Annotated in this window: 45 protein-coding genes (2 of these 45 cut by a window edge); 14 read left to right on the plus strand and 31 right to left on the minus strand. The window is 45.8% G+C overall.

From position 1 onward, the window contains the following. From QME03_RS03170 to QME03_RS03215, 10 genes are all read right to left on the minus strand, one after another. Nucleotides 1-1,529: the 5' portion of a 3'-5' exonuclease gene (locus QME03_RS03170; RefSeq protein ID WP_281723444.1), read on the minus strand. 1,174 nt of this gene lie to the left of the window's left edge; 1,529 of the gene's 2,703 nt are visible here — the first part of the coding sequence; it begins with the start codon at nt 1,527-1,529; the stop codon falls past the left edge of the window. Nucleotides 1,530-1,555: 26 nt separating this feature from the next. Then, on the minus strand, nt 1,556-2,212 hold the full coding sequence (locus QME03_RS03175) for a carbohydrate-binding family 9-like protein (RefSeq protein WP_281723445.1): 657 nt from the start codon (nt 2,210-2,212) through the stop codon (nt 1,556-1,558). A gap of 87 nt (nt 2,213-2,299) precedes the next feature. Continuing rightward, nucleotides 2,300-3,394, minus strand: coding sequence for a phosphotransferase enzyme family protein (locus tag QME03_RS03180; RefSeq protein ID WP_281723446.1), 1,095 nt, complete (start codon nt 3,392-3,394; stop codon nt 2,300-2,302). A gap of 298 nt (nt 3,395-3,692) precedes the next feature. Next, entirely contained in the window at nt 3,693-5,690 is a 1,998-nt protein-coding gene (locus QME03_RS03185; protein WP_281723447.1) for a glucosamine-6-phosphate deaminase, read from the minus strand. 3 nt (nt 5,691-5,693) lie between these two features. After that, entirely contained in the window at nt 5,694-6,479 is a 786-nt protein-coding gene (gene nagB, locus QME03_RS03190) for a glucosamine-6-phosphate deaminase (protein WP_281723448.1), read from the minus strand. A 465-nt stretch (nt 6,480-6,944) separates the two neighbouring features. After that, nucleotides 6,945-7,955, minus strand: coding sequence for a M48 family metallopeptidase (locus QME03_RS03195; RefSeq protein ID WP_281723449.1), 1,011 nt, complete (start codon nt 7,953-7,955; stop codon nt 6,945-6,947). A 21-nt stretch (nt 7,956-7,976) separates the two neighbouring features. Next, a complete protein-coding gene (locus QME03_RS03200; protein WP_025815751.1) occupies nt 7,977-8,543 on the minus strand; it encodes a LemA family protein in 567 nt (188 codons plus the stop codon). 1,333 nt (nt 8,544-9,876) lie between these two features. Next, nucleotides 9,877-11,025, minus strand: a complete 1,149-nt coding sequence (locus QME03_RS03205) for a SusF/SusE family carbohydrate-binding protein (RefSeq protein WP_281723450.1) — start codon at nt 11,023-11,025, stop codon at nt 9,877-9,879. A 19-nt stretch (nt 11,026-11,044) separates the two neighbouring features. Next, nucleotides 11,045-12,634, minus strand: a complete 1,590-nt coding sequence (locus QME03_RS03210) for a RagB/SusD family nutrient uptake outer membrane protein (RefSeq protein ID WP_281723451.1) — start codon at nt 12,632-12,634, stop codon at nt 11,045-11,047. A gap of 22 nt (nt 12,635-12,656) precedes the next feature. Further along, nucleotides 12,657-15,677, minus strand: a complete 3,021-nt coding sequence (locus QME03_RS03215; RefSeq protein ID WP_281723452.1) for a SusC/RagA family TonB-linked outer membrane protein — start codon at nt 15,675-15,677, stop codon at nt 12,657-12,659. 846 nt (nt 15,678-16,523) lie between these two features. On the opposite strand from QME03_RS03215, the gene QME03_RS03220 reads away from it, so the two are divergent. Next, nucleotides 16,524-17,678 carry a LacI family DNA-binding transcriptional regulator gene (locus tag QME03_RS03220; RefSeq protein ID WP_281723453.1) on the plus strand — a complete coding sequence of 385 codons (1,155 nt, stop codon included), beginning with the start codon at nt 16,524-16,526 and terminating at the stop codon, nt 17,676-17,678. A 70-nt stretch (nt 17,679-17,748) separates the two neighbouring features. Beyond that, complete coding sequence (locus tag QME03_RS03225) at nt 17,749-19,083, plus strand: MFS transporter (RefSeq protein ID WP_281723454.1); 1,335 nt, start codon at nt 17,749-17,751, stop codon at nt 19,081-19,083. Between the two features lie 245 nt (nt 19,084-19,328). On the opposite strand, the gene dnaA is transcribed toward QME03_RS03225, so the two are convergent. From dnaA to QME03_RS03250, 5 genes are all read right to left on the minus strand, one after another. Then, nucleotides 19,329-20,738 (minus strand): chromosomal replication initiator protein DnaA, encoded by a 1,410-nt coding sequence (dnaA, locus tag QME03_RS03230; RefSeq protein ID WP_025815755.1) that lies wholly within the window; start codon nt 20,736-20,738, stop codon nt 19,329-19,331. 614 nt (nt 20,739-21,352) lie between these two features. Continuing rightward, on the minus strand, nt 21,353-22,255 hold the full coding sequence (locus QME03_RS03235; RefSeq protein ID WP_281723455.1) for an MlaD family protein: 903 nt from the start codon (nt 22,253-22,255) through the stop codon (nt 21,353-21,355). Nucleotides 22,256-22,261: 6 nt separating this feature from the next. Beyond that, complete coding sequence (locus QME03_RS03240; RefSeq protein ID WP_281723456.1) at nt 22,262-23,641, minus strand: N-acetylmuramoyl-L-alanine amidase family protein; 1,380 nt, start codon at nt 23,639-23,641, stop codon at nt 22,262-22,264. Nucleotides 23,642-23,957: 316 nt separating this feature from the next. After that, nucleotides 23,958-24,332: a dihydroneopterin aldolase gene (gene folB, locus QME03_RS03245; RefSeq protein WP_025815938.1), complete on the minus strand. Its 375-nt coding sequence runs from the start codon at nt 24,330-24,332 to the stop codon at nt 23,958-23,960. A 207-nt stretch (nt 24,333-24,539) separates the two neighbouring features. Beyond that, entirely contained in the window at nt 24,540-27,104 is a 2,565-nt protein-coding gene (locus tag QME03_RS03250) for an adenosylcobalamin-dependent ribonucleoside-diphosphate reductase (protein WP_281723457.1), read from the minus strand. Nucleotides 27,105-27,895: 791 nt separating this feature from the next. On the opposite strand from QME03_RS03250, the gene QME03_RS03255 reads away from it, so the two are divergent. The 8 genes from QME03_RS03255 (at nt 27,896) to QME03_RS03290 (ending at nt 34,750) form a co-directional block, all read left to right on the plus strand. Beyond that, on the plus strand, nt 27,896-28,777 hold the full coding sequence (locus QME03_RS03255; RefSeq protein ID WP_274946432.1) for a cell division protein FtsX: 882 nt from the start codon (nt 27,896-27,898) through the stop codon (nt 28,775-28,777). A 159-nt stretch (nt 28,778-28,936) separates the two neighbouring features. After that, nucleotides 28,937-29,182, plus strand: coding sequence for a DUF3098 domain-containing protein (locus tag QME03_RS03260; RefSeq protein WP_025815935.1), 246 nt, complete (start codon nt 28,937-28,939; stop codon nt 29,180-29,182). A gap of 6 nt (nt 29,183-29,188) precedes the next feature. Continuing rightward, nucleotides 29,189-30,049 (plus strand): undecaprenyl-diphosphate phosphatase, encoded by an 861-nt coding sequence (locus tag QME03_RS03265; protein ID WP_281723458.1) that lies wholly within the window; start codon nt 29,189-29,191, stop codon nt 30,047-30,049. Next, nucleotides 30,049-30,783, plus strand: a complete 735-nt coding sequence (gene truB / locus QME03_RS03270) for a tRNA pseudouridine(55) synthase TruB (protein WP_281723459.1) — start codon at nt 30,049-30,051, stop codon at nt 30,781-30,783. Before QME03_RS03265 ends, truB begins: the two co-directional genes overlap by 1 nt. A 229-nt stretch (nt 30,784-31,012) precedes the next feature. Next, the gene (gene queA / locus QME03_RS03275; RefSeq protein ID WP_110369902.1) at nt 31,013-32,179 is read left to right on the plus strand and encodes a tRNA preQ1(34) S-adenosylmethionine ribosyltransferase-isomerase QueA; all 1,167 of its coding nucleotides are present in this window, start codon (nt 31,013-31,015) and stop codon (nt 32,177-32,179) included. 7 nt (nt 32,180-32,186) lie between these two features. Continuing rightward, entirely contained in the window at nt 32,187-32,600 is a 414-nt protein-coding gene (gene folK, locus QME03_RS03280) for a 2-amino-4-hydroxy-6-hydroxymethyldihydropteridine diphosphokinase (RefSeq protein ID WP_273113957.1), read from the plus strand. Between the two features lie 55 nt (nt 32,601-32,655). Beyond that, nucleotides 32,656-33,798, plus strand: coding sequence for a lactonase family protein (locus QME03_RS03285; protein WP_281723460.1), 1,143 nt, complete (start codon nt 32,656-32,658; stop codon nt 33,796-33,798). 100 nt (nt 33,799-33,898) lie between these two features. Further along, entirely contained in the window at nt 33,899-34,750 is an 852-nt protein-coding gene (locus QME03_RS03290; protein WP_281723461.1) for a GSCFA domain-containing protein, read from the plus strand. 138 nt (nt 34,751-34,888) lie between these two features. Here QME03_RS03290 and QME03_RS03295 read toward each other — a convergent pair whose 3' ends face one another. Together QME03_RS03295 and QME03_RS03300 are read right to left on the minus strand one after the other, a co-directional pair. Beyond that, nucleotides 34,889-35,311, minus strand: coding sequence for a hypothetical protein (locus QME03_RS03295; RefSeq protein ID WP_281723462.1), 423 nt, complete (start codon nt 35,309-35,311; stop codon nt 34,889-34,891). 99 nt (nt 35,312-35,410) lie between these two features. Then, nucleotides 35,411-36,151, minus strand: coding sequence for a nitroreductase family protein (locus QME03_RS03300; RefSeq protein WP_281723463.1), 741 nt, complete (start codon nt 36,149-36,151; stop codon nt 35,411-35,413). Between the two features lie 861 nt (nt 36,152-37,012). On the opposite strand from QME03_RS03300, the gene QME03_RS03305 reads away from it, so the two are divergent. Beyond that, nucleotides 37,013-37,477, plus strand: a complete 465-nt coding sequence (locus QME03_RS03305) for a hypothetical protein (protein ID WP_281723464.1) — start codon at nt 37,013-37,015, stop codon at nt 37,475-37,477. A gap of 1,056 nt (nt 37,478-38,533) precedes the next feature. Here QME03_RS03305 and QME03_RS03310 read toward each other — a convergent pair. Both QME03_RS03310 and QME03_RS03315 read right to left on the minus strand, forming a co-directional pair. Then, nucleotides 38,534-39,532: an aldo/keto reductase gene (locus QME03_RS03310; RefSeq protein ID WP_025815926.1), complete on the minus strand. Its 999-nt coding sequence runs from the start codon at nt 39,530-39,532 to the stop codon at nt 38,534-38,536. 207 nt (nt 39,533-39,739) lie between these two features. Then, on the minus strand, nt 39,740-41,770 hold the full coding sequence (locus QME03_RS03315) for a TonB-dependent receptor (protein ID WP_281723465.1): 2,031 nt from the start codon (nt 41,768-41,770) through the stop codon (nt 39,740-39,742). A gap of 246 nt (nt 41,771-42,016) precedes the next feature. Between QME03_RS03315 and rpsO the strand changes: the two genes are divergently transcribed. The 3 genes from rpsO to QME03_RS03330 all read left to right on the plus strand — a co-directional run bounded on the left by rpsO (nt 42,017) and on the right by QME03_RS03330 (nt 46,042). Then, a complete protein-coding gene (rpsO, locus tag QME03_RS03320; protein ID WP_009162388.1) occupies nt 42,017-42,286 on the plus strand; it encodes a 30S ribosomal protein S15 in 270 nt (89 codons plus the stop codon). 738 nt (nt 42,287-43,024) lie between these two features. Continuing rightward, nucleotides 43,025-43,192, plus strand: a complete 168-nt coding sequence (locus QME03_RS03325) for a hypothetical protein (protein WP_156932193.1) — start codon at nt 43,025-43,027, stop codon at nt 43,190-43,192. Between the two features lie 30 nt (nt 43,193-43,222). After that, nucleotides 43,223-46,042: a fimbrillin family protein gene (locus QME03_RS03330; RefSeq protein ID WP_281723466.1), complete on the plus strand. Its 2,820-nt coding sequence runs from the start codon at nt 43,223-43,225 to the stop codon at nt 46,040-46,042. Between the two features lie 207 nt (nt 46,043-46,249). On the opposite strand, the gene QME03_RS03335 is transcribed toward QME03_RS03330, so the two are convergent. The 12 genes from QME03_RS03335 to mreD form a co-directional block, all read right to left on the minus strand. After that, a complete protein-coding gene (locus QME03_RS03335; RefSeq protein WP_281723467.1) occupies nt 46,250-47,005 on the minus strand; it encodes a rhomboid family intramembrane serine protease in 756 nt (251 codons plus the stop codon). A 6-nt stretch (nt 47,006-47,011) separates the two neighbouring features. Further along, complete coding sequence (locus QME03_RS03340) at nt 47,012-47,491, minus strand: S-ribosylhomocysteine lyase (protein WP_281723468.1); 480 nt, start codon at nt 47,489-47,491, stop codon at nt 47,012-47,014. Nucleotides 47,492-47,607: 116 nt separating this feature from the next. Continuing rightward, nucleotides 47,608-48,291, minus strand: a complete 684-nt coding sequence (locus QME03_RS03345; RefSeq protein WP_025815884.1) for a 5'-methylthioadenosine/adenosylhomocysteine nucleosidase — start codon at nt 48,289-48,291, stop codon at nt 47,608-47,610. A 172-nt stretch (nt 48,292-48,463) separates the two neighbouring features. Next, entirely contained in the window at nt 48,464-48,955 is a 492-nt protein-coding gene (locus QME03_RS03350; RefSeq protein ID WP_281723469.1) for a membrane receptor RagA, read from the minus strand. Nucleotides 48,956-49,007: 52 nt separating this feature from the next. Further along, nucleotides 49,008-49,565, minus strand: coding sequence for a hypothetical protein (locus QME03_RS03355; protein ID WP_281723470.1), 558 nt, complete (start codon nt 49,563-49,565; stop codon nt 49,008-49,010). A gap of 200 nt (nt 49,566-49,765) precedes the next feature. Further along, the gene (locus tag QME03_RS03360; RefSeq protein ID WP_281723471.1) at nt 49,766-50,662 is read right to left on the minus strand and encodes an energy transducer TonB; all 897 of its coding nucleotides are present in this window, start codon (nt 50,660-50,662) and stop codon (nt 49,766-49,768) included. Between the two features lie 56 nt (nt 50,663-50,718). Next, nucleotides 50,719-51,279 carry a hypothetical protein gene (locus QME03_RS03365; protein ID WP_274946895.1) on the minus strand — a complete coding sequence of 187 codons (561 nt, stop codon included), beginning with the start codon at nt 51,277-51,279 and terminating at the stop codon, nt 50,719-50,721. 66 nt (nt 51,280-51,345) lie between these two features. After that, nucleotides 51,346-52,179, minus strand: coding sequence for an energy transducer TonB (locus QME03_RS03370; protein ID WP_281723472.1), 834 nt, complete (start codon nt 52,177-52,179; stop codon nt 51,346-51,348). Between the two features lie 117 nt (nt 52,180-52,296). Continuing rightward, complete coding sequence (locus QME03_RS03375) at nt 52,297-52,887, minus strand: hypothetical protein (RefSeq protein ID WP_281723473.1); 591 nt, start codon at nt 52,885-52,887, stop codon at nt 52,297-52,299. 1,068 nt (nt 52,888-53,955) lie between these two features. Next, on the minus strand, nt 53,956-55,428 hold the full coding sequence (rodA, locus tag QME03_RS03380) for a rod shape-determining protein RodA (protein ID WP_025815669.1): 1,473 nt from the start codon (nt 55,426-55,428) through the stop codon (nt 53,956-53,958). Continuing rightward, nucleotides 55,409-57,259, minus strand: a complete 1,851-nt coding sequence (mrdA, locus tag QME03_RS03385) for a penicillin-binding protein 2 (RefSeq protein ID WP_281723474.1) — start codon at nt 57,257-57,259, stop codon at nt 55,409-55,411. Before mrdA ends, rodA begins: the two co-directional genes overlap by 20 nt. A 14-nt stretch (nt 57,260-57,273) precedes the next feature. Next, nucleotides 57,274-57,671, minus strand: partial view of a rod shape-determining protein MreD gene (mreD, locus tag QME03_RS03390; RefSeq protein ID WP_025815667.1) — the 3' portion only. Its footprint extends 100 nt past the window's final position; 398 of the gene's 498 nt are visible here — the last part of the coding sequence; its start codon lies off the right edge, out of view; its stop codon occupies nt 57,274-57,276.

Below are 57,671 nucleotides of genomic sequence, written 5' to 3' on the forward strand. Positions count from 1 at the left end.
TGTGCAAAGCCCTCCACATAGGTGGGCGTTTGGGGCGAAAGTAGGTCGGTGGGCAACATGGCACAGCGCAAAAGAGCCTGTACAAAGTTGCGAGCCGATGCATTTCCCTCGAAAACACGCAGGCCCTTAAGCAGTCGTGCCCATGCAATAAAGTTGTGCGGGTTGGCTAAGATGTTGAGATGTGCGAAGAGCAATTTAACCTCGGGCGTGGCAAAGAGGTCTTGTCCAGACACTTTAAAATGACTTAATCCAAGAGAATTAAGTGCGCAACTAAGGTCGTCGGCATCGCGATTGGCATTCACAATGATAGCCGTTGTGTCGTTAGGATTTTGTTTTTGCAGGTTTCCCGCCAGCTGTGCCACGTCTTTATATTCGGTATCGAGCACATTGCTACTCACCACTTGCAGTTCGTTTCCTTGGCCTTGGTCGGCGTTATTGGCTTTGGGAAGCAAATGCGGGTCGATATTGAGCATGGCTGTAGCATAGGTGTTAAACACGTTGAGCAAATATTTGGGCGAGCGATGATTGATGGCCAAGTGGTGTACATTGTGTCCACAGCGTTGTCGCAGCGTGTTCAGCGTGTCGAGTTTTGCGCCCATGAATGAGAAGATGGCCTGCTGTTCGTCGCCCAAGAACATCACTGTGGGGTTGTTTGTGTCTGTTAGTGCGTCTACAATAGCCAGTTGTAGGGGGTTAAGGTCTTGCACTTCGTCTACCTGCAGCCACGAATATCGGCGATGCACAGCCTCGTTATCATTGGTCAATGCATCGTAAGAAAGCAGCAAGAGGTCTTCAAAATCAATCAGTTTGTTTTCTCTTTTGTAGTCTTCGTATTGCTTGGCGAGTTTCATTTTGCGCAAAAGCGCCATCACCAAGCACAAAGAAGCATAATCCATCTGCGCGCCTTGCACCATAGACTCGTAGGTGGAGGCGTGCAGATAGATATCGGTGATGCTCTGCGGAGTAAAGTCTGTTCGGGCTAGTTCGCACAAATTGCGCATAGCTTTCACATCTTCGGCCGAAAGGCAATCGGCATGTAGGCGAAGATTTTTAGGATGTGCATGTGCAATTTGGTGCATGAGATGCGACAAGAAGATAATGTCGAAGTAGTCGCGACGTCGTTTGAAGCTCTCGGCCACCTTCATTTCGTCTTCCTCGGTGTATCGTGCAAGGATGCTTAAGGCATCATCATCATCGATAACAGAGGTCTCGGCAGCAATCAATCCGTTGTCGTAGAGAAAGCGCGAACAAAACCTATGCACGTTTCCTACGAACACTTCACTGGCCGAATCGTCGTCAATATTGGCCTTTATGCGCTCCATCATCCCGCGGGCGGCCCTATTGGTGAAGGTAAGACACAGCATATCGGCACAATTCACACCGTTGTTGCGTGCCAAGCGCACGCGTTCGGAGAGTATTTGTGTTTTTCCACAACCAGGAGGAGCAAGCACAAGGTGCACGCCCTGCTGCAGATTGATTACCCGTTGCTGACTTTCGTCGGGCTGCCACGCATCTATGGTATTAGACATAATCGTGAAAAGGACGATAGAAGACGTTAACGCGAGAATGAAATTTCGCCAAAGAAAGCCGGACAATGGAAGTCGGGCTTAGGCAAAGCGATGCGATTCCAAGACAGGAAGTGCGGTTTCTGCGTTTTATCCCCACACTTATAGAAGTTGGCGCGCATGTTTGCATCCTGCAATTGCAATCCTGGATGGTGCATAAACAATGAAGTGGGGATAACCAAAGCCATCTGCCATTGGCATTGGCCTACCCTTTCGTCGAACGGTAAACGACCCAACGATGACCAACGGTCTACCTGTTGCAGTGCGTTTTCGGGCAAATGTTCGCGCCCTTCGCGTCCTGAACCGAAGCCAACAAGGAGCGTTCCAGCGCAATTGCACTCAATATTATAATACGTTCCATCGTTTACCGGACTAACAAAGAACTCGCAACAGGAGTCTTCCCACACGCGTCCGTTGTCTGAAGGAGCCACCGCGCGCACGCTATCTTCGGTTACTTGGCAGTTGAGCAATATGTTATCGCCTGCGTAGGCCATACGAAAAGCCACGCTAGGCTTGTAAGGAAAGGTCTCAGCCCAGTTAACATTGTCTATGGATTCGAAGCCAATACCAGCCTCATCGAGTAGCGAGGGCACGTCTTGAGCTTTTACTTGAGCCAAAGAAAGGGGCGAAACAATGTACTTATTCATGCTTTGAAATGGGGGGTTATGGTATGGAAGGCACAGCCAGACAAGGGCGCAAACATAGCGTTGCGCCCCTGCCAGGCTGTTCCTTATTTATTTACTGTTCTCGGCGATGAAGTTTTTCATCTCCTCTTCGTGCGAACAAACACTGTTGAAGAGTGCCAATTGGTTCTTGGCACGGTCGAGATTGTGTTCTGGATACTTAATCTTGTAGTACACATCACCATTGATATAATCGGTGAGGAAGCGCACACACTGCATAAAGGGGAACAATTTAGCAGCAAAAGGCAAGTGTTCGCGCTCGATGGGTGTAAGGAAAGCGCCAGCCGAAGTGAGGTAACCTTTGGTGAAAGCCTTAAAGATATCCATGTTAAAGCCCACGTTTGCAAGGTTGGGATCGTCTTCAGCAGTGAAGTTTGCGCCCGTTCTAAGGAAGTCACCATAGTCTGAGAACACATAACTTGGCATCACTGTATCGAGGTCGATAACGCAAAGAATGTTGCCATCGGCATCAAACATCATGTTGTTAACCTTGGTGTCGCAGTGACATATGCGTTTAGGCAGCTTGCCTTCGCGGTGAAGTTGTTCGGCTTTGCACATCTCTTCCATGTTGCGGTTAAGCTCTTCAACCATGCTTTCAACCACCGACAAGCGTTTAACAGGATTGTTTTGCACAGCCTCTTTCAGCTGTCGGGCGCGCAATTCCATGTTATGGAAATCGGGAATTGTTTCTCCCAGTTGTTGAGGTAGGTCAACAAGGGCGGCTTCAAACTCACCAAAGGCCAAGCCAGCAGCATGCGAATACTTCTCGTTCACCGTTTCGTAGGTAAAGGCGTTGGGAATAAAGCGCATCATTCTCCAATAAGTATCATCGGCTTCGCGCCAATAAGTCTTACCCGTTTCGGCCTTAATAAAGTGTAGAACGCGACGATCGATGTCGGCAACCTGCTTCTCTTCCAGTTTTTTTCTTAGATGAGCCGTAACAGCTTCGATGTTACTTTGCAACAATTCCACATCCTTAAATATGGCATTGTTGATGCGTTGCAGCACATAAGCGGGTGCATCTTCTTCGTTCATCGCCACCTTATAAGTGTCGTTGATTAGTCCGTTTCCCAGTGGTTTCACGCTCTTCACCGTGCCCTGCACATCAAAATGCGACACGAGTTGGAGCAAATTCTTTTCTTCCATGTTGATAATAATGATCGTTTAGATTAGGCAAAAATCCCCATTGGGTTTATCCTTCAAGGCGCTGCACGAGGCAAACGCACAGGCAGAACAAGTCCAATGGGGATTGAAATGGTATTGTCTATGTGATAAGAACAAGTGGTTAACTTGCTGTATAATGGTTATAGCCTGTAAAGTCGTTAACTTATCGTCTTATTAACGCGTCAACTCGTTAACAGATAAATTCATTCATTCGTCAACTTATTAACTCATCAATTCATTAACTCGTCAACTCACCAACTCATTAACCACCCTTCTTCATTTATATCTCCTTGAACTTATATTCTACAAAGGCTTCCATAGCCTCGTAGCAAGCCAATCCCAGTTTGTCATAGAGTTCAGCAGTACCGCGATTACGGTCTTCCGAGCGTTGCCAGAACAAACGTTCGTCGTTGCCAAGGAATGGTGCGCTCTCCATTTGCGATTGGTGTTTGAGGATAGAATTGCGTTTAGCGCGCAACTCTTCAGGACTCATAGGCACGCACATTTCGATGTTTTCGATTTCCCATTCGGCCCATGCGCCACGGTACATCCACACGCGACAGTCGTCAAGCCACTTTTCTCCAGCCTTCAATTCTTCGTCGATGGCGGCGAAAACGGCGTCGGTACACTTCTTGTGTGTGCCATGTGGGTCGGCCAAGTCGCCTGCAACGTATATCTGGTGTGGCTGAATGCCGTGGATAAACTCGCGAACCACCTTCACATCGGCCTCGCCCATGGGCAGTTTTTCAATCTTACCCGACTCGTAGAAAGGCAAATCGAGGAAGTGAACACGCTGTAAGGGGATATCGTTATACGTAGAAGCGGTGCGCGCTTCACCACGACGGATAAGACCTTTAATGGTAAGAATGTCGCGCGTATCGCCAATACTGTCTTTCTTCTCTTTGAGGAAGGCCTTTATTTCTTTGTACTTCTCCTTGATAACCGTGTCTGAGTCGCCACCGAAAATTTGATTAAAGCCATTGATGAAGTGCATAAAGCGAATCACTTCTTCGTCGCCAACAGCGATGTTACCCGACGTTTGGTAAGCCACATGCACCTCATGACCCTGTTCAACCAATCTGCGAAGCGTTCCACCCATAGAGATAACATCGTCGTCGGGGTGAGGCGAGAAGATAATCACACGCTTAGGATAGGGTGTTGCACGTTCAGGACGATAGGTATCATCGGCATTAGGCTTGCCACCAGGCCATCCTGTGATGGTGTGTTGCAGGTCGTTGAAAATCTTAATATTGGCATTATAAGCCGAACCATAAAGCGCTAAGAGTTCGCTTAGGCCATTTTCGTTATAGTCTTTGTTGGTAAGCTTAAGGATAGGTTTACCAGTTAGCTGGCACAACCACACCAAAGCCGACCGCACAAGCTTATCTGTCCACTGGCAAGAAGTAACCAACCAGGGATGAACAATGCGCGTGAGACGCGATGCAGCAGGCAGGTCGATAACCACATTTGCATCCTTATGGGTTTGCAAGAACGAAGCGGGAAGCACGTCGGTAACCTTCTCTTCCACAGCACGCTGAATGATATCGGCCTTATCTTCGCCCCAAGCGGTGAGGAAAATTTTGCGTGCGCTGAGGATGGTGGCTATGCCCATGGTGATTGAACACGGTGGAACAGCCTCTTTAGAACCAAAGCTGAGCGTCATCTCTTCGCGCGAAACGGCATCGATAAGTATCAAGCGCGAACCCGAAGTAAGCACACTTCCTGGCTCGTTGGTGGCGATATTACCCATTCGGCCAATACCCAGCAGCATCACATCGATACCGCCCATGTCTACAATGCGTTGCTCGTATTGCTTGCAACTGCTGTTAACCATCTCTTGAGGAACGGTTCCATCCAGCGTAAACACGTTTTCGGGGGCGATGTTCACATGGTCGAGGAAACGTTCGCGCAGCTGACTAATGCTGCTATGTGGGTTTCCTTCGTTGAGTGGGAAATACTCATAGGCATTGAAAACAGCCACACGAGCAAAGCTCAAGCCGTTTTCCTTATGAAGTCTAATGAGTTCTTCGTACACAGGCGTAAGCGAATTGCCCGTTCCTAAACCCAAAACACAAAGTTTGCCTTGGTCGTTTTTAAACTTAATTTCGGCCTCGATGGCTCGTGCGATATAGGTAGCACCCTCTTCAATCTTTGGGAAGATGTCGGTATGTATTTTCTCGCAGCGTGTTATTTCAGAGCGTTCGACGGCGGTTTTAGGGTTGTAATATTCTTCGGGGATTTTGTTTAGCACAATCTCCGAGCTTAGATTAAGTCTCATTTCTTAAGCCCTTTCAATGTCTTTAAAATATTTGTACGTGCCAACTTTCAGTTCGTCGGTGGCTGCTTCATCACAAACGATGATAGCATCTTCGTGCATTTGCAGCGCGCTAACGGTTCTCATCTGCGTAACGGGGCCTTCAACGGCGTCGCGCAATGCGCCTGCCTTGCCATGTCCATTGATGAGTACCATCACTTGGCGAGCATCCATCACAGTGCCAACACCTACAGTGAGTGAGAAACGAGGAACTTTTTCGAAGTCGTTATCAAAGAAACGCGAGTTAACCACACGCGTATCGTGGGTTAATGGCATACGTCTTGTGCGTGAAGTGAGCGACGAACCGGGTTCGTTGAAGGCCAAATGGCCGTCTACACCTACGCCACCGATAAACAAGTCGATGCCTCCTGCGGCCTTAATAGCCTCTTCGTATTGGCGACATTCGGCCTCCCAGTCTTCTGCATTACCATTAAGGATGTGCACATTCTCCTTGGGACAATCGATATGGTCGAACAAATTGCAGTACATAAACGAGTGGTAGCTTTCGGGATGTTCAACGGGTAAACCCACATATTCGTCCATATTGAACGTTACAACGTTCTTAAACGACACCCTACCCTCTTTGCATGCCTTTACCAAAGCTTGGTACATGCCAATGGGAGTGCCACCAGTAGGCAACCCTAACACGAACGGACGCTCCTTTGTTGGTGCTGCCTTTTTAATACTTTCAATGACGTGTTCAGCTGCCCAATTGGACAGTCCGTCATAATCTGCCTTTATTACTAATCGCATGGCTTTTAAATAAATGTTTGTTTAAAAGATTATGAGCTGCAAATATACACAAAATAAGCCTAATAAAAGCAACTAAATTGAGAGAAAATACAAGTATCTTGTGTTTTTCATCTTTTCTAGGTATATGGCTATATGATAACTTCTTGCCTTCGAAGGCTCTGTCTCTACCTGCTGGTCTGCCTTCAACTTATGCGCTAACAAAAGCAAATGGCGCATCGCTTTCATTGCCTCGAACGTGCTGCCACATGGCAAACAGGTTCGCTAACAGATGAAAACGATGCGCCAGAGAAAGGGGTTGCGACTTAACCCTCCTGCATTAACGCGCCACAAGTTTTGACTTTGATACCAAATGCACACACACGATGCGGTGCGCCACCTTATAGATATGCGCCGATAGCACCGTCTTTAGGCTTCTATTTACGACAGTCGCGCAGTGTTACACCTTCAGGATGCATCGCCAGCAATCTAAAATTGCTCAAGAATAGCAATGCGTTTCTCGGTGTCGGGGTGCGTGCTAAACAAGCCTTCTACAAACGAAAGCACGCCAAGGTCCATCTCATCAGGATGAACAATAAACAGTTGCGCCACATCCTCGCGGTTTACATGGTCTAAACCAGGGTTGCCAGATATTTTTCTTAATGCCGAAGCCAGCGCCAAGGGGTTGCCACACAACTCTGCTCCACCAGCATCGGCCATGTATTCGCGTTTTCGCGAGATGGCAAACCGTGTAAGCAGGGTGAAGAAATAGGCCACAGCAGCGCACACCACCACAGCAATGAGCACAAGATACATGGCCGCCGCGCCACCACCTTTATCTTTCTCGCTGCGACGCGACTGCATTCCGCCCATCCAAATAATATTGTAAAGTGTGCGAGCAGCCACCATCATCACCGTGCTAACAATGCCCACGAACACAATACTGGTGATAAGCAGGCGGGTATCGCGATTGCGAATGTGGGTTAACTCGTGTGCCAACACCCCTGCCAGTTCGTCGTCGGTGAGCAAATTCAGCATTCCCGTGGTAACCGTAACGGCATAGGTGCGCTTGTTTATACCACTAGCGAAAGCGTTCAGCTGGTCGTCGTCTACCACATATATGGCTGGCATGTCCATATTGCAGGCCATACATAGGTTTTCCACGATGTTATACACCCTTGGATTTTCTTTTCTACTTAGCGGACGCGAGCGAACAGCAAACTGCACCATGCTTGCATTGGCAAAATAAGCTATAACAAACCATATCGCCACAATGCCAACAACCCACGGAAGCACATCGAGAAAGTAATAATTAACGGTGTTTACATCGAGCTGATGATGCACTTCGCCAGCTGCATCATAATAGCCGTTGCCGAAATAGTTTATCACAGCCAAGCAAACCCACGTCATGCCCAGTATGATGGTAGGGAAAAGCAGCAGCAACAACACGCTGAGCATGTTGTTGCGGCTTATCTGTGTTTGCATTCCTACATACTTCATGTGTACGCAGAGATAACAAAATTAGAACTTAACCTCTGGTGCACGTTCTATTTCGGCACGTTGGTCGTTGGGAATTTCAAACATTGGCTCTTTTTGGAAACCGAACATCTTGGCAAAAATCACCGAAGGGAAGGTTTGCACGGCATTGTTAAGCTCGCGCGTTGCCGAATTAAAGAAGCGACGAACGGCAGCCAGCTTGTTCTCCAAGTCGGCCAGTTCTTGTTGCAAATGCAAGAAGTTTTCGTTGGCTTTAAGTTCGGGATAAGCCTCTAACGACACTTTTAGGCCCGACAAGGCACTGGTAAGCATGTTTTCGGCTTCAATTTTATCATTAATCGAAGTGGCTCCCATAGCAGCAGCACGCGCTTCGGTTACACGCTGAAACACATTCTTTTCGTGGTCGGCATATCCCTTCACCGCACCCACTAGTTGCGGAACAAGGTCGTGACGCATTTTTAACTGCACGTCGATGTTGGCAAAAGCGTTCTCGCGATTGTTGCGCAGCTTCACCAGATTATTATACAATGCCACGCCCCAGAGAACCAACAGCACGGCCACCACAATAATAACGATTGTTGTTACACTCATTGGATTATTAATTTTAGTGTTAAAGCGCTATAGCTTGCTAGCATTATTGCCTATGCCACGCGCCCAAATATAAATTCACTCTCTGCAACTTGCACAGCCTTACACCAACTTTGCCTTGCACCAAACGGCACTTTAAAGCACGAGCGCTAAGCAAACGCACACATTGCATTATGCAAAGATAACGCAAAAACAAGACAACACAAAACAAATGGTTGAAATTACGCAATCTATTAAGGAATACTCACGTATTAACGAAAAAGGGAGCAATTCACATTGCTCCCCTTTACAAGGCATTTCAGTTTTCTATGAAGCAGATTTTCTTTGTCTTAGTTTCAAATGTTTTGGAAATCGGTCGTATTCATTAAACGCCGACAAAGATACACATTAATTAAATACTCTGCAAATGTTTCTAAAAGAAAATTAAATATTTTAGTTAAATATCTTTTGTTCTGTTACTTCTTTGTCAAAACAATGCTATTCAGCATAAAATCAGCTACATAAACAAGACCTATTTACCTTAATTATTAGTAGGTTATGCACTAATATTTGACAAAATCATTAACACAATGAGTCTTATTGCTATGTTCTTAAATGTTAATTTAGTGCTTTTATTTTACAAATCACTGCTTTAAAATTCATCATTCTAGAGAAACAAACATGTTATAGAGGCATGTTTTTCGCGTTTACCACCGCATTTTTTGTTATTTATTTGTTCACTTGGCAGGCCAAAAAATGCAAATCCATAGCATTTAGCATTTCTAGAATGGTTCGAAGAGTGTAAAATCGTCTTCTTCTTAAAGCCATTTTTAGACCATTAACTCACTTCCATTTCGTCATATTCACCCTTTTTCTTGATAAGTCACAGCTAAAAACAGCCACTTTACGTCTCTCTTTCGGCTATTAGTAGCATTTAGCCTTGCGTTTTGCACCACTTTACACTGCGTTTTGTACGAAATAGCATTGCGTTTTGTAGGAGATAGCGTTGCATTTTGCTGCATATTGCGCAAAACATGCACTCAAAAGAGCTGTTAAACTTAAAAAATACGCCCGTATTTTGAACTCAACGCCACTTCGTTCGGAAATAACGCAGCCACAATGTTAAAATCTAGTATAAATATTTTACATTTCAAATTGAGCAACAACACGCCTCGTTGCAATCCTTTTGTTTGTGGTTGCCCACCCCTCAGCAGCGCGCAATACCCCACAAACTAGTTTTACACACTCCCATGCTATACACATAATGCAACAAGGCCATATCGGCACCCTAGAAAGAGCCACCGATATGACCTTGTTATGATGTTAAAGGCAGTTCGAAAAAAGCCGAAACGCCTTGTTATTTATATTCGCCCTTACCTGTAGAGAAGTTAAGATAGCAGCGCTTACCAGCTGTAACAGCCACAGGCTTTTGTTCTACGCCGTTGCCACGATAAGAGATAGCACCATTGGCATCCACCACAAACTCTGTTCGCCACCAGTCGAAGCCATTAAGCTTCACACACATGCGAACAACGTCGCTGGCCACAAAGGCCGGCGAAACAAAGTTGCCCGTGGCCGTAGTGGGCACAGTAAAGAGATTTTCGGGTTTGCAATCCCAGTTGCCAATGGTAGGACCTTGCAGGTAAACCTTAGGTTGTTCGAAGCTAATCGTGCGTTTTTCGCCATCGTTGCTTACCACTAGCACATACCATCCTGCCGTTCCCACCTTGATATTGCCACCTTCATCGGAGACATTAGCCCCTGCATTGTCGGTGATGGTGGTGCCAGCGTAACCGAAGTCGTTGCCCCAGGCTGCTTGTGGTGCACACTTAAACTGTTCGTCAGCAGCGAAATAAATCACAGCCCAGAACGTAGGCGTACCCGTAGCACCCAGTTCAACGGTGCCATGAACAGGTGTTAGGCTCTTCCATTTACTCCATCCATAACCACTACCAGTGAGATAGCAGCTATTAATTTTAGGAGCCACCTTTACATAAGTAGGTATGGCCGCGAACTGGATGGTGTTAGAATACACCGTATCAATACCAGGCAACACAGCCTTAACACGCATATACACAGCCTGAGCCGTGGTAGGGATGGTAGATTCTTTCCAATGCGCCACTTGTTGCAGAGCCAGGGCCAAGTCGAAATTGGTAAGCTGCGCCGCATTAGTTACGTAAACAGTTTGAATCTCCTTATAGTCGGCCGAGCCAGCAGCCACAGTGCCTGCATCTTCATCAGCATACGAGGTGGTGAAATTACCCGTATGCGACACCTCGATGGTGTAGTCCACCTTGGCACGATAGCCAAAATCGGGCTTATCCCATGTAAAAGCGAGATTGGTCGTATCCTTTAAGTTTAGTTGCGAGCCACCAAACGACGGCGTTTGCATGCTAAACGTGTCGGGCTGTTTGATTGTGGGGTTGTCGTCCCTATCATCCGAACAGGCCACCAAGGCACAGATGCCAGCAAAGAGCATCACAGATGATTTTATGATTTTCTTCATTTCTATCATGATAAGTGAGTTAATAACCAGGATTTTGCTTAAGGTTTTTGTTTACAGAGAGGTCGGACGAGGGCAAGGGGAAGAGGTTGCGGTAGCTATCAAAGCTGCGACCGTTGGCTGCTCCGCCTTTCCATGTCCAATTATAACTATTGTTTCCACCATAATATCCGTAACGAATAAGGTCGGTGCGGCGTTGTGCTTCGAAATAAAATTCGCGGCTACGCTCGTCCAAGATATCGTTTAGCGAGAAGCTAGTACGTGTAGCAGCATGTGCACGTTGGCGCAATTGGTTAAGATAAGCAATGCCTTGAGCGGTGGCATTGCCTCCATTGAGTCGCGCCGTTGCTTCTGCATAAGCCAAATAAGACTCGGCCACACGGAAGAAGAAGAAATCTGTATCGGCAAAACCCGTATTGGTTACAGCAGAGCCATCGCTCTTAATACCAGTGAATTTCACAACCGAGTATCCTTTTTCAAAAGCGGTTATGTCGTTGGCAGTGGGAATTTCGAGCGTACGGTTTACGGCATAGAACAACGCGCGGTCGTCGTTAGCAGCAGCCAAGATGGTGGCCGTGTTGCCAGTTGGTGGCGTACCGGTAAAGAATTTCTTAACCAAGTCTTTGCGTGCACGGTTACCTGCCCACGTACCACTTATACCATTGTCGGGCATATCGGTATTATATGTAGAGGCAATAAGGAAAGTTGTGTTAGCATAAGCTGCAGTGCGGTCGCCCTGTTGTAGCAAAGGCAGAACCGCTTCTACCGAAGCACCGCTCTCACCATTATCGCCCATAAAGAGCATTTGATAGGCCGAGTAGTTGGCTGTGCCAGCAGTAAAGAGTTTATAATCAGAGTTTATCACCTTTTGTGCATACTCGGCAGCTTTTGCCCATTGAGCAGTACCCGTGTAAACCTCGGCATTGAGATATAAACGCGTAAGCAACATCCATGCTGCGGCCTTATCTGCACGGCCGTATCCAGCATCGGTAGACTTCTTTGCCTTGGGTTCGGCTAAGAGAGTTTCCACCTCGAGGAGTTCTTTTTCTAGCCATTCGTAAACTTCTTTTCGTGTGTGTTGCACAGGTTTTTCGGTGCTAACGGTCAGGGGCAAACCAATGTTTCCGAAGGCATCCATAGCCAAATAAAATTGCAAAGCGCGAATAAAACGCACCTCGGCCGTACGTGTTGCATCAACACCCGAGGCCACATCGAGATAGTGATTGCACACCGAAATACCCAAATAAAGACGGTTATAGAGCAATGCAAGGAAGGCATTGCTGGATCCTTGCTCGTTGGTGTTCATCGTTGCCACGCCAGGGTCGCCCCATCGGCAAATGGCTTCGTCGGTGGTAAGCTCGTTAGAATTGAACAATTGGCGTAGAAGTCCTGTTGTTCCGTTGTCTTCTGCGCTTACAATAGAAGAGCCAGGACCATCCAAGCCCTCGATAGCCAAGTTGGCATAACATTGATTAAACAATGCCACGGGGTCGAGTTCGGTTCGCTTATTGGGGTCGATGGGTGTAACATCTAGGTCGCCTATGCACGAAGAAAGTCCCACCGAGAGCAGCATTGCGGCTGCAGGAAGGATATGTTTGATATATCGTTTCATTGTAAATTCTCTTAGTTGATTGTTAGAAATTCAAGCTCAAGCCCAAGATAAACGAAGTGGGTCGTGGGTAAAGGTCGTAATCAATACCATTAAACACCTCTGGGTCGAGTCCCTTATACTTGGAAATGGTGAACACATTAGAGGCCGTGGCGTAGAGACGGCCACTAAGTCCGTGCCAAGAACCCGTTTTAAGAACGCGTTCGAAGCTGTAACCCAAGGTGATGTTGTCGCACTTTAGGAACGAAGCATTGCGCACAAAGTAGTCGCTTTGCACCCATTTGTTGGTTTGCCAATTAAGGTCGATGGTAGATTTGGGTCGTTGCTCAAGATAACCGCTATTCCAAAGCTCGTTCATATTGCTGCGGCTGGCTTCCACATCATTGTAAACGTAGTTGCCAATGTTAGCACGGAACGATATACCAAAGTCCCATTTTTTATATTCGAGACGCGAAGCCAGCCCCATTGTTACGGGTGCAGCAGACTGTTTGTAGAAATAGCGGTCGTCATTGTTAATAATTCCGTCTTCATTGCGGTCTACAATAGCGCCTTCGATGGCTTTACCGTTTGCGTCGTAAGCCTGTTGGTACACATAGAAAGCAGAAGCAGACTGCCCCACAGCATAGGCCTTCACCTTTGTACCCGTGCCACCGTGCACCGAGTTACCCGTTTCGATGGGTTTAGAGTTTGCGCCCACCAGATCGGTAATGCGGTTTTGGTTGTAGGTTACGTTATAGTCGAGCGTCCAATACCAATCTTTAGACTGTATGGCTTTCCAGCTCAATGTGGCCTCAACACCAGTGTTGCGCAGCGAACCAATGTTGGTATTCACGCGGTTGCTGAAGTTGGTACCCGCTGCAGCATCGGCATTGTTAATCAAGTCGGTAGTGTTGCGATAGTACCAATCGATGCTTCCGCTAAGTCTTTGGTTAAGAACACCCCAGTCAATACCCACGTTAAAGGTGGTGGTTGTTTCCCACATAAGCAGTGGGTCGTAAGCTTGAGGCATGTTCAATCTACCATTTTCCAAGATGGGATAAAAAGATTGCGTACCCGTATTAATATTGTAGATGGCGAAATAATTATAGTCGCCAATTTCATCTTGTTGGCCAGTTTTACCCCAACCCAATCGAAGTTTAAGATCGGAGAGGGCATTAACGTCTTTCAAGAAGTTTTCTTCCTTAGCTTTCCATGCAAAAGCAAACGAGGGGAACCAAGCCCAATGTTTTTTAAAACGCGAAGAGCCGTCGTCGCGAACCGTTGCAGTCAAGAAGTAACGATTGAGGAACGAGTAGTTGGCACGACCAAAGAACGACACCAAATAGTTTTCGGTGCGCGAATGAAAAGGCGTATGCTCGGTTTCCATACCTCTTTTTGCAGTTGTATTAGTGATGGGATAAAATCCCCTGTAGTCCTTGTTTTCGTCACGCCAGTAGTGTTGCCACTCGTAACCACCCATTACATCAAAGTGATGTTTCTCGTTAAAGTCTTTAAAATATTGCGCATACATGCTGAGCGAGAGGTTTCTCTTCAGCTTGTTAGCCGCGCCATAGCTACCATAATAGAATGCTGCTGGAGCAGTGGCAGGCACACGCTTGTTCTGTGTTCCTTCAGAAATATCGGCACCCAGTGTGAGGTGCAGGCGCAAATCTTCAAATCCATGAACCTTGTAATCAATGTCGGCACTACCCACAAACGAGCGACTATAAGCCCTTTCGTAATAAAGGTCGAGTGCAGCAACAGGGTTAGAAGGCGCCTTGTTGTTGTGTGAGAAGGGGTAATTGGGGTCTTTTAAGAACGCACCATTAGAGCGCCATTGGAAATAACCAGCAAAATTATTAGCGTCGGCAATGGTTTTATCGTAAATACTTTGCGTAGGGTCGAAGCGGAAAGCATCGCCAATAGCAGCATAGTTAGGATAATTGGTTTCGGCAAACATACCCTTAGCGTTGAGATTGAGCGTAAGGTGGTCGTTCAAGAGCGAGGGATTGAGGTTCACAGCAGCAGTAACGCGCTTGAAATCCGAAGTTTTAAGGATACCTTGCTGGCCAGTATAACCCACCGACACACGATAAGGCAAATTTTTAAAAGCACCTTGCACCGCCACATTGTGGTCGTGACTGAGGGCTGTGCGATAGATTTCGCTCTGCCAATCGGTATTAGCTGTGCCCAGAGCCTTAGCAGCATCACTGCCAGCTCCGTACTTATTGGTGATAAATTCGCGATATTCGTCGCCATTCATCAGCTTAAGAGACCCACTCTTTACGCTAGCCGTAACACTACCATTGTAGCTAATTTGTGGTGCCATCCCTTTACGTCCCTTCTTCGTTGTAATGATAATAACACCATTAGAACCCCTCGAGCCATAGATAGCAGCGGCCGAAGCATCTTTCAAAACGTTGAACGACTCGATGTCTTGAGGGTTAATCATCGACAAAGGGTTAGACAAACCCTGCACGCCATTGTGGTCCATGGCCACACCATCGATAACGATAAGCGGATTGTTTGAGGCATTTAGCGACGAGCCACCACGTATACGAATGGTAGAACCAGCGCCAGGAGCACCACCATCCGTTGTGATATTCACGCCAGCAACCTTGCCCGAAAGCATGTCTTGGGGGTTAACCACGAGACCTTTGTTCTTAGAATCGGGTTTTAAAGCCGAGACCGAACCCGTAAGGTCGCTTTTTTTCACTACACCATAACCAATCACCACTACTTCGTTTAACGACTTGGCTGCATCGTCTTTCAAGACAATAACCATGTTGGCACTAGCAGTAGCCTTGGTGTCGGCATATCCAATGTACGAAACTGTTATCTCAGCGCCGGTGTTAGCGCTGATGCTGAAGTTACCGTCAATATCAGTAACCACACCGCCTTCTTGTCCAGCCACACGCACAGTAGCACCAGTGATGGGTTCACCAGTACCATCCTTCACGTGTCCCTTTACCACAATTTGCTGGGCAAAGACACCCACGGAGAGGATAAGCGCACACATGAGCATGGCAATCCTTTGAGGCATCGCATTAATTAGCTGCTTCATCATTCTCTGTTTTTAAATGTTTAAGTTATGCATTGTTTAAATTAAAGTTGTCTGCTCTACCTATATAATGTACGCGCGCGCATAATGAGCCGCATTTCCCCTATGTGAGGAGACTATGCCCTTTCGATGTTAGCCCGACCATTACTATAAGTCGTTGTTTCAAAGCAAGTTCTTGGTTTATCGCACCATCATCTTTGGCCATTTGTTTGGGTTGGTCTGCGTTGTCGTCGCGTAGTCATCCAGTGCTTTTTAGCCACTATTTGGGCGCAATATTTGCAACATCCTTTATGCAAAGATGCTCAATGCACCGAAAAATGGCATAAAAGTTCTTTAAGAATGATTTCAGAACTGCCTCAAAAATGTTATTGTATCTCGTCTAATCTAGGTTTACTTGGCCCAAGTAGATCTACGGGCCTCAGTTAGTTATGCAAAAGTAGCTTTCTTTATATTAGCTTTTACTTTATTAATAGTTAAAAGCAACCTTGTCTTTGCGCAAACGTTTGCGCAAGTTATTATTAAAAAACACATAAGTACGTGATTATAAAAGCATGAAACACCAATATTCGCCACTGCTTTAACCTTTCTTCTAACCATTTCGTTAACCATCCCCACCCGTTACCTTTATGGTTAAATACGCATCCACTTCTCTTCACGAAAACATGCCAACTACAACCTCGTTAACTTTTTGCCAAAAAACTAACAAAACCGCGAATTATTACACATAAAAGTAAGGAAATACAGAATTAATTAATATCTTTGCAATGTCTACCTCAACATAAGACCATCACTGACGGACTTCAGAGACAACAACTATATGCGCTTTTTAGCGGCAAAAGAGAATTAAGAATTATGGGAGAAATATCATCTATCACGATGAAGGATATTGCTAAGGAGTTGAATGTCTCGGTTGCAACGGTGTCGCGAGCACTAAAAAATAGTCCGCGCATCAGTCGCCAACAACGCGAACGCATTCAAGCCTACGCTGCCGAACACAACTTTACACCAAACCTCATCGCAGAGAGCTTACGTAACAGCAAGGTGCGACCAATGAAAGTCATTGGAGTTATCGTTCCCGAGCTTACGCATTATTACTTTTCATCGGTGCTCGCAGGCATCGAAGAAGCAGCAGAACGACAAGGCTACCGCATCATGGTGGCCCATAGTAACGAGCGACACGAACGAGAAGTGGGCATTTGCAAATCGTTCTTCGAAAATAAAGTGTGCGGCATCATCGTGTCGCAAGCGAAAGACACGGCACAATACGCACACTTTCAACGCCTAATAGACAGAGGTGTGCCACTAGTTTTCTACGACAGAATATGCACTGGCGTGAACGCTAGCCGAGTGGTTGTAGACGATTATGCTGGTGCTTATGCTGCAGTTAGCCATCTTCTTGAAACAGGATGCAAACGAGTGGCCTACTTTAACTCGTCGATGAAACTCGAAATATCAAAAAATAGATATAACGGATACTGCGATGCTCTGCTTAAACACGGCATCAAAGTAGACCCCTCATTGGTGTTTCAATGCGATAACCGGGCTGATGCCGAACGCATAACACCCGACGTGCTGAACAGAGACGACCGCCCCGATGCCTTCTTTGCAGTGAACGACGATACAGCCATCGGCATTCTCTATTCAGCCAAGCGACAAGGCTTCAACATTCCTGAAGACATTAGCGTGTGTGGCTTTACCAATGGACAACGCGCTGTGGCCTGCGACCCCACCCTAACTACTGTAGACCAACATGGGTTTAAAGTGGGGGAAGCGGCTGCTGAAATACTTATAAGACATGTTGAGGGCGTAATCGAAAAAGGAAAAATTGAAAGACGCGTGGTAAGAACACGACTCGTGGTGAGACAATCCACACGACCTGTATCTACTTCGATTACTGAACAGATGGAAAGAAGACTACCTAAAGAGGCCGACGCACAACATCATGGTAGTAAAAGTGCTGCCGAAAAGGTTCAGGCTAATCCTTCTTCCTCGCAACAAACGGCATAAACCATACTGCCTATGCCACCACTACGCGGGGCCACAACAATTAACGCCGAATTAAGAAAACTCCTAAGATATGAACAATCAACTGAAAAAGAAACCCGATTTAGACTTCTGGAAACTCTGGAACCTTAGCTTTGGATTTTTCGGCGTACAGATAGCATACGCCTTACAAAGTGCAAACATCTCGCGAATTTTCGCTACGCTGGGAGCCGACCCGCACAACTTAAGCTACTTTTGGATTCTCCCACCACTCATGGGCATTCTTGTTCAGCCCATTGTGGGTACGCTTAGTGATAAAACATGGACTCGATTTGGACGACGTATCCCCTATCTTTTCGTGGGCGCCACAATTGCTGTGCTAGTGATGTGCCTACTGCCCAACGCAGGTTCGCTTGGCATGACAGCCAGTATGGCCATGATTTTCGGACTCGTGGCCTTGATGTTTCTCGACACGAGCATCAACATGGCCATGCAACCCTTTAAAATGCTGGTGGGCGATATGGTGAACGAGAAGCAAAAAGCACTGGCCTACTCTATACAAAGCTTTCTTTGTAATGCAGGTTCTGTGGTGGGTTTCATCTTCCCCTTCTTCTTTACGTTTATCGGATTGAGCAACATCGCACCCGAGGGGGTTGTTCCCGACTCGGTGATTTGGTCGTTCTACGTGGGCGCTGCTATCCTTATCCTCTGTGTTATATACACAACTTTAAAGGTAAAGGAATGGGATCCCAAAAAGTATGCAGAGTATAACCAATTGGAAGAACCGCTCAACGAGGGTAAAACCAACTTCTTAACCCTGCTGCGCAATGCGCCTAAAACATTTTGGACTGTTGGACTGGTGCAATTTTTCTGCTGGTCGGCATTCATGAACATGTGGACTTACACGCCTGGTTCTATTGCCGACACGGTTTGGGGCGTCGATATGCAATCGCATTTGGCCACAAGCACTCCCCAATATCAAGAGGCAGGCAACTGGGTGGGCATTCTTTTTGCCGTTCAGGCCATAGGCAGTGTGCTCTGGGCTGTGATGTTACCCAACATTCGTAACCGCAAAACGGCTTATGCGCTTTCGCTTGTGCTAGGCGCAATTGGCTTTATGATGGTGCCTTATGTTACAGATAAGTATCTCATGTTCGTTCCTTTCGTACTTATTGGCTGCGCTTGGGCTGCCACATTGGCCATGCCTTTCACCTTTGTGACCAATGCTTTGGAGGGTAAAGGCCATATGGGCGCTTACCTTGGCCTGTTTAACGGAACTATCTGCGTGCCTCAAATCATCGCTGCGGCATTGGGTGGAACGGTGCTTCACTTGCTGGGTAGCGTGCAAAGTAACATGATTTTGGCTGCTGGTGTGATGCTTTTCGTTGGCACTTTGTGTGTGGGGTTTATTAAAGACAAAGAACAATAAGAACCTAGCTTTACACAAACGTCGATGTTAATCCCGAATTGGCTGATATCTCTGGCCAATTCGGGATTAATATTGTGCACACATTTCGCTCGCTTCCTTCGTTCGTTTATAGCGTATAACTGAAATGGGGCATTAGAAACGGATAAACGCCCTGTTTCTAATAACCCATTTTTTTGCTTGTTTTCCAACCCATGGCAAACAATTACCTGCCCATGAGCCTCCTTTATATTAGTAATGACAATGCCCTACCCCTTCAGTTTAAACGAAGTGGCGATACTTTCCACCTCCGAAGCAAACAGACTGTCGGTTTGTAAACGCGCTTCAACCTGTGCACAGCTATGCAACACGGTGCTATGGTCGCGCCCACCAACAAGTTTTCCTATACGACTAGCGGGCATTTTGGTGTATTTCTGCGCCAGATACATCGACACTTGGCGCGGCACAACCAAGTCGCGCTTGCGACTTTTGCTACTAACAGCCGACACACTAACATTGAAATGATGGCACACTTTATCTAGAATATCATCGATAGTGAGCGGCGTATCATCCACTTTTACTGCACGCTTAATCACCCGTTCGGCCAATCGCATGTCGATATCGCTGTTATACACCACCGAATAAGCCATCAAACTGTTGATAACACCTTCCAAATCGCGCACACTTCCGTTAGCCGTTTCAGCAATAAATTGTATCACTTCGGCAGGAATTTTGAGTCCATCGCGACGTATCTTGGCGTTCAATATATCCACACACAGCTGCACATTGGGCTTTTCTAGCTCGGCAATAATACCACAAGAGAAGCGAGTGATGAGTCGTTCGCTCATACCTCGAAGTTCAACAGGCGGTCTATCGCTGGCTAAGAGTATTCGTTTGCCGTTACGAAACAGGTGGTTAAAGATGTGGAAAAACGTCTCTTGTGTTTTCTCAGAGCTTTCCCAAGTTTGCACATCGTCGACTATAAGCATGTCGATGGTTTGGTAAAACTTGATAAAATCGTTGGTGGCGTTCTTCAACACAGCATTAACAAACTGCACCTGAAAGAGGTGAGCGCTGATATAAAGCACCCTTTTCTGGGGATAGAGCTGCTTAGTTTGCATACCAATAGCATTCACCAAGTGGGTTTTACCACATCCCGACGGCCCATAAATAAACATGGGATTGAACTGATTGCTATTGGGATGGTTGGCAATAGAAAGGCCAACCGAGCGCGACAATTTATTGCTGTCGCCCTCAATATAGTTAGAAAACGTTTGGTGCGGGTTGAGTTGTGGGTCGAGTTCCTTTTCTTTAGCAGACTCTTCCTTGCTATTTTGTTTTCCGCTCCACGTCTTAGCTGCTTGCGTGGCGTGTGCTTCAGCTGGGTCGGCTTCGATGTCTTGTGTCTTTTTATGCTCACTATCCACCACCACACGATAGGTTAAGCGGATGCGTTGCCCAAAAGCAGAGAACAACACACGACTTAAAAGGTCGATATAATGTTCTTCGATATATTCGTACACATACGAACTTGGCACCCGGAGCACCAAAAGTTTCGTATCGTTATTAAACGACTCGAAGACAATTGGTTTAAACCACGTGTCGAATTGTTGCTGCGAAACGCTTTGCGCAATGAGCGCAAGAGCCGATTCCCAATGCTTATCGGGAGTTACGTCCATTATATCTATACTGTTGTTGGTTTGTTAGCACATGCGTGCCATGGTCTCTGAAATCTTTTGCAAATATCGTAAAAAAAATTGGTATCGGCAAATTACAGAATGATTTTGAAATATATAAATCGCTGAAAGTTTGTACATTGCTTGACAAATGCCACTAGCACAGAGTTTACGAATAATAATAGAGAGGAATAGGAGAATAAAACGCGCCATTCTGAGCCTCTGCTAAAGCACTAAAGCCAAGCACAACGAATGTCTAGTAGCTAGCCTTTGGGTTGAAGTTTCCGTAAATAGCGAGTTCATGATTAGTGGTTGCAGGGCTGTGTGCCATTTTTCTCTCCTTGCAAGCGCGTTGTACCCTACTCAGCGATAAACTTCTTACGCAAAACCGCCACCTTTCTGCCTGCACAGAGAGGTGGCGGTGATGTATGTAGATGCCCAACAGCCTTTGTTTGAACAGTGAATGGCATGCACGAGGGCTGTGTGCCCCATTTATTATTGCTGCTATGCCCTAGTTAAGACGAGGGCATGCTGTGCAAATAGATAGTAACAAGCGCTTAAGCAATAGCACTTGCTACTAGATAAGCGAAGGGAAACAGCTAGCTAAAATAGCCCCCTTATTTGTCTTTGCGCCCGAAGAGTGAGAAATGCACGTAGCGTTTGGGGTGTTGGCGAACATTAACCAGCAGCGAGTCGACATTCATCAGCGTGGCATTAAGGTTGTTATACAAACCTGGGTCGCGTATAAGCAATCCCAAAGAGCCCTCGTTGCTATTAAGTTTCTGTGTCACTTCTTCCACGTTCGCCAAAGTGCGGTTCACCTGTTGCATCGTTCCGTTCAGGTCGATGGCAGCCAAATTGCCCGTCAGGGTACTGGTATTGTCAAGCACCTTGTTGGCCTTGCCCATCAGAGCAGGCACATTGCGGTTAAGGTTAGCCATCAGTCCGTTGAGCTGTTGCGACGAAGTACGGAGGTTAGCCGTAATACCTTGCAGATTATCAAGCGACTGGTTGATAGCAGGATTGGCCAAAATAGCATTCACATTAGCCAGGATTGAATCGAGTTTGGGCAGCAATCGTTCTACAGCAGGAATCATTTCGCCCACTTGAGCCAAAGCACCTTTGTTAACACGTCCCTGAATTACGTCGCCATAATTCAGAAATTCGCCACTGTTGGGAGCGAGAATAAGGTTGAGTTTCACGTTTCCCATAAAGTCGCTTTCAATCTCGGCAGTACTTCCTTTGGGCACACGCATGGCGTCGTCTAAGCTAATTGTCACCTCAATATCGCCCTTTTGGTCGTAATTATAGTTGATACCAGTAACCACTCCCACAGCATAACCGTTGGCATAAATGGGCGTAGCATTAGACAAACCCGAAATATCCTTAAACGCCACCTTATATCCAGCATCGCCAGCAAACATAGGTAGTCCCTTTAGGAAATTCATTCCGAAGAATAAAATCACAACTCCGGCAATGGCCACTAGGGCTATCTTTACCTCTTTCGTAAAAAATTTCATAGTCAATTATTTATTGTCTTTGTGTCTATTAACCGAAAATTCTCGTATAGCTTTGTTCACATTCATGCGTTCTCCGTCTTTAAATGCGATAACAAAAGCATCTGGGAACTTGTCGGAAATCTCTTTTCTTAATCGGTTTATTTCATTATAATCGGCCGATGCGCCGTAAGTGTACTTTATGAGGTCGTTCTCATAGAAGTGTCCAACGTTTTTTAGTCCTTTAAAACGAGGGCTATTACGTTTCAAGCGCTCTGGTGTGGCCATGATTTGAACTTTAAATATGGGTACGATGGCGGTTTCGCCAAACGTGATAATCTTTTCATTGTCATCGCCCGAAGTAACATTTGGCAGTGAAGACTCTTCTGGTTGTCGCTGCTCCACAGGCCTAACCGTCGTTTGCGCCTCGGTGTTTTGGTTTGTGGTTTGTGTCCTTGACGTGGCCACAGTTGTGTTTGTTTGTTCGTTTCTAGGTGTTTCGGTCACCGGGTTTTCGTTTCGTCGTGGCGTAGCTATGGTTGTCTTCGCGGGCGAAGCGGGTTCGTCTGTCTTATAATCATCGGGCACAACAGGAGGAGTTACAGTTCCTGGCACGGCCGAAGGCTTGTAAGGCACCACGATGTTGTTATGATACTTGTTTTTATAGTTCACAAATGCTCGATAAATTCCTGTTGCGATGTTCTCCACCTTGGCCTTATCGTTAAGCAATCGTTCTTCATCAGAGGTGGTAATAAATCCCAATTCGATGAGACAACCAGGCATCGACGTTTCTCTCAGCACTAGAAATCCCGCTTGATGCACCCCTTTATCGAGTCTACTTGCCGAAGCGCATGTTTCTCGTTGCACCATTTTAGCCAGGTCAACGCTGTTAGCCATGTTGCGATCTTGCATAAATTCGAACATGATATAGCTTTCCGACGAGTTGGGATTAAATCCCTGATAGCTTTGTTTATAGTCTTTTTCAATCAAGATTACCGCGTTTTCGCGTTTTGCCACGTCAAGGTTATCGCCGGCCCTGTGCATACCTAGGGTATAAGTCTCCATGCCGTAGGCTTGTTTTCCTCCAGGCAAAGCATTTGTATGTACCGAGATAAAGAGGTCGGCCTTATTTTTATTGGCTATTTCGGCCCGTTCTTTCAGTCCGATAAACACATCGGTTGTGCGCGTATAAATCACCTTCACATCATGACAATTGCGCTGAACCTGTCGTCCAAAGGCCATTGCCACGCTCAAATTAATATCTTTTTCTTTGGAGAAAGCGCCCAAAGCGCCTGCATCTTTGCCTCCATGTCCAGGGTCGATTACCAGCACAAACTTTTTGCTTGCAGCACTAGCGGCAAACGATAAGATAAGCAAAAGCATGCAAAGGGCGGTAATCTTTTTGTTCATACACGCAAAAATTGAAGAGCCAGTACGTTGTTTGGGTATCACATAAGGAGTGTGTTCTAAAAATTCCTCTCTACATTTCAAGTTTGCATGTATATCTCGCTTTCCACTGTTTTTTGGGTTTTTATCTAGCTTGTTTGGTGCTTCGCTCTTGCTTTATAGCGTAGTTTGCTCTTTCTGCCATTACAGATAAGTGCTCAGACAAATTCCTCAAAAAGGCGTAAAGGTAATCCTCAGAACCAGCCTTTGTTGCATCCCGAACCATTGGGTTTTGGCTTTATTACTTGCAAAAATACTAAAAAAGGCTGTATTCCGCGCCTTATCGGCTGGTTTTATCATTATTTAATTGAATTTCTACGGCTGCTTCGCCTCCACAAGTGCCCATTGGCGGGTTTTGCTTAGCTACTTCTAGTCGTAACGATTGTATCAAAGGGAAGTTTTCAAACAGCTTTTGGGCAATGCGATAAGCCACATTTTCGAGTAGTTGCGATGGTGTTTTCATTTCGTTTTCTACCACGGCGTACACCTCGGCATAGTTTAATGTGTGGGCCAAGTCATCGTTTTCCATGGCTTGTTCGATGGGATATTCGGCACTTAGGTTTACCACATAATGGTTTCCCACTGTGCGTTCTTGGGGCATTACGCCATGAAAGGCGTGGAACTTGAGGTTTCTAAGATGAATGTAATGGGGCATAATGTATAGTTTAAAGGGGAAAGGGGGAAAGGGGAAAAGGAGAAAAAGGGAAAAACATTGGCTTAACTCCTTAATACGTTACCACTCACTACAAGGCATTAGGTTTAACCACTTAACTCCTTACCATCCTACAGCTTAACACGAAACAAATACACACGCTCCACCCCGTAGCCATAAGACAACGGAGTGGAGCAAGAAATGCATAATTTAACCGCAACGCGAAGCGCCACAGCTTTTGCAAATAAGGCAACCTTCCTGATAAACAAGGGTTTCTTGTCCGCAAGAGGGACATTTAACTCCTGTTGCTTCGGTGCCATCGGTGATGTATTTCTTCAACGCTCGCTCAACACCAATCTTCCATGTATTGATGCTTTCGCTCTTCAGTTGCAGCGAGCCCACCAGTTTTATCACGTGGTCGATGGGCATGCGATAGCGCAAAACACCAGATATAAGCTTGGCATAGTTCCAATATTCGGGGTTAAACTTCTCGCTCAAGCCCTCAACGGTGGTTTTATATCCGCGCTTATTTTCAAATTGGAAGTCGTAACGACTACGTCCATCAGGGCCTACATTCTTGATAATTTTACCCTTTGTAACCGACTTAGGCAGGGCAATGCCCTCGTCATCGTCTTGCAAACCTGTGAATATCTCGTAGGGATAGCCATTGAGCAAGCCCACAAAGGCCACCCATTTCTCTTTATTGTTTTGGAAACGAACCACATCGCAAGCCAATTCTCTGGGCCTAACCTCGGTTACTTCAGGTTGTTTGCAAGGCACAATGGGCTGTTCTTCTTGCTTATCCTCTTTCTTCTTGTCTTTCTTCGATACAGAAATCATCACGCCCGAACGGCTTCCGTCGCGATAAATCGTACAGCCTTTGCAGCCCGAACGCCACGCCTCTACATACAAGCGGTTAACCAAAGCCTCATCAACATCGTTGGGCAAGTTCACTGTTACGCTGATAGAGTGGTCCACCCACTTTTGTATTGCGCCCTGCATCTTCACCTTCATCAGCCAATCCACATCGTTTGCAGTGGCCTTGTAATAAGGCGATTGTTCCACGATGGCGTCAATCTCTTCCTGTGTATAACGCTTATCGGTGTCAAAGCCGTTGGCCTTCATCCAGTCCATAAACTTCTTATGGTACACAATATACTCTTCAAAGCTGTCGCCCACCTCGTCAACAAAGTCTACATGCACGTCTGTATCATTGGGATTTACCTTTCTACGGCGTTTATATACCGGCATAAACACGGGTTCGATGCCACTCGTTGTCTGCGTCATCAAGCTGGTTGTCCCTGTGGGAGCAATCGTTAAGCAGGCAATGTTGCGTCTTCCGTGGGCCACCATATTGTTATACAGCTGCTCGTCGGCCTCTTTCAATCGAAGGATAAAAGGATTAGTGGCCTCGCGCTTAGCATCGAACACTTCGAAAGCGCCGCGTTCTATTGCCATTTCCACCGAAGAGCGATAGGCCGACAGCGCCAAGCACTTATGTACGCTAACACTGAGGTCGGTTGCTTCTTGCGTTCCATAGCGCAAACCCAATGCCGCAATCATGTCTCCCTCGGCAGTAATGCCCACGCCAGTGCGTCTTCCAAGACTGCTCATGTGCTTAATCTTCTCCCAAAGATGATATTCGGCTCCCTTCACCTCATTGCTTTGTGGGTCGTCCTTAATCTTTTCCATGATAAGGTCGATTTTTTCGAGTTCCAAATCCACGATATCATCCATCATACGTTGGGCGATAGCCACGTGTTTGGCAAACTTCTCAAAATCGAAATAAGCCTCTTTGGTGAAAGGATTAACCACATAGCTAAACAAATTGACGCAAAGCAGGCGACAACTGTCGTAAGGACAGAGTGGAATTTCACCACAGGGATTGGTGCTAACCGTGCGGAAACCTAGATCGGCATAGCAATCGGGGATGCTTTCACGCAGAATGGTGTCCCAGAAAAGCACACCAGGCTCTGCACTTTGCCAGGCATTGTGCACAATTTTCTCCCAAAGCACCTTAGCCGATATTTCTTTTTCCACCTCGGGTTTATCGCTATCAATGGGGAATTGCTGAACGTAGGGTTTATTCTCAACAGCAGCTTGCATAAAATTATCGTCTATTTTCACCGACACGTTCGCGCCCGTCACCTTGCCTTCAGTCATTTTAGCATCGATAAAGGCCTCGCTGTCGGGATGTTTAATGCTCACCGAAAGCATCAGCGCACCGCGTCGCCCGTCTTGCGCCACTTCGCGCGTTGAGTTGCTGTAACGCTCCATAAAGGGCACTAGTCCTGTAGATGTTAACGCCGAATTGTTTACGGGCGAACCTTTGGGCCGAATATGCGAGAGGTCGTGGCCCACTCCGCCACGGCGTTTCATCAGCTGCACCTGCTCTTCGTCGATGCGCATGATAGCCCCATACGAGTCGGCGTCGCCTTCAAGTCCCACCACAAAGCAGTTGCTTAGTGATGCCACCTGGTAGCTATTACCGATACCAGTCATCGGACTGCCAGCTGGCACGATATAACGAAAATGATCGAGCAACTCAAAAACATCTTGAGCCGACAGCGCATTGGGGTATTTACCCTCTATACGTGCAATTTCATTCGCTATTCGCCAGTGCATATCTTCGGGCGATTTTTCATAAATCCTGCCGAAGCTATCCTTCATGGCATACTTGTTTACCCAGACTCTCGCGGCCAATTCATCGCCAGCAAAATAATCCAAAGCGGCCATAAAAGCCTCTTCGTATGAATAAGTGTTTGTTTGTACCATTACTAAACCTCTATTTTCTTTTGCAAAGCTACTAACTATTTTTGATATTATCAAGTGTGGTTATAGCAATTTTCAGAAAAGAAAATCTGGTTTTCTCAAACATTCTCTATTTGTGGAGATTACGAACTACAATTAATTGCTCATAAACAAAGATTAACTTTCGCGCACATATCTTTATAATACATTCCGAAGTATAAATTTGCGCCCACAACAACTAACATAACAAACTAACAACCAACGCCCTATAGCAATACAACACTTTCAAAATAAGTATCTTAACAAAACCTCCATGTAAAGAAGAGCGACAAGAAACAGCCCAACAACAGCATTCTAACAGCTACACAACGATAGGCAAACACAACGCAATTGTTTGCTAAAATAGAAAACTTTCATTTATTTTCCACCTCCTTTGTTTTCCTTTTTACATCATTCGTAAGCAGTAAAAAACTTTCTACTGCGACATTTTGCACAATGCACACCACAATTAAAACGTTCAACAAGTACGTCTTGGCTTGCTGCAGAATGAGATTTAGAAGAATTGCTCAAGAACAAACTTCTCGAAACCAGCGCTAACAACTTAACTGAAACGGTAAACACTAACCCTTAGCCACCTACCATAGGGTAAATTCCTCACCACGCACATAAAACCTATCTACTTTTCATTCCTATCAAACAAACAAATCGTCGTACGCACGCACGGGCATTTTCGCAAATAAGCGTTAAAAACGTTGCACAATCAGAGATTTTTTCGTTACTTTGCAAGAAATTCGGTGTAATAGTGTCACTTAAAAATGAGAAAGAAACACAATAAACCCCGCAGCCGCTACGGGTTGCAGGTAATAACGCTATGCATAAGCACTGCACTGGTGCTTATTTTGCTGGGCATAATAGTGCTCTCGGTATTCAGCACACGTAACCTTACCAACTACGTTAAAGAGAATCTCGTAGTGACCATGATGCTCGACCAAGACCTAACTAACCCTGAAGCCCAACGACTTTGTACGCGTCTACAAGCGCGACCCTATATCAAGAGTCTGTCTTTCATTAGCAAAGAACAGGCCCTTAAGGAACAAACGGCTGCCATGGGCACCGACCCAAGCGAATTTATGGGCGGTGATAACCCACTTCTAGCATCCATTGAGCTAACCCTCAAAGGCGACTACGCCAATAACGACTCACTAAACTGGATTTCGAAAGAACTGAAAGCCTACCCCAAAGTGGCCGACATCACCTACCAACACGAACTGGTGGAAGATGTTAACACCACTCTTAGTAAAGTGTCGTTGGTGCTCTTGGTGCTGGCTGCATTGCTCACATTCGTTTCGTTCTCGTTGATTAACAACACCGTGCGACTAGGTATTTATGCCGGACGCTTCTCTATTCACACCATGAAACTTGTGGGTGCGTCGTGGGGCTTTATACGCAGACCCTTTATTAAACAAGCTGTGAGCGTGGGTATCATTGCCGCACTGCTAGCCATTATTGTGCTGGCATGCCTCGTTTACGGTCTTTATCGCTACCAAGAAAACGTGTTTAGCATCATTACATGGGAAGTATTGGCCATCACTGGATGTGCAGTGCTGCTCTTCGGAATATGTATCACGGCCATCTGCGCTTACGTTTCGGTAAACAGTTTCTTGCGAATGAAGGCCGGAGAACTCTATAAGATTTAACCCTTTATCAAGCATAGACACAATACTCCTTATATAACAAGGTGTGCAAGCGCTATATAATAAGGTGTAATTCATCATCGCAACATCAATGTTAAAGCCCCATCGCACCACACTAAACAATTGCGACAGGGCCAATAAACAAAAACGAACACATAAGAAATGGACAAAAAGAACTTCGCTTTCGACAAGATAAACTTCATCTTGTTGGCCGTGGGTATGGCAGTGGTGCTGCTGGGCCTAATACTTATGAGCGGACCTGGCTCTACCGACACCGCTTTCAACCCCGACATCTTCAGTGCTACACGCATTAAAGTGGCTCCGGCAGTATGCTTCATCGGTTTTATATCCATCATATATGCCGTAATTCGCAAACCCAAAGACCCTCAAGAAAAAGAAGAAGCATAACACAATATGACTATCATTCAAACCATTATCGTAGCTATCGTGGAGGGACTCACCGAGTTTCTCCCCGTATCGTCTACGGGCCACATGATTATTACACAAGCTTTGTTGGGAATAGAGAGCGACGAATTTGTAAAAGCCTTCGACGTTATCATTCAGTTTGGCGCCATCCTAGCGGTGGTGGTGCTGTATTGGAAACGCTTTTTTAGGCTCGACCACTCCACTCCACCCGAAGGACTAACACCCGTTCAACGCATATTGCGCAAGTGGGACTTCTACTATAAACTGCTCATCGCCTTTATTCCGGCAATAGTTATCGGCGGACTTTGCAACAAGTACATCGATATCTTGCTGGGAAACGTAAGAGTGGTTGCTTCGATGCTGATTGTGGGAGGCGTTGTAATGCTGTTCTGCGATAGGCTTTTCGGCAATGGCTCGCCCGAAACAAAACTCACCACTCGTCGCGCTTTCACCATCGGTTTGTTTCAATGCATGGCCATGATACCCGGTGTATCACGCTCAATGGCTACTATCGTGGGCGGTATGGCACAAAAACTCACGCGAAAAGACGCTGCCGAGTTCTCGTTTTTCCTCGCCGTGCCAACCATGTTTGCTGCAACATGCCTCGATTTGCTGAAACTTTTCTTGCATATGCATAAGATAGGCGACTACTCTATGCTTGCCAGTCACGCCGGAACATTGCTTCTTGGTAGCGTAGTGGCCTTCATTGTGGCACTCTTTGCCATCAAAGCCTTTATCGCCTACCTCACTAAATACGGTTTCTGGGCCTTTGGTGTGTACCGCATCATCCTTGGCGCTGCCATTCTTGCATGGCTGTCGGCAGGTCATTCTTTAGCCATGGTAGACTGATGAACATTCAACAAGGCGAGATTATTTGCATCGACAAACCCTACGAGATAACTTCTTTTGGGGCATTAGCGCGCGTTAGATACTTGCTGTCACGACGATTAGGCGTTAAACGCGTAAAAATTGGACACGCAGGAACACTCGACCCGCTGGCCACTGGCGTCCTAGTGCTGTGCACAGGTAAAGCAACTAAGCGCATTGCCGAACTGCAAACCCACACTAAAGAGTACGTGGCTACCTTGCAATTGGGCGCTACTACGCCTAGCTACGATATGGAACACCCCGTTAACGAGACTTTTGAAACGGCACATATCACTAGCGAAGCCATTCACCAAGCCCTGCAACAATTTGTGGGCGAGATACAACAAGTGCCTCCAACTTACAGTGCAGTGAAGGTTAACGGCGACAGAGCCTACGACTTAAGACGAAAAGGGAAAGAAGTGGAACTGGCTCCTAAAACGCTAAGAATTGACGAAATAGAGGTGCAACACTTCGACCCAAGCCAAATGCTACTCACCATTCGCGTGGTTTGCGGCAAAGGAACATACATCAGAGCTTTGGCTCGCGACTTGGGAAGGGCACTTAATAGTGGGGCTTATCTCACAGCTTTGCGCCGAACAAGGGTGGGCGACGTGCACGTTGAGAACTGCTTACAACTAGACACCTTTAAAGAGTGGCTCGACAAACAAGAGTTTGAAGAACCACAAACGCAACAACAAAAACAACAGGAAGCGTAGAAATGAGGGTGAATGTTTCCAAAACGTAAGCATACAATGGGCTTAAAACCAAACATCATTCTCTGAAAAAGAAAGCTTCACCCTTTCTAAACACATCCCCTAAAGCAACTTAAACAAAGGCATCACAAGCCTTTTACCTCTGAATAGGGGATTGATGCGAGACTTATTCTGCCTCTCTCCATTCCCCAACTACCACAAATAAAAATCCTCCACAATACAATTCATCAACATGAAGCTATCGCAATTCAACTTCAAGCTGCCACAAGAGCTCATCGCCTTGTACCCCAACAGCGTTTATCACGAGATACATAACGAGAAGGGAGAAAAAGAAATGTCGCGCCTAACGCGTCGCGACGAGTGTCGCCTAATGATTCTTCACAAGAAATCGGGCACCATCGACCTCTATCGTAAAGACAAAAAAGGTAAGCCTGTTAAAGGAGATTACCTACAGTTTCGCGATGTGATAGACTATTTTGACGAAGGCGACACCTTTATATTCAACGACACAAAGGTGTTCCCCGCACGCCTTTACGGTATGAAAGAAAAGACCGACGCCAAGATTGAAGTGTTTTTGCTGCGCGAACTCAATCAAGAGATGCGCCTCTGGGATGTTCTGGTAGAACCGGCACGCAAAATTCGTATCGGCAACAAACTGTTTTTCGACGACAGTGGCACTATGGTGGCCGAGGTTATAGACAATACCACGAGCCGCGGTCGCACCCTACGTTTCCTTTACGACTGCGATCACGACGAATTTAAACGCTCGCTCTTCGCCTTAGGCGAGTCGCCACTGCCGCGTTACATCATCGACGCACGCGAAGATCACCACGGAACGGAAGACGATATGGAGGACTTCCAAACCATTTACGCCCAAAACGAAGGTGCCGTAACGGCTCCTGCCACAGGTTTGCACTTTAGTCGCGAACTACTTAAGCGCATGGAGATACGCGGAATCAACTCGGCATTCATCACTTTGCACTGCGGACTGGGTAATTTCCACGACATCGAAGTAGAAGACCTCACCAAACACAAGGTTGATTCTGAATCAATGCATATCGGTGCAGAGGCTTGCGCCATTGTAAACAAGGCAAAAGCAGAGGGCAGACGCGTTTGCGCCGTCGGCACAAGCGTGATAAAAGCCACCGAAACTGCTGTTGGAACAGATGGCATGTTGAAAGAATACACTGGCTGGACCAACCGTTTTATCTTCCCTCCATACGACTTTGGATTGGCAGATACAATGCTGGCCAACTTCTATCATCCCCTTTCCACCCTCTTGATGTCTACTGCTGCCTTCGGCGGTTACGACCTTGTGATGGAAGCTTACCGACTGGCAGTGGAAAACGAATACAAATTTGGCTGCTTCGGCGACGCATTGCTCATCTTAAACGACTAACAAAGACGTGCCGAAACATAAGGTTTACTTAAGTCTTGGGGCTAACCTGGGTAACCGTGAAGCCAATATCAAGACTGCTATTAAATATATTTCAGAGCTGATTGGCACCGTTGTGCGCCAGTCGGCTCTGCTCGAAACTGCCCCTTGGGGCTTCGAATCTAACAACTGTTTCATCAATGCTGCGGTGTGTTGTGAAACATTGCTCTCGCCTAGAGAGGTACTCGAGACTACGCAACACATTGAACGCACGTTGGGACGAACACAAAAAAGCACCAACGGACGGTATCACGACCGACTAATAGACATCGACATCTTGCTTTACGACGACCTGCAAATAAACGAACCCGACTTGATTATCCCGCATCCACACATGCACGAACGACAATTTGTGATGCAACCCCTAAGCGAGATAATCAACTAAGTTTGCCTCACCGCACTTTTCTCCCTACATTCTCACCCTTTTCTCACAACAACACATGAACGTTCATCGCTTACTCTTGCCTTTGGCCTTCTCGGCCTTGTCGCTTTGCGCCTTTGCCAAAGCCAAACAACAAGCCAACCTCACCCTCTTTGTTGGCACATACACACAAAACAGTTCGTCGAAAGGCATCTATGTGTACAACTTCAACCAAGAAACTGGCGCCTTCAAACTGCGCTCTACAGCCCAAGCTGGCAACCCTTCGTTCGTGGCCGTGTCGCCAAATGGCAAACGTCTTTATGCCGTAAGCGAATTTAACGATGGCAAACAAGGGGCTTACAGTTTTGATTATGATGCTAAAACTGGTAAATTAACAAATCCTATTTTTGCCTCTACAAAGGCTGGCGACCAACAAAACGACCCCAAAAACCTACCAGGCAGCGACCCTTGCAACCTCTTTACCGATGGCCAATGCTTAATAACGGCCAACTATTCGGGCGGAGACATCAGTGTATTTAAGCTCGACAAACAAGGTAGATTGCAACAAACGGCACAACAAACGCGCTTCCAAGGGCGCGATGCAGAGAGCGTTTCGCACATACATTGCGGCATACGCACACCCGATGGCAAACACTTTTTGGTCACCGACCTAGGCAACGACCGCATTTATCGCTTCGACTTAAACCCTCAAGCCACAGCGGTGTTAACGCAACACACCGTGGTTTACGAGGCGAAACGAGGCGAAGGACCACGCCACATCACCTTTGGTAAAGACGGAAAGCATCTCTATCTCATCAACGAACTGGGCGGAACCTGTGTGGTTTTGCGCTATAACAACGGAAAACTAATAGAAGAACAACAGCTAATGGCCGATGAAGGCGGCGGAAAAGGTAGCGCCGACATTCACGTTAGTCCCGATGGAAAGTTCCTTTACACCTCGCATCGACTGAAAAAAGATGGTATTGCCATCTTCTCTATCAACCCTTCTACGGGTCTTCTCACAAAGGTGGGCTACCAAGAAACGGGCATCCATCCGCGCAACTTTGCCATAACACCCAACGGAAAATATCTTCTAGTGGCTTGCAGAGACGATAACACCATCCAGATTTTTAAACGCAATGCCCGTACCGGACTGCTTACCGACACGAGAAAGTGCATCAACATGGGCAAGCCTGTGTGCCTTATATTGCGCAAATACTAGTGATCTATACTATCTTTGCCCATGTTTACCTAAGCTCAACGCACACTAGCAAACCTCTTTGCTACCCCATCTTAAACAACAACACAAGCCATCTACGCCGATGCAACTGCAAACTCAAGTAGCCATACCACGCCCCCTGTTCGCCATCGAGCCATTCCAAAAGGTGCTGCTCGTGGGTTCTTGCTTTGCTCAAAACATGGGCAAACGATTTTCTGAGGCTCAATTTCAAACCACAGTTAATCCCTTTGGCGTGATGTACAACCCTGGAAGCATTCTGCACACGGTGCAACGTTGCACCGATTGTCCTGCTGTGGCCATCTTTACGCTGGGCACTAACCGCGTGTATTGCTGGAAAGAGACGGGCGAAATAGCCGACAACTGCAAAAAATTGCCCCAAAAGCTCTTTGATGAAAAAGAACTAACCATTGACCAATGTGTATCCTTTCTTAATCAAGCCATAGAGATTTTAAAAACCCGCAACCCGCAAGTACAAGTTGTTATCACGGTTAGTCCTATACGTTATGCCAAATATGGCTTCGTAGGCAGTCAGCTTTCTAAGGCCACGTTGATATTAGCCACGCATCGCTTGCTTAGTCTTCATCCCGATTGCACAAGCTATTTCCCAGCTTACGAAATCATGAACGACGAGCTACGCGATTACCGTTTCTACGCGCCCGATATGCTTCATCCCACCGAACAGGCCGTGGAATACATCTGGGAACAATTTTCTAATGCCTATTTCTCCCCCCTAACCCACGCATTTTTAAAAGAATGGCAACCCCTTCTGGCTGCACTCAAGCACAAACCATTCGATGCAGAGAGTGCTGAATACAAAGCATTTATTGCCAAAACACTGCAAGACATAAGGGTTTTGGGCGAAAAATACGGCCACAAATTAGACCTCTCGCCCTATGGCGATATGGGTAAACACCACAACCACGACTTATTATAGCCACTGTACACTTACCAGTTGAGCAAAAGCAACCAGCTAAGCTCAGCACACTGCCCATTACGCGCAATGGCGCAACAAGAAAAAAAAAGACCAACGAAGCAGCAGTTAGCCAGCTCGTTGGTCTTTTTTCTTCATTTATTATTTGGCTTTTTTGTACTTGCTATATTTACCATCAGCCTCCGAGTAATAAAATTCAAACTCGTCGGCATTAAGTTTTTTAATTCTATATGATTCCACATCAACCATCAAATAAAGCTTTCCATCCGCTTCGTATACGGTCCACCTATAGCTACTACGTTTAACATTAAACCACTGTTTCAACATACGGCCCGCAATATCAAACGAAATGCTTTCGCCTGGCATCTGCTGGCCAATCTCTTTCCCTTCGCTATTATAGTTTCCAACAAGATTCCAACGCCCTATGAGCAAGTTACTAACTTCTTCTTTTGCTGGTAACACCTCGTCGGCATTGTCGTTGCTACTGCACGAGGTAAACATTATCAAACTCACAGACATGGCAGCAAAAGCCACAAACATCAAATAAAAAAGTCTCTTCTTCATAAAATTATAATTGTTTTAGAAAATACTTATCAAGCACTTGCCACTAGTTGCCCCCAAAAGTGACAAACACACAAGTAACAAGCCAACAACATCATTCTCTTACATAAACCCTTGTTGTCTCAACACCTTTAAAAGCCCTTCCGAAATAGCCTCGTTAACGGCTTTGGTGTAGCGCACATCCGTGTAAACTTGCGCCAAAGTCTCCTTCTTATTCTCGGCCACAAACGCCTTATTCACGGCCAATTCTTCTTTCGCAGCATAACAATCGTCAATCTGCACAGGGGTATAGTCGCGATAAACCTCATCATGCACAATGGCCGATAGCGGAAGTCTATCGCTCATCACCGGCTCTTCGTTGGGCCATCCCAGTGTAAGTGTAGCCACAGGCAACACCAATGGCGGCAACTCCAGCACATCAATTATCTGCTGAGGGTTGTAAATGGTAGTACCAAGATAACAATAACCCAGTCCCTCTTCTTCGGCCAAACAACAAAAAGTCTGTGTAAAAAGCAGCGCATCGGTGGCCGCATTCATAAACGAAAGGAAATTATCATAGCCCGGATTGGCCTTTCGCAGCTTAGCCCACAACGTGGTACGCCTGAAATCGGCACAGATGGTAAGCACCACAGGCGCCTGTGTGGTCATTGGCTGATTAAAATGTGCAGGTGCAAGGCGTTGTTTTTGTTTATCGTCGCGCGTCACCACCACGCTATAAAGCTGTAAGTTTCCCATGGTTTGGGTACGCATGGCTTGTTCCAACAAACCATTCAAAAGCTCTTCACTCACGTCTTTGTCCTTATATCGGCGTATGGTTGTGCGGTGTTGCAATGATTTTATCATGATGCTATTTATATTTTGCTAGCACAAAGTTAACCATAACCTCGAATAAAGTCCCCGATACACATTATAAAAAACCTTATCGCCACTCACATTAGCTGCAAAACGCGCCGTTTTTCACCTTTCATACACATTGCAAGCGCATATAACACTAATGTTTACAACTTGTAAAGACTTATCGTAAATTCACACAAAAGGAATTAAAAATTTGTCATAAATATTGATTTTACGTCAAACACCAAACAACAGAATATACTAAAAATAACCCAAAGAAGTGAAAAATTAAAGCCTCAATAAACAAAAAAGTGCTAAAACACAGAAAAATCAAACTAAAAAAGTAACAAGTTAGAAGATTAATGTGTATCTTTGCAAAACAAATGAAGCTAACATGTAATACAACATTTAGTTTTCATTTAATATTACTCTACTATCTATGCAATGAAGATGACGGTCTCTTCATCTACCATCAACTAACAGGGATCTGCTAGAGACCAGAGATCCCAAGGGAGGTTTAACCATGAAACTTAAAAGAAAGAGCTACAGTCAGGAAGACTACGAACTCGACAACGTTTACAACGAAGAAGAACTCAACGGCCAAACAGTAGATTCTTCTATCTGGTACACGTAATCTACACGTGGGAATTTTTCAAAACTATGGGGCCACACCAGCAACAATAAAACATAACAAACAATGGTAGCGCTTCACTAAGCAAAAAGAAAGAAGTCTAAAGCGAACATCTAACCATGTCTCTTTAGACTTTTTGCTTGTCTGCTCCTTACCTCGCATCGCGTATAAGCACGCAGCGCGATGGACATTATTGGGCAACAATCGCAGATTATCAACACAAAAGCATATTATCTAAAATGAGAAAGAAATTAGAGAAAACCATTTTTGCCTCTTTTGCAATAGTTGCTATTCTGGCCTTTGCCGCATGCTCCTGCTGCAAAAGCACAACAAACTCAACACAAGTTAGCTTTCACGAGGCACGCAACTATTTTCTGAATACGGGAAAAGAACTGAATGTGGGCGAAAAAATTACCCACGAAAAAGATTTCAACCTATATTTTGGCATCGCAGCATTCATGGGAAAAGACGGAGAAGCCACTCCTATTAACTTCTCTAAAAGTTTTGTGTTGCCCATTGTGTTGCCCGAAACCTACAACGACACAAAAATCACCAACGTGTCTCTTACTGGCAACAACTCCACACTCCACCTTAACTACAAGGTTGAGGTTGGCGCTAAGCGCAGTTTCACCATTCGCCCCATCATGTTGCTAGTGGTAAACAAGGCGTATAAGGATGCGAAAGTGGTGGTAAACCAGCAATAAGCTTCGCTACAAGTTATATTGGGATTGGTTAAATACCCCACTTGGGGCTAACCAATCCCATTTTTCTTTTCCCCTAATTGCCACATCTCGCCCTTTCACCTCTCGCCAATGCCGCCCCTAACGCACACCCCCTCCTCTACTTAACAAAACAAGAATACGATAAAGCGCGAAGAAAACGTAGGCGTCTACTCTAAAACTATTGCGCTCAAGGCTGAAAAAAAGGTCATAAATTTAGGGCTTAACAACTTTGTGACTTCAATTTTCAAAACCCAGCTGTTTGCCAACCGCTCAAAATGACGTACAAATATTTTACAAACAGACATTTGTTCGCCGATCATTATAGAAAAAAATAAGGCGTAAAACAATGCTTTTGGGCACTATTTTCAACCTTTCAAATTTATTTTTTACACCTATTTGAGGCGCGCCACATGCGTTTTGCACCATTTAGCCTTTCTATTTGGCAGTTGACGCACAATTTTTCGCAACTCCAAAACCAACTTTTAGCAACTAAAATCACACCTTTCTAACACATTTTAGCCTTAAAAAGCAGAATATATTTATCAAATTAAAGGCTTCAACCCCCTATCCTCCTCGTATAATAATACAAATAGATGCGTGTTTTAATGCATTTCGCCTTGCATTTTGCTGCATTTAACCCTGCGTTTTGCTGCAGTTTACCTCGCGTTTTGGTACATTTAGCCTTGCGTTTTGCTACAAAACGCAAGGCTAAATGCAGCAAATAACACCGATTTTAGCTAGAAATGGCACGTTACGCCCTAAAAACCGCAATTTCATGCAATACCAGACAGCATTATAACCCTAAGCAAGTTGCCCCTTTTTGCATCACCCCAAACTCTCGCGAGAATTGAATATTTGGCGTCGAGTGAATGTTTGCTGACTGGCGAGGGCAGTATTTGCGCGAATATCCTCTCTTTTATTTTTACAAAACAGCAAATTAACAAGAACTATTCTTACGCCTTAACAAGATAAAGCCACACACAAAACATCCCTCGTCACCACATCACACATAGAAAAACCCGCTAGTTCCACTAGCCATTAAAGCGGCTTGGCCGTGCAAGCATCTATCTCGCGAGCGATAAACAGCAACTCGTCATCGGAAAGCGAAAAACTCATGGCAGCAGCATTACTAATGGCCTGTTCGGCATTTCGCGCCCCTGCTAGCACCACACTAATACCCTTTTGCAGCGTTGTCCATCTCAAAACAAGCTGCGCCAAGGTTGCTTGCTTCTCTGCAGCAAGGGGTTTAAGATGGTTAAGCATCGTTTCAACGCGTGCTAAATTAAATCGCGAAAAATATTCGTTGCGATGGTCGTCGGCCTTTAATTGCCCACCTTCAAAGTATTTCCCAGTAAGCAATCCGCGCGCCATAGGACTATAGGCTATTATGCCCAGGTTATGTTCCAGAGCGTAAGGCACAAGTTGTTCCTCAATTCGGCGGTTCAGCATGCTGTAAGGCACTTGGTTACTGGCTAGCTGTATGCTTTTGGCAGCCTCTTCCAGTTGTTCAACGCTGTAATTGCATACCGCAGCCGCCCTTATTTTTCCTTGTTTCACCAGCAAATCCAGCGTTTCCATTGTTTCACTTATGGGCGTAGTGTTGTCTGGCCAATGCAGTTGCAGCAAGTCAATATAGTCGGTATCCAATCGTCTAAGGCTTTCTTCCACCTCTTTCAGTATATTCTCTCTAGCCGTATATTTGTAAACCTCAATCGTTTTACCATCTTTAATTGCATTGCCAGAGCGCTCGCCACGTCCAGCATTGCTGCCATCCCACACCAATCCAAACTTGGTTAGCAATTGCACACGCGAGCGATCGTGGCCCTTGATGGCCTTACCAATCATCTCTTCGCTCAGTCCAAACCCATAGAAAGGTGCGGTGTCAATACTTGTTATACCGTTGTCAATAGAGGCGCGAACAGCAGCTATCGAGTCGGCCTCGTCGGTTCCGCCCCACATTGTGCCACCAATGGCAAACGAGCCATAGGCAATAACCGACAATCGAAGGTCGGTTGCTCCCAGTTTTATATATTCCATGATTGTTTGTTGTTGATTACATGCAAAGTTAACGATTATTATGCGTATTACTAAACAAATTGCATTAAATAACACGCACTAGTCTACCGTGTAACCCGCTAAAGCGAAAGCACAAAAATAACGGCAAACTTCTTACCGCGAGAAGTTTGCCGTTACACCGTGCCACAAGTCTCTGCCCAGTAGCAATAGTGGCAGTTTATATTGGGGTTAAAGATTTAACTTAATGCTTCCGCCAGCCATCACCCACAGTCCCGGTTGCTTAACTCCTCCCAAATCGTAATAAGGGTGAGCCGTAAGGTTATCAGCCTGCACATAGAGCGAATAGTTGGGCGCCGTCCATTGCAGTTTCAAATCCACCTTCGTATAAGGATGATAGCCATTCATTCGCTGCTGCCAGCGCATCGCCCAATGAGCCGAAAGGCGCGAAACAATGCGATGGTCTACCGTGGCCGTGAACTTATGGCGCAGATATTCCAAAGCATAGAGCGACTTATATATAGGTTGTGTGGTGTGGTGTTGTTGGTGAATATAGGCATAACTCAACCTAACAGCTGTGAAAAGACTATTCGCCCACAACTCTTTGGGCATAAAAGCAAGGTCTACCGAAGCCCCCATATTATCTAGTTTACCAATATTAAGGGCATGATAACGCGTGGAGGCCGATGTTTCGAACACCCAGTCAATCATGTCGCGGCCATTGCTATAAAAGGCGTTGACCTGAGTTTGGAGAGCCGTTGTGCGATAACGCGCCCCCAGTTTATAAGTATTTACGCGTTCGGGATTAAGATTTTGGTCGCCCATCTGTGCGCGATTGCTGATATAGAGGTCGGTATAGGTGGGCAAGCGCAAGGCCTTGTTCCACGAAGCGAACACCTTCCATTGGGCATTTGGCCGCCATGCGAGGTCTACCCCAGGGTAAAAATGCAGTCCACTAGAAAGCCAAGTATTGTGATTAGCCAGCAAACCAGCCGAGAGTGTGAAATGTTGGAGCACCACATTATGTTCTAAAAACAAGCTCGTGTTGGTTCTTTCGCCCCGCCTTTCGTACATTCGGTCGCTGCCATGTATGGTTTTCCATTGATGGGCAGGCAATGTTTCGCCATAGGCCGTGCTATAAATAAGCTCCTTACGCAAGTCGACCCCCAGTGCAGTTTTACCCAAAGCCCAGTTCACCACCGTATTTAAAGCTCCGCCATACACATCGGTGCGATGATAGTTTTCGCCTTGCGCAGCCCCCGTCATGCCACGCTTCCATTGGTAATGGTCCCAATTGCGTTGCCAATAGATGGTGGGCGATAGGGTTAGCACGTTGTTGGGCAGGGGGCGGATGTTGCTACCCACCGAAGCCACAAACCGTCGCGTCTCCTCATATTGATTGTCGCTAGCAATGCCATAGAATGTGCCAGCGCCATAATCCTTAGCAACGAGTCCCGCTTGCCAAAACAAGTCTATTGCCTTAGTCTCGAAATTGCCTTGATAAAAGCCCTGTCGCTTACGAAAATAAGTATTGATTGTTCCGCCATCCGATTGCGAATAGCCACCGCTAAGCTGCTGGCGCACCGTCTTAGAGGCCAAACTAAGTGCCACGCTGCCACCAACAGTGCCAAACGAGCCACCATCGGCCGAGAGCCTAACGCCACTTTGAGCCTCGGTTTTGGTAACAATATTAATTGCCCCACTAAAAGCCGAAGCACCAAACACACGTGCCGATGCACCTTCGAGCACCTCAATGCGGTCGATATCAGAAAGAGAAACAGGAAAATCAGCGGCGTTGTGTCCTGTTTGCGGGTTGCTAATGTTCACCCCATTCAATAGAATGGTAATCTGGTCGAACGTTCCGCCGTTGATAGAAATGTCCGTCTGTACACCAAAGCCTCCGCGCTGACGAACATCCACGCCTGAGACTAACTTTAAAATATCGTTTACACTGGTTGCGGCCGACCGTTGAATGTCGTCGCTACTGATAACAGCAACTACCTTAGCTGCCTGTAAAGCGGTGAGCGGCGCTCGCGAACCAGTGACCACCACCTCGTCTAGTTTCAGCTCCTTATGTGCTAAGGTGTCTGCCACCAATGGGGTGCGGGTGCTCAAGCCTTCGGCCTTAGCATGCGCCAAGGTTGCAACGCTCAGCGTGCCAACGATAACTTCTTTTCCCAAACACGAGAAAAGCGCATATCCCTTGCGAGAAAAATGCGTGAAACGCAGGCTCGCACGCTTGTTGAATAATGATTTATACATAAATTAAATTGTTAATAAAACGGTGCAAAGGTAGTAAAAAGGTGAGAGACAGAAAACTTTTAACCAGCAAGAAAAAGCATCATACCCTCTAAAAACAAGCCATACAAAGACAATACACACAGTCAATTTGTTAAAAAAAGCAGGTATTACCAACAAATTACCCACTAATGCGATGGCGAAACCAACAAAAAGTATTACCTTTGCACTCGCATTTATGCACAAAATCATTTTATAAACAAAAGTTCTATGTATTTAGATCAAGCAAAAAAACAAGAGATCTTTGGACAATACGGGAAGTCTAACTCTGATACTGGTTCTGCAGAGAGCCAGATAGCATTGTTCTCATACCGTATTTCCCATTTGACGGAACACTTGAAAAAGAACCGTAAAGATTATAACACGGAAAGATCATTGACCATGTTGGTAGGTAAGCGTCGTCGTTTGCTCGACTATCTGTACGACCGCGACATCGAACGCTATCGCGCTATCATCAAGGCTCTTGGTCTGCGTCGCTAAGACGCCAGGCAACCATGTTGCCTTCGCTTGCGAAAATCTACTCCCCACAACAGTGATGTCCACTCGTTGTGGGGAGTTTCTATATGGGCATACACAAGCTTACCCTATAAGGCAACACATTAAACCACAAAACCAAGGGCACAAAGAACTCTAACTCAAAGCACCGAATGGCCAAAAGCATCCCCGCCCATAACACATCGCAAAGTGTTATCAACCAATGATTAAAACGAAAAACAAACAACAACCGCAAGCCACAGCACTAATTAAATGCATAATTAAACCTTTTCACATCTTTCGCCTACGCCAATTCACAAGAAAAGCCGCCCCTCACTGCAAAGCACTTTGCACTGCTAACGCCAAAAAGCGCGACAATTTGTAACCACAAGAACTGCAAAAACAGAAACCGAAAACACACAATTCTTAGGCGATGTTTAAGCAAATCTGTAAAATAATACGCCATTTATCACAGAAAATCAAGGATTTACGACGGATTATAAACATTTTTTCATTGAAATTCATTTAATTTCATTACCTTTGCACCCGCAATGTAAACAAGTCAAATATAACAGAACGTTGCGACATTTTTTTAAAGCGCAACAAAGACTACGACAGGATAATAAAGTATTTACTTAGCTGTTAGTTTTCGAATTTCTTAGTTACAAAACAAATAAGACATACACATGATATGTGTATAAGTCACAGATATAGATAAAGTATTATTAAATTATTATTTAAGTAATGAAAGTAAAGAGAACGAGAAAGGTTTATTTGGAACCTCAAATCCATTTTTACGAATTGCAAGAAGAGAGTGCAATTCTTGCAGCCAGTCCTCAACCAGCGTTTGATGTATCCACTGTGGAACCTGTAGCAGACGATGAAGATACCGAGTTAATTCCAGAAGACTAAAAACAAATATCATTCGAAAATATCATCAAAATGAAGATACTTAATTTTAGAAACAGCTTTACGCGCAACATAAGCGCCAAAGCGTTTACTTTTGCATGTCTCAGCGGATTGACTGCACTAGGATTCACGGCTTGCTCTGACAACGAACTCGACCAAGCCACCAACAAAGAGGATGGCGCTTTGGTTACTTTTAAAGTATCAATGGCCGACAAAGAAGCTCAAGATGCAGCCAAAGCCAATCCTGCTTATGCTGCAACACGTGCTGGATTTGCCGAGCAACTGCGCATGCAAGGTCTTTCACCCGAAGACCTAACAATACAAAAGCACGAAATTCCTGGACACAGCGACATGTGTCTTATAGAGTCTACTGTTGCGGGTATTGATAATGACATATTAGAAAATTCGGGAACTGCTGCTACACGTGCAGAAATCACCACACTATCATCGCTTGGGAATTTCTCTGTTACCGCCTATCGTGGAACAGCTGCTAATGCTATCAGCACCACTCCTTGGTTCTACAACAACAAAACAAACAAGAGCGGTAACCTTGAAGAGGCTAAACGCTGGGCATTTACAGAGCCTTATGCACGCTTCTTTGCTGTTTATCCTTATGATGCCATTCCTTCTAAGCTTACTCTTTCACCAAAGAGCAACACGTCTACGCCTTACGTAACCATCGACGTGAAGGAGAATGTTTCGCAACAAATAGACTTGATGACCGCTTGTTCGGGCGAAACTCCTATACATTACGCCACTCAGGGTACAGCCCCAACTGTGCCTTTGAGATTTCAACACGCCATGACAGCTATCCGCTTCAAAGTAGGTAGCAACCTGTCGCCCGACCATAAGATTACCAAGATTGTCATTACCAAAGCCATGAGCCAGGGTAAGTTCACCCTGCCTTCATCGGTTCTCTCGACTACAGGGGCCGACCTTGATAATGCTTGGAGCGAAGTTACTTCACCAAAAGACTTCACACTCTCTGACATTGAAGCTCCCACAAAGGGAAATGTTAATGCACTTATCGTGGGCCGTGATGGTAAAAACGAAACCTTCTATATGATTCCTCAGGAATTGACAGGCAAAGGTATGTACATCCATGTTTACTTTGATGGTGAAGCAACTCCAGCTATTAAGATTCCTCTAAAGGGAACATGGAAGGCCGGAACAACTAAGACCTATGCGCTGTCGCAAAGTGCAAACAGCTACAAATATGTATTTAGCGTGGAAGCTCCTAAGGATTCTGCTGCTTATGATGCAACTCTATCGAGCCAATTCAAAGTTATCTCTTACTATCAAGACGGAAAGGTACAGAAGAAGGTTAAATGGAATGTTGTTGGTTACGACGAAAACTTAGACGGCACATACTCTATAAATGAAAAACCATCTTGGTTGACTAGTCTTGACGGTGGTGAAGGCAGCGCAGATGCAACTGGAGAAACTCGTCAAGCTGTCATTACAAAGAATATTCGCGACCTTTTGTCTGAACGCAACGCTGAACTGCAGAAGGCACCGGCTGTTACTAATTACAACCTTGCTAACTCTACGGGTGCTGCACTTGTTCAGAATACAGCAAACAGCTACGTAATTTCTGCTCCAGGTACGTATCGCATTCCCTTGGTATACGGTAATGCCGTTAAGGAAGGTAGAGAAAATAGCAGTGCTTATACCAGTACAGCTAGTCCTGAGTATCTGCCACCTTATACTGAGAACTTGGTACTAGAGCATTTTGTAGACCACAAAGACAACCAGATCACCACTCCTTATATCAACAGACAGAACGCTTCAGACCCCGCAACAAAGGGTAAACTTGTATGGACCGATGCACCTGGCGCAATTAGTGGCACACCTAACGTTGTTAGGGTAAGCGGAGGCTTTGGTACAGACGATTACCTAGAATTCACCGTTAAGAAGGAAAATCTAATTAATGGTAACGCTGTTGTTGCCGTAACAAATGAAACGGGTGTGGTTCTATGGTCATGGCACTTGTGGTTTGCACCAAAGAGTGTTCTTTCTACAATTAACCATACTTCTAGAGATAAGGAATACAAATTCACATCAGAGACACTTGGTTGGAGATATACAAAGTGGATGGGTGCAACTGCAGAACGTAAGGTTAGTGTAAAGCTTGAACAAGAAGGTCCTGATGGTAAGAAGGAAACTGCTACCGTTCTTCTTGTACAACACGCAGGAATTGCCGATCAAGAAGGTAATGCTACAATGTATCAGTGGGGTCGTAAGGATGCACTTCCTGGTGTAGATGGCATTTCGGGTTACTCTGCTGATAACTTCACCAAACTTCCTGATCAAGGTGAAAACCAAGAGCCATACAGATCTCGAATGTTAACTCGTACGATAGGTCGTGGTATCCAGTTCCCTGGTACTTTCCTACCAGAGGTTGGTGCAGGTAAGCTTGGATGGCAATACAAACAGTACATCAACTTATGGTCAGTGAATAACAACGACCGCAATGGTAAAACGCGCGATGTTGTAAAGACCATCTACGACCCCTCACCAGTTGGTTTCCAAATACCTGATCCATATGCATTCGACAACTTCAACACCACAAATGCTTCGTGGAATAAAGGATTTACCTTCAAACTTAGCAGCAATGAGAAGATTTTCTTCCCTGCAGGTGGTGCACGTGATATGTCCAAAAACGGTAAGTTAGTTGCAGTTGGAACTGGTGCTTACTTCTGGACTGCCAATACAAGACTTGTTAATAATCAACTTGGCTATGCTTGGCGCATCAAGATGTCGACCGGTGGCGTGTCTGCACCCACAAACGACGGAGATGCTCGCAACGCTTACAGCTATGGCTTTAGCGTTCGCCCAGTAAGAACAAACTAATCGTAATCTCTTTTACATAATTAAGGCTGCATCAAAATGGTTTCATTTTGGTGCAGCCTTTATATTTTGACTGATTATTAGTGCAGAACTCATTGAGTTTGTCAACATCAATAACGATGAAAGGGGCAATTGCAGCATACCACTAGCAAGCTGTTTAGAGCACAAGTGGCACGATATATCGTGTAAGAAAGGGGAAAAGGGAAATGATTAATTGGCCTTGTGACGTTTAAAAGAATAAACAATAAAACCTATAATCACACCTGTGATGATGCCAACGAGATGAGCTGTGAGACTAACATCGGCTTGAAAGCTCAACAAAATACTAACCGCCACCACAATCAAAGACACATAAAGAGAGGTTTTATACTGCGCCAACAAATCGGATTGCAACATGGTGCAACCGATAAATGTGCCAAAAAGCCCTAGCACCCCACCCGAAGCACCAAGGAAAACATAGTCGGTAACAATGGAACAAACCACGCTTCCTGCAAAGGCACACAACAAAAACACGGCTAGCACCTTCCATGGAGACATTAACTGCTTAAGAAACATCACGCCAAAGGCATAAGCAGCGAGGTTACTCAAAAAGTGTTCTATGCCTGCATGAGCAAACACATTGGTAACAAGTCGCCACCATTGACCTGCACCATAGATACTATCGTGCTCTCCCCCGCCCCATTTTAAGTACACCTCTGCGCTATCTCTCAAGGGGTTAACGCCCCCTAAAGTCATTGCAAGGAAATAAATAAAGCACACCACCATGGGTAATGCCAGGGGATAGGTGTGCTTATCAATCTTAAAATTTTGACCAAAACTACGCCCACTGCGCCTAATGTTAAGCACAGGCTTAACATACAAGCGCCTTACTGGAGCTTGTTGGGTCATACTAGCGTTTTGTTGAGGTGTAAGGGAGCAAGGTTCATCCTCAAATTCACCTGCGTTGAAGTGTTCTTCAGGTGTCATAGCTCATTATTCGGGATAAACCAAATTTTCGGTTGTGATGCAATTTAGCACCTCGTCAACATATTTGCGAGCTTCTTTGCGAGCACCAGGCAGATTGTGTAGCAAGTAGTTGCCACAGTCTTTGGCTTCTGTTCCAGGCACTTCGCCCTCAAAGTTGGCCACAAACTCAAAGGTACGGTGCATCAGGTCAACGATATCGGCCGACTTTAAGTCGCCTTTCATCAGCAGATAGTTGCCTGTGAGGCATCCCATTGGTCCCCAATACACCACGCGTTCTTTCCATTCGGGGTCGTTGCGCAAGAAGGTAGCGGCCAAATGTTCCATCGTGTGTATAGCCCCTTGTTCAAGGGCGGGCTCTCGATTGGGTTCTTTCATACGTACATCAAAAGTTGTAACCACGTCGTTTCCAACGTTGTCTTTACGGCTTACATATATGCCACGCTTCAGTTTATTATGATCGATGGTGAAACTGGGTATCTTATCCATGTTGTTTGTATTGTTTTAGGGGTTTGCAGGCCACCATATTGGTAGCCTATATAATAAGGAGTAAACAAAAAAATGCCTACTTGTTAGCGTTATACTAGCGCAACAGTCTTGCGCCATTAGATATTGTTGAGAAATTTACTAACCACGGCAAACGAGCCATTAGCCATTCGCTCCCAAAAGTCGTAATATTGGGCAGCTTTTTCGTCTTTCAATGGCACATCGCTAATGATGCGAAAGCTAACAAATGGTGTTTGATAACGATGGCAGGTGTGCGCGATGGAGCAGCTTTCCATGTCTACAGCCTTGGCTTCGGGGAAGTGTTCGAGTATGCTGCGCATCTTCTCTTTGCTATCAACAAACCAATCGCCACTAACAATCAGTCCGCCATGAATGGGCGTTTCGGCATCTAAAGCCAATGCACAGTTAACCATTTGTGCAGCGGCATCAAAGCGAGCAGGCAATCCAGGCAGCTGTCCGTAGGCCACTTCCGTGCCACAATACAGGTCGTGATAAGCATATTGCGTGCCTACCACCACCTCCAGCGGATTCATTTGCACATCGGCACCACCAGCAACACCCGTCGACACCACCAATTGGGGTGCGTAACGGTTAATCATTTCGACAGTTCCAATGGTGCTATTCACTTTTCCGATGCCACATTGCAGCAAAACAAGTTGGTGCGTACCAATGGTTCCCGTAACAAAAGTAATGTTGCGATGCGTCTCCGCCTTTTCGTTTTCGAGCAACGAACGGAGTTGTGCAAACTCTTTATCCATTGCCACGATAAGTGCTATTTTCATTTTTCCTTGTGTTGTTTCTTTATATTAAAGATGTGTATGGGTATGGTTAAGCCTGCCTCTTGGCGATGTATCGCCTTAGAACAAGCCCTTTGTGTATGCCTCAACATCTGCAAAGGTACGAAAAAAACAAAGAAACTGAACGATGCATGGGGGCAAATGAACTACCAGGTTGTTACTTAACACTCGGCGGAACAATTTTTGTGAACACGCGCACGTTGTGTTTCTCACTCTTATTTTTAGGTTTCTGCTTATCCGAAGAGCTGCTGGAAGAAATCGCTCCGTCCACATCTTCAAACACAGAGTCGGTCTCTGAACAAGTTGTTCCCTCTTTCGAGATAACCAATCCTGTTGTTATTTGGTTCTCGTTAGTCTGCACGCTATCTTGCGTCTCTTGCAAAGCCTTCGGGTTGTTGGTTTGTTTACAACCCGTTGTCAAGGTTATTCCCAAAGCCACGCCCATAACCGTCACAGCTTTTCCCGCCTTTCGCAGCAGGTCGAGTTGATGTTCTAGGTATCGCACTTCGGCCTCGCAAGCAGGGCAAGTGCCGTTGCAATCGCCCTCAAAGTGGCATTCTTTGGGGGCATATACAATACCGTTGGAGTCGGCCACGCGCTTACGTACTTGCTTTAAGGAGGCGCAAATACTCTTTCCATTTGGTTTCATACGCTTTCACTTTACTTGTTATGGTCGTTTCTCTTTAACAACTTTGATTACCTTAACGCGGTCTGCGAGCATTCTTTTTATACTCTTTGAGAGTTTGAGTAGTTCCTTTATTTTCAGCCTTATCGGGTGCAATCTTACCTAGTGGGAAAGGGTCGCTGGTACATCTCTCTGCTGCTTCCACTACGCTGTCTATGCTAAATTCTCCTTGTATTAATAAACCATCATCAGCACCATTTGTGTTTTTTAACAAGGAGGTATCTGTACGCGAGGTATTGCGCGTGGGACAAGTTTTACCGCCAGTTTCCACACGTTTTGGTTGCTCTGTGCCAGGTGCAGTAACAGAAGGAGCATTGTTACTGCCCTGTTTACATCCCGCAACCATCGTCATTCCCACGGCCACGCCCATAACCGTTGCAGCCTTTCCCGCCTTTCGCAGCAGACTAAGTTGATGTTCTAAATATCGCACTTCGGCCTCGCAAGCAGGACAAGTGCCATTGCAATCGCCCTCAAAGTGGCATTCTTTGGGGGTGTAAACTATGCCGTTGGTATCGGCCACGCACTTTCTCACCTGTTTTAAGGTTGCGCAAATACTTTTTCCGTTTGTTTTCATGTGAAGTATATGTTTAAGTTCTTGCCTCTTTTCTCGTTCCTCGAAAAGTGCGTTTTGCCTTTCCACTTCGCCCAAAGCTCCGTGTTGGCGATTTCCAATTCTCGCCATGACAATGTTCGAGCAAGCTCGACATTGTTCATTTGGCTTAACGAAAACGTTCATGTTATGTGTTACACCTCCATCTACTAGGCGGCATCAGCCTACTTTAACACAAAGGGAACGTCTATCACCACAAGCGAACGAACACGCTTACCTTCCATTCGCGCAGGCCTCCAACGGGGCATCTTCTTCAACACACGAATGGATTCGGCATCGTAAAGAGAGTCTGCCGACTGGATAACACGCATGGCCGAGAGTCTGCCATTGCGTTCAACCACACACGCCACCTTAACTAAGAACTGCCCACAAGCGGCAGACATGTGGGGCGTAATGCGTATATGGTCTGCAATAAACTGCCGCATCGCCTCGTCGCCTTTCTTGTATCGGGGGCTGATTTCGGGATTTAGATAAACATGGTTGCGGTTACGAGCAATGCGTTGGTAATAGGGTATGCCGCCTGCATAGCAAACAATCTTCTTCGCGGGAGTTGAAGTTACCGACACTTCGGGCAGTGTGAATCCGCTAGAATCGGCCATATACACAGCCGTAGTGTCTACTTGTGCCGTGCCTTTCTTCACAACTCGCCCGCTGTTTCCACGCACATAATGGTGCCTTGCGTGGGGTTTTGCCCCTTCATCGGTGGCCGATACGGGGGCGTTTGCTTGCGGCTGTGGGCAGGGTTGGCTTGTTGGTGAGGCTTCGTTGGCTGCTGTCGGCTTGTCCGTTGCGGAAGGTGGCGTGCCCGGAGAGGAGTTGCAACCAGCAACCATCGTCAGTCCGAGAGCCAAACCTGCCACCTTAACGGCCTTACCTGCCAAGCGTAGCCTGCCCAATTGGCTTTCTATATACTGCACTTCGGCCTCGCAAGCCGGGCAAGTGCCGCTGCAATCGCCATCGAAACGGCAAGGTGCAGGGGTGTAGTGGATGCCGTTGGCATCGGCCACTTGCTTACGTATCGTCTTCAACGCATGGCAAATGTTCTTTCCGTTCGACTTCATACGCGTCTGCTTTTAATCGTGTCTGGTCACTTCTCTGTAACAACTTAGACTCTCCCTTACCGCCTTTTTCGCCCCTTTTTCTTACTCTTTTGGGGCGTTTTCTGGGCGTTATTTTTCTTCTTTGGCTTGGCTGGCCCAATCTTACCAAGTGGGAAAGGGTCGCAAGGATCAACTTTCGGCGAGCCCACAGAGTCGTCTTCAATAATTTCTCCCATCGGTATGGGGTCTTCTCCCGAATGTCTTGTGTCCTTTATCAACGAAGTATCCGTGCGCGATGCCGTGGGTGTGGGGTTCGTATTGTTGCCTGTTTCCACGCGGTTTGTTTGGCCTGGTCCTTGCGGAGAGGTAGGAGTAGCGTTCCCATTGCTTGTCTTACATCCCGCAACCATCGTCATTCCCACGGCCACGCCCATAACCGTTGCAGCCTTTCCCGCCTTTCGCAGCAGACTAAGTTGATGTTCTAAATATCGCACTTCGGCCTCGCAAGCAGGACAAGTGCCATTGCAATCGCCCTCAAAGTGGCATTCTTTGGGGGTGTAAACTATGCCGTTGGTATCGGCCACGCACTTTCTCACCTGTTTTAAGGTTGCGCAAATACTTTTTCCGTTTGTTTTCATGATTAAACTTTCTGCATCAAATATGTAAACAATCTATGGTGTTTGCATGCTAAAAACACACATTAGCTACTCTAATTTAAACGGCACCTTTATCAACACACGTGTGCGCACGCGTTTTTTTTCTATTCGGGCAGGCTTCCATCGCGGCATTAACTTTACCAAGCGCATGGCTTCGGCATCAAAAGAAGGCACTATCGACCGCACAACATGCGCACCAGTGAGCCTGCCATTGCGCTCAACAATGCAGGCCACAACCACTATTCCCTGTGCACAACACTCGTTCATTTCGGGCGTATAGCGCATATTACGATGAAAAAACAGTTTCATGCCCTCATCGCCACCCTTAAACCTGGCCACTACATCGGGATTGTCATAAATGTGTTGCCTGTCTTTAACCAGTCGGCTACCCGAATAAAGCCCTCCCGTATAACACAATCTACGCACGCTAACAGTTGACTGAATGTCGACTTCTGGCAGGTTATACGTGCACGAGTCGTTGCCATTAACATCGGTTGTATCGGCCTTTTCTGCATGCAAGGTATAGTTTGCGGCCACATCTTTGGCTCGTTCTACCCCGTTGTCTGGTTCATTAGCTCGCCCACCATTGGCATCCACGGTAGGCCTAGCATTTACACAAGCAGCAGACTGCTGAACATTACCCGTGGCCATGGTTATGCCTAAAGCCAAGCCAGCCACCTTAACGGCCTTTCCTGCCAAACGGAATCGGCCCAACTGACTGTTGATATACCTCACTTCGGCCTCGCAAGCAGGGCACGTTCCGCTGCATTCGCCTTGGTGATGGCAAGGTGTGGGGGTGTAGTCGATGCCATTAGCCTCGGCCACTTGCATACGTATGGTTCTCAACGCAAGGCAGATGTCTTTTCCATTCAACTTGTTCATTGCTGTATAACATTGTTTAAATCAAACTATCGTGTGCTAGATGCCCTGCTTAGGTGGACGCTTTGTGCAGATTCAAACCTTGCCCTTGCATACAGCACAGCCTCCTAGGGTATAACTTCACCAATTAGAAATTTGCTTAATGAGCAATCCCACATGCGGTTGAAAACTCTTAGGATAAACCAAGGCCAACACACCAAGGTGCGTAACCATGCCTCCAGTTTCGGGTTTACACTTCATATAAAACACTCTGCCATCGGTGGTATAGCCCGAATAGATGCACTTACCCTTATGCACATAAGTAATTTTCTTGATGTTGATGCTACCTAAGAGAGGGTATTTCTCGCCTGGATAATCAACATCATCAACAGCCCACACGCCAAGAGAAACATAACCCATCACCACTTGGCGCCAACTGTAAAGATAATAATATGCAGGCACATTGTCGTCGAACAGTTCTTCACGAGCAAAGCAGCTGGGATAAGCAAATTTCATAGGCGTTTCTCGCCATTTGGTCTTCGTCATAGCTGCTGCAAATTGGGCTTCATCGGTATCCTTTGGCTGCTGCGCTAGAGCCGAAGTGGTGCCAAGTAGGATTAACGACACCAAGAACACAGCCTGCTGCTGTAAACACCGCCCCAACCCTCTAGCTATTTCAAAACAACCAACTGCGCCCCATAAGCAGCTTATTGAATAGTGGTGACTTTTCATCTTTTAATCAGTTTGATAAGTAAATTGGGGCTATTTGCCCACACAATGCAAAGATACATTATTATATTTACACTTCTAGCGATTACACTTATTTTGTTTACACAATATCTTTAACTGGCGAAAATACATCGTAAAACGACCTATCTACTCAAAACTACGCAACTATAACAAAGAAGCATTTGGTTTTACCTTTGCTCTACATATAGTATAAGTTGGCAGGATAATTTAAAATGTAAAGTTTTAAGCACAAAATTTAACTTAAAAAGTGGCATTAAAATGAACCAACTGCCAAACTAATTGCAAATATTCAATTCTCGCGAGGGTTTTGTTTGATGCGAAAAGGGCGAAGTTGTAAAGGGCGAAAGAGCGTTTGTATTATGCATAAAATTGCGATTTTTGGGAAAAAACGTGCTTTTTGCTGCAAAAAAGACTGCGTTTTGCAGCAAAACACAACACTATTTGCAGCAAAACGCAAGGTAAAATGGTGCAAAACGCAAGGTAAAATGCAGCAAAACGCAAGGCAAAATGGTGCAAAATGCAAGGCGAAATGCATCAATACACAAAACAAGATGCATCATTATGCACATAATCTGACGTTTTACTACTTGTAATAGATAAAAATCACCTGGTATTTGTGGATAAAATTTATCCTAAAAGATTGATTTTTATTTCCAAAATACGCTTTCCTACTCCTAATAAATGAATTTGAGGCAACGAAAAATTGAGAGAATGATGCAAAATAGAAAGGTTAAATGCTACAAAATGCCAATGTATCGTTCGAAAACGACATCAGAACCAACCACAAAGAACCAAAACACAACAGATAAAGGCACGTTTTTAGTGTATAATTTCGCTAGAACGAAGCTTCTAAAAAACGCCTTTTGTAAAATATTTTTATCCTTAACACCCCAACACACGACTAAAGCCTTAGCCCATTTTGCACATTACTGCGCATATTTGCAGCCTAACCTTTAAGAACAATAGTGGTTATACCAAGAATAAAATATTTAAAGTTTTACCAAACTGCAACAAAAGAAAATACCATGCCGAGGCATGGTATGAGAAGTGTTATTGCCTGCGCGACTTGTTGCGACTGGCATCGATACGCAAAAAGATAAACAGCAAAAAGGTGAAGCCCCAAAGACTAGAACCGCCATAACTAAAGAATGGCAGCGGAATACCAATAACAGGCGTTAAGCCCAACACCATGCCCACGTTAATAAACAGGTGGAAGAGAAAAATGCTAAGCACACAATAACCATATATGCGCCCAAACTTAAACGGTTGGCGTTCGGCTAGCTTAATGAGCCTCAATATCAAGGCAAGAAATAGCAACAACACTGCTGCCGAACCCACAAATCCCTCTTCTTCGCCCACGGTGCAGAAAATAAAATCGGTGTCTTGTTCGGGTACAAACTTCAGTTTGGTTTGCGTACCGTTAAGAAAGCCCTTACCCTTTAGCCCTCCCGAACCAATAGCGATCTCGCTTTGGTGCACATTATATCCAGCACCAGCAAGGTCTTCTTCCAATCCTAACAGCACATTGATACGAACACGCTGGTGCGGTTCCATCACATCGTTAAGCACATAGTCTACCGAATAAAAGAACAACACCGAGCCAACGGCAAACAAAGCCGCATAGAGATAATTGTTAAGGCGAACACTGAGCCAGCGATAGAGCAGCCAACACACGAGGCCTACAGTTAACACAAGCTGCACAATGGTGACATCAAAAGCCCAAACAAACTTAGAAAAGAGCAAACTAAGCACTGTGACAAGTAAGCTGAGGGCCAGCACGCGTGTGGTTTGTCCGCGTTCAGAAACGTAACTGCGCACCAAACCCGCGGTAAACACCTGAATAAGAAGCAGGACAATAAAAACGCCAAGCGAGGTGGGTGTATCCCAAAGAGGCACTTGCTCGAACCTTACGCCCACAACAAAGTACACCACCATGGCCACACCTGTGAAAAGGATGCTACCGGGCATGCCTTCGCGATAGAACATCAGGAAGAACGAGAGGTAAACCAATGCCGAGCCCGTTTCTTTTTGAGCCACAATAAAGAGCATGGGCAACACCACCACCATGCATGCAGAAGCAAAATGCTTCCAATTACTCATGGTAAAACCATAGGTGCTCATGAGTTTGGCCACAGCTAAAGCCGTGGCAAACTTAGCAAACTCGGCAGGTTGCAAGCGCAATGGCCCTAATACAAGCCACGAGCGCGAGCCCTTAATCTCGTGGGGGTTGAAGATGGTGGCAAAAAGCAGCAACAACAAAGCCCCGTATATCACATAGGCAAAGGTGTCGTAAAAATGGTCGTCGAGTGTAAGCAGCACAAATCCAAGGCATACAGACGTGCCAATCCACACGATTTGCATACCCGAACGTGTATCGAGACTAAAGATGTCGGTGTCGCCATAGGTGTAACTTGCACCGCAAACGCTCACCCACCCAAAGGTGAGTAGCGCCAGGTAGATGCCAATTGTCCACCAGTCTAGCGAGCCAAGCATGCTCGGTTGTCTATCTGTTGCTCGTGCCATAAGCTATCCTTCTGCTTTGGTAAACGCTTGCTTGTGCCTCTGAGGCTGGCGAAAGTTTACCGTTGATATACTGTTCCATCATAAGCGAGCCAATGGGCACGCCATAAGTGGCGCCAAATCCGCCGTTTTCGACATACACGGCGATGGCAATTTTGGGGTTGTCCATAGGTGCGAAGCCCATGAATACAGAGTGGTCTTGTCCACGGTTTTGCGCTGTACCTGTTTTTCCGCACACCAAATAGTCGGCTCTATTAGCTGCATGGCACGTACCACCTACAACAGATGCGCGCATGCCCTGCACCACATACTCGTAGGCTTTGCGGTTGGCCAGGGTGTAATGGCGTCTGCGATAAAGCGTATCGAGCGGTTCGCCCTGCACCTTACGCACCACATGAGGCACGTAATAATATCCACGATTGGCAATTGTTGCGCTAAGATTGGCTATTTGCAGGGGTGTAAGGTTCACCTCACCCTGTCCGATGGAGATAGAAATGATGGTAAGTCCGTTCCACGAGCCTTTATAAGCCTTATCATAAAAAGCCGCATTGGGGATAAGACCGCGTTTTTCGCCAGGCAAGTCAATACCCAACTTATATCCAAAGCCCATGCTTACCATGTAATCTCGCCAAGTGTTCATTGCCTCTTGCACACTGCGGTAATGTTGTCGGTTGCCAATCATACGAAAAAGTCCCCAACAGAAGTAGCTATTGCACGATGTACACAAGGCCTGCACCAGGTTGGTGGGTGCGCCATGAGGGTGGCATCCCACGTGTAAACCACGATAATTAAATCCGCGTGCACAGGGGAACAGGGTGTTTTGGTCGATAATTCCCTCTGTCATATAGGTAAGCCCCTGGGTGGTTTTGAACGTAGAACCTGGGGGATATTGTCCCATGATGGAGCGATTGAGCAAGGGTTTCCACACATCTTTAGACAAAGCCAGGTGGTTTTTCCCTCTTTTTCGGCCCACCATAATACGAGGGTCGTAAGTGGGCGACGACACCATGCATAGTACTTCGCCAGTAGCAGGCTCGATGGCCACGATACTACCAATCTTACCTTCGAGCAAGCGTTCGCCCAATTCTTGCAATTTGATATCGATACTCAGTGTGAGGTCTTTACCCGCAATGGGTCGGCGGTCGAACTTTCCATTTTGATAATTGCCTTGCACACGACCGTGGGCATCGCGCAACAATATCTGTACGCCCTTTTCTCCACGCAATTGCTCTTCGTAACTGCGCTCAACACCTAGTTTTCCGATGTAATCGCCAGGCTGATAGTAATCAGAATTTTCCACATCGGCTTTAGAAACCTCGGCCACATCACCCAGTACGTGGGCAGCATAAGGATATTGATATTGTCTAATGCTGCGTTTTTGAACATAGAACCCAGGGAAACGGAAGATTTTTTCTTGAAAAACGCTAAACTCTTTATCCGACAATTGGCTCATAAAAAGCTGCTCGGTAAACCGCGAATACCCAGGATTTTTATTGCGGTCTTTAATATCGTTCATGCGTTTGATGAAATATTCCTTGGTAATACCCAAGGCATTGCAAAACTCGGTGGTATCTAGTCGACCTTTCTCCTCGTTCATCACCACCATAATATCATAAGCAGGTTGGTTATAAACAAGCAATCGCCCATGTCTGTCGCTAATAGCGCCACGTGAGGGATATTCTATTTTCTTGAGAAAGGCATTACTATCAGCGTTTTTCTTATAGTCGTCGCTAAGCAATTGTAGCATGAAAAGTCGGATGAGGTAAACTGTAACAATGAATACAGCCACTCCACCAATAACTAATCTTCTTTTGTCTAGTTCAAAATCTTTCACACTACAATTCTCCCTTATCTTCTAAGGTTGTCTAACACCATCACCAACAGCAGCGTAAGCAGCGTACTACCACCCACGCACAATGCCCATTGTATCCAATTGAAGAACGAGAAGGCCTCCAAGGAGAAGAACGTAAGGCAATAAATAAAGATGATGAGGAAGGCGAAGAACAAATATCTACTAAAGCCAAGCACCTTCATGGAAGGCACAAGGTCGTCGGCGCTTTCTCTTTGTATAAACAGTTCCAAGAGATAAGGCCTGAGTAGCGCCACAAGAGTTAACGAAGCGGCAGCCACTCCTGGTGTATTAGAAAACATGTCTACGCCCAAACCCATGGCAAAAGCCCAAACGAGGAGTGCCCACTTGGGATAATTGCGAGGGAAGAGCAACACCATATATATATATAGCAACG

The sequence above is a fragment of the Hoylesella shahii genome, assembly GCF_937990675.1.
Taxonomy (GTDB): Bacteria; Bacteroidota; Bacteroidia; order Bacteroidales; family Bacteroidaceae; genus Prevotella; species Prevotella shahii.

What these genes read in the sequence shown, in the direction of transcription:
- QME03_RS03340 (WP_281723468.1), bottom strand. Translation starts at nt 47,491, where the DNA reads ATGGATAAGATACCCAGTTTCACCATCGATCATAATAAACTGAAGCGT.
- folB (WP_025815938.1), bottom strand. Translation starts at nt 24,332, where the DNA reads ATGCCCCATTACATTCATCTTAGAAACCTCAAGTTCCACGCCTTTCAT.
- QME03_RS03210 (WP_281723451.1), bottom strand. Translation starts at nt 12,634, where the DNA reads ATGAAACGATATATCAAACATATCCTTCCTGCAGCCGCAATGCTGCTC.
- QME03_RS03350 (WP_281723469.1), bottom strand. Translation starts at nt 48,955, where the DNA reads ATGAAACCAAATGGAAAGAGTATTTGCGCCTCCTTAAAGCAAGTACGT.
- QME03_RS03180 (WP_281723446.1), bottom strand. Translation starts at nt 3,394, where the DNA reads ATGGAAGAAAAGAATTTGCTCCAACTCGTGTCGCATTTTGATGTGCAG.
- QME03_RS03330 (WP_281723466.1), top strand. Translation starts at nt 43,223, where the DNA reads ATGAAGATACTTAATTTTAGAAACAGCTTTACGCGCAACATAAGCGCC.
- QME03_RS03195 (WP_281723449.1), bottom strand. Translation starts at nt 7,955, where the DNA reads ATGAAGTATGTAGGAATGCAAACACAGATAAGCCGCAACAACATGCTC.
- QME03_RS03325 (WP_156932193.1), top strand. Translation starts at nt 43,025, where the DNA reads ATGAAAGTAAAGAGAACGAGAAAGGTTTATTTGGAACCTCAAATCCAT.
- QME03_RS03255 (WP_274946432.1), top strand. Translation starts at nt 27,896, where the DNA reads ATGAGAAAGAAACACAATAAACCCCGCAGCCGCTACGGGTTGCAGGTA.
- queA (WP_110369902.1), top strand. Translation starts at nt 31,013, where the DNA reads ATGAAGCTATCGCAATTCAACTTCAAGCTGCCACAAGAGCTCATCGCC.
- QME03_RS03220 (WP_281723453.1), top strand. Translation starts at nt 16,524, where the DNA reads ATGGGAGAAATATCATCTATCACGATGAAGGATATTGCTAAGGAGTTG.
- truB (WP_281723459.1), top strand. Translation starts at nt 30,049, where the DNA reads ATGAACATTCAACAAGGCGAGATTATTTGCATCGACAAACCCTACGAG.
- QME03_RS03315 (WP_281723465.1), bottom strand. Translation starts at nt 41,770, where the DNA reads ATGTATAAATCATTATTCAACAAGCGTGCGAGCCTGCGTTTCACGCAT.
- QME03_RS03205 (WP_281723450.1), bottom strand. Translation starts at nt 11,025, where the DNA reads ATGAAGAAAATCATAAAATCATCTGTGATGCTCTTTGCTGGCATCTGT.
- QME03_RS03345 (WP_025815884.1), bottom strand. Translation starts at nt 48,291, where the DNA reads ATGAAAATAGCACTTATCGTGGCAATGGATAAAGAGTTTGCACAACTC.
- QME03_RS03300 (WP_281723463.1), bottom strand. Translation starts at nt 36,151, where the DNA reads ATGATAAAATCATTGCAACACCGCACAACCATACGCCGATATAAGGAC.
- QME03_RS03285 (WP_281723460.1), top strand. Translation starts at nt 32,656, where the DNA reads ATGAACGTTCATCGCTTACTCTTGCCTTTGGCCTTCTCGGCCTTGTCG.
- QME03_RS03250 (WP_281723457.1), bottom strand. Translation starts at nt 27,104, where the DNA reads ATGGTACAAACAAACACTTATTCATACGAAGAGGCTTTTATGGCCGCT.
- QME03_RS03185 (WP_281723447.1), bottom strand. Translation starts at nt 5,690, where the DNA reads ATGAGACTTAATCTAAGCTCGGAGATTGTGCTAAACAAAATCCCCGAA.
- QME03_RS03355 (WP_281723470.1), bottom strand. Translation starts at nt 49,565, where the DNA reads ATGAAAACAAACGGAAAAAGTATTTGCGCAACCTTAAAACAGGTGAGA.
- QME03_RS03265 (WP_281723458.1), top strand. Translation starts at nt 29,189, where the DNA reads ATGACTATCATTCAAACCATTATCGTAGCTATCGTGGAGGGACTCACC.
- QME03_RS03260 (WP_025815935.1), top strand. Translation starts at nt 28,937, where the DNA reads ATGGACAAAAAGAACTTCGCTTTCGACAAGATAAACTTCATCTTGTTG.
- QME03_RS03200 (WP_025815751.1), bottom strand. Translation starts at nt 8,543, where the DNA reads ATGAGTGTAACAACAATCGTTATTATTGTGGTGGCCGTGCTGTTGGTT.
- QME03_RS03240 (WP_281723456.1), bottom strand. Translation starts at nt 23,641, where the DNA reads ATGAACAAAAAGATTACCGCCCTTTGCATGCTTTTGCTTATCTTATCG.
- nagB (WP_281723448.1), bottom strand. Translation starts at nt 6,479, where the DNA reads ATGCGATTAGTAATAAAGGCAGATTATGACGGACTGTCCAATTGGGCA.
- QME03_RS03225 (WP_281723454.1), top strand. Translation starts at nt 17,749, where the DNA reads ATGAACAATCAACTGAAAAAGAAACCCGATTTAGACTTCTGGAAACTC.
- QME03_RS03305 (WP_281723464.1), top strand. Translation starts at nt 37,013, where the DNA reads ATGAGAAAGAAATTAGAGAAAACCATTTTTGCCTCTTTTGCAATAGTT.
- QME03_RS03370 (WP_281723472.1), bottom strand. Translation starts at nt 52,179, where the DNA reads ATGAACAAGTTGAATGGAAAAGACATCTGCCTTGCGTTGAGAACCATA.
- dnaA (WP_025815755.1), bottom strand. Translation starts at nt 20,738, where the DNA reads ATGGACGTAACTCCCGATAAGCATTGGGAATCGGCTCTTGCGCTCATT.
- QME03_RS03175 (WP_281723445.1), bottom strand. Translation starts at nt 2,212, where the DNA reads ATGAATAAGTACATTGTTTCGCCCCTTTCTTTGGCTCAAGTAAAAGCT.
- QME03_RS03215 (WP_281723452.1), bottom strand. Translation starts at nt 15,677, where the DNA reads ATGATGAAGCAGCTAATTAATGCGATGCCTCAAAGGATTGCCATGCTC.
- QME03_RS03310 (WP_025815926.1), bottom strand. Translation starts at nt 39,532, where the DNA reads ATGGAATATATAAAACTGGGAGCAACCGACCTTCGATTGTCGGTTATT.
- rpsO (WP_009162388.1), top strand. Translation starts at nt 42,017, where the DNA reads ATGTATTTAGATCAAGCAAAAAAACAAGAGATCTTTGGACAATACGGG.
- QME03_RS03235 (WP_281723455.1), bottom strand. Translation starts at nt 22,255, where the DNA reads ATGAAATTTTTTACGAAAGAGGTAAAGATAGCCCTAGTGGCCATTGCC.
- QME03_RS03360 (WP_281723471.1), bottom strand. Translation starts at nt 50,662, where the DNA reads ATGAAGTCGAACGGAAAGAACATTTGCCATGCGTTGAAGACGATACGT.
- QME03_RS03335 (WP_281723467.1), bottom strand. Translation starts at nt 47,005, where the DNA reads ATGACACCTGAAGAACACTTCAACGCAGGTGAATTTGAGGATGAACCT.
- QME03_RS03295 (WP_281723462.1), bottom strand. Translation starts at nt 35,311, where the DNA reads ATGAAGAAGAGACTTTTTTATTTGATGTTTGTGGCTTTTGCTGCCATG.
- QME03_RS03290 (WP_281723461.1), top strand. Translation starts at nt 33,899, where the DNA reads ATGCAACTGCAAACTCAAGTAGCCATACCACGCCCCCTGTTCGCCATC.
- QME03_RS03365 (WP_274946895.1), bottom strand. Translation starts at nt 51,279, where the DNA reads ATGAAAACAAACGGAAAAAGTATTTGCGCAACCTTAAAACAGGTGAGA.
- rodA (WP_025815669.1), bottom strand. Translation starts at nt 55,428, where the DNA reads ATGGCACGAGCAACAGATAGACAACCGAGCATGCTTGGCTCGCTAGAC.
- QME03_RS03375 (WP_281723473.1), bottom strand. Translation starts at nt 52,887, where the DNA reads ATGAAAAGTCACCACTATTCAATAAGCTGCTTATGGGGCGCAGTTGGT.